At 34.7% G+C, this 57,671-nt stretch carries 59 protein-coding genes and 1 pseudogene (2 of these 60 cut by a window edge); 45 read left to right on the top strand and 15 right to left on the bottom strand.

The window, feature by feature from the left end:
- Positions 1-915, bottom strand: the 5' portion of a protein-coding gene (locus ACQVV1_RS06875; protein WP_242255102.1) for a BA3702 family sensor histidine kinase. The gene continues 612 nt to the left of window position 1, outside the view; only the first 915 of its 1,527 coding nucleotides appear in the window; it begins with the start codon at positions 913-915; its stop codon lies off the left edge, out of view.
- Between the two features lie 236 nt (positions 916-1,151).
- Here ACQVV1_RS06875 and ACQVV1_RS06880 point away from each other — a divergent pair, with 236 nt between their 5' ends.
- Positions 1,152-1,523 carry a VOC family protein gene (locus ACQVV1_RS06880; protein WP_242255105.1) on the top strand — a complete coding sequence of 124 codons (372 nt, stop codon included), beginning with the start codon at positions 1,152-1,154 and terminating at the stop codon, positions 1,521-1,523.
- Positions 1,524-1,543: 20 nt separating this feature from the next.
- Here the strand turns inward: ACQVV1_RS06880 and ACQVV1_RS06885 are convergent, their stop codons facing one another.
- The gene (locus ACQVV1_RS06885) at positions 1,544-2,353 is read right to left on the bottom strand and encodes a YitT family protein (protein WP_252209165.1); all 810 of its coding nucleotides are present in this window, start codon (positions 2,351-2,353) and stop codon (positions 1,544-1,546) included.
- A gap of 126 nt (positions 2,354-2,479) precedes the next feature.
- On the opposite strand from ACQVV1_RS06885, the gene ACQVV1_RS06890 reads away from it, so the two are divergent.
- Genes ACQVV1_RS06890 through ACQVV1_RS06900 form a run of 3 tightly spaced genes read left to right on the top strand, consistent with a single transcriptional unit; the run spans position 2,480 to position 4,038 of the window.
- Positions 2,480-3,301, top strand: coding sequence for a protein phosphatase 2C domain-containing protein (locus tag ACQVV1_RS06890; protein ID WP_242255109.1), 822 nt, complete (start codon positions 2,480-2,482; stop codon positions 3,299-3,301).
- A 15-nt stretch (positions 3,302-3,316) separates the two neighbouring features.
- Positions 3,317-3,769, top strand: a complete 453-nt coding sequence (locus ACQVV1_RS06895; RefSeq protein ID WP_242255111.1) for a peptidoglycan recognition protein family protein — start codon at positions 3,317-3,319, stop codon at positions 3,767-3,769.
- A 17-nt stretch (positions 3,770-3,786) separates the two neighbouring features.
- Positions 3,787-4,038, top strand: a complete 252-nt coding sequence (locus tag ACQVV1_RS06900) for a DUF2164 domain-containing protein (protein ID WP_001983516.1) — start codon at positions 3,787-3,789, stop codon at positions 4,036-4,038.
- 112 nt (positions 4,039-4,150) lie between these two features.
- Here ACQVV1_RS06900 and ACQVV1_RS06905 read toward each other — a convergent pair whose 3' ends face one another.
- Positions 4,151-4,579 carry a cytidine deaminase gene (locus tag ACQVV1_RS06905; RefSeq protein ID WP_017560432.1) on the bottom strand — a complete coding sequence of 143 codons (429 nt, stop codon included), beginning with the start codon at positions 4,577-4,579 and terminating at the stop codon, positions 4,151-4,153.
- A gap of 444 nt (positions 4,580-5,023) precedes the next feature.
- Here ACQVV1_RS06905 and ACQVV1_RS06910 point away from each other — a divergent pair, with 444 nt between their 5' ends.
- Positions 5,024-6,502, top strand: coding sequence for a DUF4822 domain-containing protein (locus ACQVV1_RS06910; protein ID WP_431168708.1), 1,479 nt, complete (start codon positions 5,024-5,026; stop codon positions 6,500-6,502).
- A gap of 212 nt (positions 6,503-6,714) precedes the next feature.
- Here ACQVV1_RS06910 and ACQVV1_RS06915 read toward each other — a convergent pair whose 3' ends face one another.
- Both ACQVV1_RS06915 and ACQVV1_RS06920 read right to left on the bottom strand, forming a co-directional pair.
- Complete coding sequence (locus ACQVV1_RS06915) at positions 6,715-6,927, bottom strand: CsbD family protein (RefSeq protein ID WP_000160409.1); 213 nt, start codon at positions 6,925-6,927, stop codon at positions 6,715-6,717.
- Positions 6,928-7,098: 171 nt separating this feature from the next.
- The gene (locus ACQVV1_RS06920) at positions 7,099-7,911 is read right to left on the bottom strand and encodes a GNAT family N-acetyltransferase (protein WP_309259214.1); all 813 of its coding nucleotides are present in this window, start codon (positions 7,909-7,911) and stop codon (positions 7,099-7,101) included.
- A gap of 152 nt (positions 7,912-8,063) precedes the next feature.
- On the opposite strand from ACQVV1_RS06920, the gene ACQVV1_RS06925 reads away from it, so the two are divergent.
- From ACQVV1_RS06925 to ACQVV1_RS06960, 8 genes are all read left to right on the top strand, one after another.
- Positions 8,064-8,267, top strand: a complete 204-nt coding sequence (locus ACQVV1_RS06925) for a hypothetical protein (RefSeq protein ID WP_000810206.1) — start codon at positions 8,064-8,066, stop codon at positions 8,265-8,267.
- Between the two features lie 444 nt (positions 8,268-8,711).
- Positions 8,712-9,500, top strand: coding sequence for a helix-turn-helix domain-containing protein (locus ACQVV1_RS06930; RefSeq protein ID WP_242255116.1), 789 nt, complete (start codon positions 8,712-8,714; stop codon positions 9,498-9,500).
- 46 nt (positions 9,501-9,546) lie between these two features.
- On the top strand, positions 9,547-10,398 hold the full coding sequence (locus tag ACQVV1_RS06935; protein WP_242255118.1) for an ABC transporter ATP-binding protein: 852 nt from the start codon (positions 9,547-9,549) through the stop codon (positions 10,396-10,398).
- Positions 10,399-11,049 carry an ABC-2 transporter permease gene (locus tag ACQVV1_RS06940; protein ID WP_309259213.1) on the top strand — a complete coding sequence of 217 codons (651 nt, stop codon included), beginning with the start codon at positions 10,399-10,401 and terminating at the stop codon, positions 11,047-11,049.
- 134 nt (positions 11,050-11,183) lie between these two features.
- Complete coding sequence (locus ACQVV1_RS06945; protein WP_309259212.1) at positions 11,184-12,797, top strand: long-chain fatty acid--CoA ligase; 1,614 nt, start codon at positions 11,184-11,186, stop codon at positions 12,795-12,797.
- A 123-nt stretch (positions 12,798-12,920) separates the two neighbouring features.
- On the top strand, positions 12,921-13,496 hold the full coding sequence (locus ACQVV1_RS06950) for a biotin transporter BioY (protein ID WP_309259211.1): 576 nt from the start codon (positions 12,921-12,923) through the stop codon (positions 13,494-13,496).
- Positions 13,497-13,561: 65 nt separating this feature from the next.
- Complete coding sequence (locus ACQVV1_RS06955; protein WP_309259210.1) at positions 13,562-15,025, top strand: acyl-CoA synthetase; 1,464 nt, start codon at positions 13,562-13,564, stop codon at positions 15,023-15,025.
- The gene (locus tag ACQVV1_RS06960; protein WP_242255125.1) at positions 15,018-16,109 is read left to right on the top strand and encodes an acetyl-CoA C-acyltransferase; all 1,092 of its coding nucleotides are present in this window, start codon (positions 15,018-15,020) and stop codon (positions 16,107-16,109) included. The genes ACQVV1_RS06955 and ACQVV1_RS06960 overlap by 8 nt, the downstream gene beginning before the upstream one ends.
- A gap of 7 nt (positions 16,110-16,116) precedes the next feature.
- Here the strand turns inward: ACQVV1_RS06960 and ACQVV1_RS06965 are convergent, their stop codons facing one another.
- Positions 16,117-16,698, bottom strand: coding sequence for a DUF6434 domain-containing protein (locus ACQVV1_RS06965; protein ID WP_242255127.1), 582 nt, complete (start codon positions 16,696-16,698; stop codon positions 16,117-16,119).
- Between the two features lie 104 nt (positions 16,699-16,802).
- Here ACQVV1_RS06965 and ACQVV1_RS06970 point away from each other — a divergent pair, with 104 nt between their 5' ends.
- Entirely contained in the window at positions 16,803-17,246 is a 444-nt protein-coding gene (locus tag ACQVV1_RS06970) for an NUDIX hydrolase (protein WP_309259209.1), read from the top strand.
- A gap of 44 nt (positions 17,247-17,290) precedes the next feature.
- On the opposite strand, the gene ACQVV1_RS06975 is transcribed toward ACQVV1_RS06970, so the two are convergent.
- Entirely contained in the window at positions 17,291-18,493 is a 1,203-nt protein-coding gene (locus ACQVV1_RS06975; protein ID WP_242255130.1) for an alanyl-tRNA editing protein, read from the bottom strand.
- Positions 18,494-18,630: 137 nt separating this feature from the next.
- Between ACQVV1_RS06975 and ACQVV1_RS06980 the strand changes: the two genes are divergently transcribed.
- Positions 18,631-19,038, top strand: a complete 408-nt coding sequence (locus tag ACQVV1_RS06980) for a hypothetical protein (protein WP_000965141.1) — start codon at positions 18,631-18,633, stop codon at positions 19,036-19,038.
- Positions 19,039-19,104: 66 nt separating this feature from the next.
- Entirely contained in the window at positions 19,105-20,343 is a 1,239-nt protein-coding gene (locus ACQVV1_RS06985; RefSeq protein WP_242255132.1) for an MDR family MFS transporter, read from the top strand.
- Positions 20,344-20,386: 43 nt separating this feature from the next.
- Here ACQVV1_RS06985 and ACQVV1_RS06990 read toward each other — a convergent pair whose 3' ends face one another.
- Both ACQVV1_RS06990 and ACQVV1_RS06995 read right to left on the bottom strand, forming a co-directional pair.
- Positions 20,387-20,773, bottom strand: a complete 387-nt coding sequence (locus tag ACQVV1_RS06990; protein WP_063221282.1) for an Hsp20/alpha crystallin family protein — start codon at positions 20,771-20,773, stop codon at positions 20,387-20,389.
- A gap of 124 nt (positions 20,774-20,897) precedes the next feature.
- Positions 20,898-21,020, bottom strand: a complete 123-nt coding sequence (locus ACQVV1_RS06995; protein WP_000517650.1) for a small acid-soluble spore protein P — start codon at positions 21,018-21,020, stop codon at positions 20,898-20,900.
- A gap of 121 nt (positions 21,021-21,141) precedes the next feature.
- Between ACQVV1_RS06995 and ACQVV1_RS07000 the strand changes: the two genes are divergently transcribed.
- Both ACQVV1_RS07000 and pdaB read left to right on the top strand, forming a co-directional pair.
- Positions 21,142-21,405 (top strand): hypothetical protein, encoded by a 264-nt coding sequence (locus ACQVV1_RS07000; protein ID WP_001146294.1) that lies wholly within the window; start codon positions 21,142-21,144, stop codon positions 21,403-21,405.
- A 46-nt stretch (positions 21,406-21,451) separates the two neighbouring features.
- Positions 21,452-22,177, top strand: a complete 726-nt coding sequence (gene pdaB, locus ACQVV1_RS07005) for a polysaccharide deacetylase family sporulation protein PdaB (RefSeq protein WP_142332851.1) — start codon at positions 21,452-21,454, stop codon at positions 22,175-22,177.
- Positions 22,178-22,218: 41 nt separating this feature from the next.
- On the opposite strand, the gene sspO is transcribed toward pdaB, so the two are convergent.
- Positions 22,219-22,368: a small acid-soluble spore protein SspO gene (sspO, locus tag ACQVV1_RS07010; protein ID WP_431168709.1), complete on the bottom strand. Its 150-nt coding sequence runs from the start codon at positions 22,366-22,368 to the stop codon at positions 22,219-22,221.
- Positions 22,369-22,659: 291 nt separating this feature from the next.
- On the opposite strand from sspO, the gene acnA reads away from it, so the two are divergent.
- Both acnA and ACQVV1_RS07020 read left to right on the top strand, forming a co-directional pair.
- Positions 22,660-25,383: an aconitate hydratase AcnA gene (gene acnA, locus ACQVV1_RS07015; protein WP_063221281.1), complete on the top strand. Its 2,724-nt coding sequence runs from the start codon at positions 22,660-22,662 to the stop codon at positions 25,381-25,383.
- A gap of 51 nt (positions 25,384-25,434) precedes the next feature.
- A complete protein-coding gene (locus ACQVV1_RS07020) occupies positions 25,435-27,135 on the top strand; it encodes an ABC transporter ATP-binding protein (RefSeq protein ID WP_309259208.1) in 1,701 nt (566 codons plus the stop codon).
- 33 nt (positions 27,136-27,168) lie between these two features.
- Here the strand turns inward: ACQVV1_RS07020 and ACQVV1_RS07025 are convergent, their stop codons facing one another.
- Positions 27,169-27,426 (bottom strand): hypothetical protein, encoded by a 258-nt coding sequence (locus ACQVV1_RS07025; RefSeq protein ID WP_242255136.1) that lies wholly within the window; start codon positions 27,424-27,426, stop codon positions 27,169-27,171.
- Between the two features lie 251 nt (positions 27,427-27,677).
- Here ACQVV1_RS07025 and ACQVV1_RS07030 point away from each other — a divergent pair, with 251 nt between their 5' ends.
- The 5 genes from ACQVV1_RS07030 to tlp all read left to right on the top strand — a co-directional run bounded on the left by ACQVV1_RS07030 (position 27,678) and on the right by tlp (position 30,076).
- A complete protein-coding gene (locus tag ACQVV1_RS07030) occupies positions 27,678-28,253 on the top strand; it encodes a TlpA family protein disulfide reductase (RefSeq protein ID WP_242255137.1) in 576 nt (191 codons plus the stop codon).
- A 117-nt stretch (positions 28,254-28,370) separates the two neighbouring features.
- The gene (locus tag ACQVV1_RS07035; protein ID WP_063221277.1) at positions 28,371-29,318 is read left to right on the top strand and encodes a 3'-5' exonuclease; all 948 of its coding nucleotides are present in this window, start codon (positions 28,371-28,373) and stop codon (positions 29,316-29,318) included.
- Positions 29,319-29,457: 139 nt separating this feature from the next.
- On the top strand, positions 29,458-29,601 hold the full coding sequence (locus ACQVV1_RS07040; protein WP_001254697.1) for an FbpB family small basic protein: 144 nt from the start codon (positions 29,458-29,460) through the stop codon (positions 29,599-29,601).
- A gap of 43 nt (positions 29,602-29,644) precedes the next feature.
- Positions 29,645-29,779 (top strand): acid-soluble spore protein SspN, encoded by a 135-nt coding sequence (gene sspN / locus ACQVV1_RS07045; RefSeq protein WP_000527987.1) that lies wholly within the window; start codon positions 29,645-29,647, stop codon positions 29,777-29,779.
- 99 nt (positions 29,780-29,878) lie between these two features.
- Positions 29,879-30,076: a small acid-soluble spore protein Tlp gene (gene tlp / locus ACQVV1_RS07050; RefSeq protein ID WP_002172888.1), complete on the top strand. Its 198-nt coding sequence runs from the start codon at positions 29,879-29,881 to the stop codon at positions 30,074-30,076.
- A 28-nt stretch (positions 30,077-30,104) separates the two neighbouring features.
- On the opposite strand, the gene ACQVV1_RS07055 is transcribed toward tlp, so the two are convergent.
- Positions 30,105-31,397: a glycoside hydrolase family 18 protein gene (locus tag ACQVV1_RS07055; RefSeq protein WP_242255139.1), complete on the bottom strand. Its 1,293-nt coding sequence runs from the start codon at positions 31,395-31,397 to the stop codon at positions 30,105-30,107.
- Between the two features lie 109 nt (positions 31,398-31,506).
- On the opposite strand from ACQVV1_RS07055, the gene ACQVV1_RS07060 reads away from it, so the two are divergent.
- On the top strand, positions 31,507-31,926 hold the full coding sequence (locus ACQVV1_RS07060) for an acyl-CoA thioesterase (protein ID WP_000495815.1): 420 nt from the start codon (positions 31,507-31,509) through the stop codon (positions 31,924-31,926).
- A 26-nt stretch (positions 31,927-31,952) separates the two neighbouring features.
- On the opposite strand, the gene ACQVV1_RS07065 is transcribed toward ACQVV1_RS07060, so the two are convergent.
- Together ACQVV1_RS07065 and plsY are read right to left on the bottom strand one after the other, a co-directional pair.
- A complete protein-coding gene (locus ACQVV1_RS07065) occupies positions 31,953-32,243 on the bottom strand; it encodes a HesB/YadR/YfhF family protein (RefSeq protein WP_001054442.1) in 291 nt (96 codons plus the stop codon).
- Between the two features lie 108 nt (positions 32,244-32,351).
- Positions 32,352-32,948, bottom strand: a complete 597-nt coding sequence (gene plsY / locus ACQVV1_RS07070) for a glycerol-3-phosphate 1-O-acyltransferase PlsY (RefSeq protein WP_000258967.1) — start codon at positions 32,946-32,948, stop codon at positions 32,352-32,354.
- Positions 32,949-33,173: 225 nt separating this feature from the next.
- On the opposite strand from plsY, the gene ACQVV1_RS07075 reads away from it, so the two are divergent.
- The 8 genes from ACQVV1_RS07075 (at position 33,174) to ACQVV1_RS07110 (ending at position 44,066) form a co-directional block, all read left to right on the top strand.
- On the top strand, positions 33,174-35,030 hold the full coding sequence (locus tag ACQVV1_RS07075) for an anaerobic ribonucleoside triphosphate reductase (protein WP_242255140.1): 1,857 nt from the start codon (positions 33,174-33,176) through the stop codon (positions 35,028-35,030).
- The gene (gene nrdG / locus ACQVV1_RS07080) at positions 35,027-35,479 is read left to right on the top strand and encodes an anaerobic ribonucleoside-triphosphate reductase activating protein (RefSeq protein WP_063221274.1); all 453 of its coding nucleotides are present in this window, start codon (positions 35,027-35,029) and stop codon (positions 35,477-35,479) included. Before ACQVV1_RS07075 ends, nrdG begins: the two co-directional genes overlap by 4 nt.
- Positions 35,480-35,497: 18 nt before the next feature.
- The gene (locus ACQVV1_RS07085) at positions 35,498-36,175 is read left to right on the top strand and encodes a response regulator transcription factor (protein WP_001044686.1); all 678 of its coding nucleotides are present in this window, start codon (positions 35,498-35,500) and stop codon (positions 36,173-36,175) included.
- 202 nt (positions 36,176-36,377) lie between these two features.
- On the top strand, positions 36,378-37,619 hold the full coding sequence (locus tag ACQVV1_RS07090; RefSeq protein WP_063221273.1) for a S1C family serine protease: 1,242 nt from the start codon (positions 36,378-36,380) through the stop codon (positions 37,617-37,619).
- A gap of 79 nt (positions 37,620-37,698) precedes the next feature.
- Positions 37,699-38,112 carry a CoA-binding protein gene (locus ACQVV1_RS07095; RefSeq protein WP_242255141.1) on the top strand — a complete coding sequence of 138 codons (414 nt, stop codon included), beginning with the start codon at positions 37,699-37,701 and terminating at the stop codon, positions 38,110-38,112.
- Between the two features lie 374 nt (positions 38,113-38,486).
- Positions 38,487-40,451, top strand: coding sequence for a DNA topoisomerase IV subunit B (gene parE, locus ACQVV1_RS07100; protein ID WP_242255143.1), 1,965 nt, complete (start codon positions 38,487-38,489; stop codon positions 40,449-40,451).
- A 1-nt stretch (position 40,452) separates the two neighbouring features.
- Complete coding sequence (gene parC / locus ACQVV1_RS07105) at positions 40,453-42,876, top strand: DNA topoisomerase IV subunit A (RefSeq protein WP_242255145.1); 2,424 nt, start codon at positions 40,453-40,455, stop codon at positions 42,874-42,876.
- Between the two features lie 158 nt (positions 42,877-43,034).
- Entirely contained in the window at positions 43,035-44,066 is a 1,032-nt protein-coding gene (locus tag ACQVV1_RS07110; protein WP_242255147.1) for an oxidoreductase, read from the top strand.
- A gap of 25 nt (positions 44,067-44,091) precedes the next feature.
- Here ACQVV1_RS07110 and ACQVV1_RS07115 read toward each other — a convergent pair whose 3' ends face one another.
- Positions 44,092-44,694: a TetR/AcrR family transcriptional regulator gene (locus ACQVV1_RS07115; RefSeq protein ID WP_242255300.1), complete on the bottom strand. Its 603-nt coding sequence runs from the start codon at positions 44,692-44,694 to the stop codon at positions 44,092-44,094.
- A gap of 155 nt (positions 44,695-44,849) precedes the next feature.
- Between ACQVV1_RS07115 and ACQVV1_RS07120 the strand changes: the two genes are divergently transcribed.
- The 11 genes and pseudogenes from ACQVV1_RS07120 to ACQVV1_RS07170 all read left to right on the top strand — a co-directional run.
- Positions 44,850-45,743 carry an ABC transporter ATP-binding protein gene (locus ACQVV1_RS07120; protein WP_309259206.1) on the top strand — a complete coding sequence of 298 codons (894 nt, stop codon included), beginning with the start codon at positions 44,850-44,852 and terminating at the stop codon, positions 45,741-45,743.
- Positions 45,736-46,542: a DUF2705 family protein gene (locus tag ACQVV1_RS07125; protein ID WP_242255150.1), complete on the top strand. Its 807-nt coding sequence runs from the start codon at positions 45,736-45,738 to the stop codon at positions 46,540-46,542. Before ACQVV1_RS07120 ends, ACQVV1_RS07125 begins: the two co-directional genes overlap by 8 nt.
- 50 nt (positions 46,543-46,592) lie before the next feature.
- Positions 46,593-46,964 (top strand): VOC family protein, encoded by a 372-nt coding sequence (locus ACQVV1_RS07130; protein WP_242255152.1) that lies wholly within the window; start codon positions 46,593-46,595, stop codon positions 46,962-46,964.
- A 127-nt stretch (positions 46,965-47,091) separates the two neighbouring features.
- The gene (locus ACQVV1_RS07135; protein ID WP_242255154.1) at positions 47,092-47,625 is read left to right on the top strand and encodes a sigma-70 family RNA polymerase sigma factor; all 534 of its coding nucleotides are present in this window, start codon (positions 47,092-47,094) and stop codon (positions 47,623-47,625) included.
- 12 nt (positions 47,626-47,637) lie between these two features.
- On the top strand, positions 47,638-48,636 hold the full coding sequence (locus tag ACQVV1_RS07140) for an anti-sigma factor (protein ID WP_309259205.1): 999 nt from the start codon (positions 47,638-47,640) through the stop codon (positions 48,634-48,636).
- A gap of 17 nt (positions 48,637-48,653) precedes the next feature.
- The gene (locus tag ACQVV1_RS07145; protein WP_309259204.1) at positions 48,654-49,691 is read left to right on the top strand and encodes an LCP family protein; all 1,038 of its coding nucleotides are present in this window, start codon (positions 48,654-48,656) and stop codon (positions 49,689-49,691) included.
- Between the two features lie 205 nt (positions 49,692-49,896).
- A pseudogene (locus tag ACQVV1_RS07150) lies at positions 49,897-51,159 on the top strand (dicarboxylate/amino acid:cation symporter).
- A 347-nt stretch (positions 51,160-51,506) separates the two neighbouring features.
- Positions 51,507-53,210 carry a peptide ABC transporter substrate-binding protein gene (locus tag ACQVV1_RS07155; RefSeq protein ID WP_199677877.1) on the top strand — a complete coding sequence of 568 codons (1,704 nt, stop codon included), beginning with the start codon at positions 51,507-51,509 and terminating at the stop codon, positions 53,208-53,210.
- A 306-nt stretch (positions 53,211-53,516) separates the two neighbouring features.
- Positions 53,517-55,223, top strand: coding sequence for a peptide ABC transporter substrate-binding protein (locus ACQVV1_RS07160; RefSeq protein WP_431168710.1), 1,707 nt, complete (start codon positions 53,517-53,519; stop codon positions 55,221-55,223).
- A 285-nt stretch (positions 55,224-55,508) separates the two neighbouring features.
- Complete coding sequence (locus tag ACQVV1_RS07165) at positions 55,509-57,215, top strand: peptide ABC transporter substrate-binding protein (protein ID WP_309259203.1); 1,707 nt, start codon at positions 55,509-55,511, stop codon at positions 57,213-57,215.
- A 113-nt stretch (positions 57,216-57,328) separates the two neighbouring features.
- On the top strand, positions 57,329-57,671 hold the beginning of the coding sequence (locus tag ACQVV1_RS07170) for a class I SAM-dependent methyltransferase (RefSeq protein WP_309259202.1). The gene runs 377 nt beyond the window's last position; the window shows 343 of its 720 coding nt (coding positions 1-343); its start codon is at positions 57,329-57,331; its stop codon lies beyond the right edge, outside the window.

Consider the following 57,671-nt stretch of genomic DNA (forward strand, 5'->3'; position numbering starts at 1 on the left):
TGGATTTCTAATTTCATGGGCAATTCCAGCTGTCAGTTGTCCGACTACTGCGAGCTTTTCAGATTTTCGTAATAACTTTTCAGTTTCTTTTAACTCAGTAACATCTCTTCCCATCACGATAAGACCTTTGCGAGAACCATCAGGATGATAAAGTGGAACTTTCGATATACTTAAGATTAGATCGAAATCATCTCTATGTATAATAAATTCCTCACCATGAAGAATTTGTCTTTGTTGCCATGCTAGTTCATCGACTTCTTCACAATGTAAAAAAGCTTCTCGGTACGCTTCATTATATTGAATGAGTTCGCTATCTTTTTTCCCGTGGTAAGGTACATGATGGAAATTGAAGCAAGAAAGCGCGTAGTCATTTGCCTCAAGCCAGCGCCCTTCATGATCCTTAAATATAACAAACGCAGGCATGGAGTTCACTAATGTACGCAATCTCTGTTCACTCTCTTTAAGCATTTTCTCAATTCTTTCTGATTTTTCAAGAGGCTTCATAATGGCATACACGCCTGTTAGACATTTTCTTGAAAAAATAGGAACTAATTTTGTTACGACATCTAATAAATATCCGTCTTTGTGATAAATAGATACGATATACTCTTGTTGATTGTCGGCTTTAGTTTGTTTTATATATTGTAATACTTGCTCAGAAATATGTGCTTCTAGAATAGAGGTAATGTTTTTTCGCTCTAATTCTAAAGAAGTGTAACCTAGTATTCTTTCGGCAGAAGGATTAGTGTGTATAATCATTCCCTCTAAATTTAATGAAATAATACTATCAGGATTATGTTCGAACAGAGATGCGTACATTTCTGCTAAAGAACGATCTTGTATATGGTTTCGCAAACGTCCTGAAATATTTGGATGACGTTTTTTTTGAGTAGATGAATATTTTTTCCGACTCATATTATTTCCTCCGTACAAATAGCATCTAAAAAGAGTTGTCTATTAATAACTATAATATAGATGTAATGTGTATTGCTATAAAAAATGGAAGTTATAGAATGAATTTTGTTTTTTTTATTTTTTGTAAAGTGAATGTAGGGTGGTAATAAGGGGAGCTTATATTGTTTTATAAACCTTTTGTAAGTTACAGGATTAGGTTTTCCTTATAAAATTAGGATAGAGGAGGGGGAGAGAGAATGAAAAATTATATTCAAGGGATTGATCATGTGCAAGTAGCTGCGCCTGTAGGGTGTGAAGAAGAAGCACGAGAATTTTATGGTGAAAAAATAGGTATGAAGGAAATACCGAAGCCAGAGGAATTAAAGAAGCGTGGTGGGTGCTGGTTTAAGTGTGGAAATCAAGAGATTCATATCGGAGTTGAGCAAAACTTTAATCCAGCTAAAAAGGCGCACCCAGCTTTTTATGTTTTAAAAATTGATGAATTTAAACAAGAGTTAATAAAGCAAGGTATTGAAGTAATAGATGATCATGCACGACCAGATGTAACTAGATTTTACGTGTCAGATCCGTTCGGAAATCGAATTGAATTTATGGAAAATAAAAACTAGGTGGAAATCCACCTAGTTTTTTAACCTTTTCTAAACAATCCTAATACTTCAACCGTTTCGGTAATGTTAACGAATGCATGAGGATCAATTTCAGAAATTGTTAATTTCATGCTTGCTAATTCTTCACGAGAAACGACTGTCATAAGTACACGTTTTTTTTCGCTGGAATAAGCACCTTCGCCATCAAGTAATGTAATTCCACGTACAACAGTTGAAAGAAGTTGTTTTTTCATTTTTTCTGCTTCATTTGTTACAATCATAAGTGTAACCTTTCGATGTTTCGTATGAATAGCATCGATGACTTTACCAGTCACATAAATGGAAAGTAAGCTTGTAAGAGCAACATCCCAAGTGAAGAAAAATCCTGCAATTATTACAACAACTGCATTTAAAATAATAAGGAATCCGCCAAGTTTAATGTCTCTTTTGCGAGATAATAACATACCGATAATATCGAAACCACCAGTTGATCCATTACAGTTAAAAACAAGACCGATACCAGCTCCGGCAATGACACCACCAAAGATAGATGATAAAAGTGGATCTGTTGCTACGACTTTCACGGGAACGTAGTATAATGCAACAGATAATACAATAACAGAGACCATTGTGTTGAAAATTACTTTTTTTCCAAGACCTATGTACCCTAAAATAAGGATAGGTAAGTTTAATACAAAGTTAATAATACCTGTGTTTACAGGAGTTACAATCCCTAAAATAATAGCAATTCCGCCAATTCCACTACTTAAAATTTTGTGGGGGATAAGGAAAAGATTAAAGGCAATCGCAATAATAATAGAACCAATAATAACACCAAGAAATCTGACCATCTCTTTCCCGTCCTTCACTAAAAAATTCATATTATTTCAAGATTATATATGATATTGAAAGTTTTGGGTAAAAACAGTTTATTTCGGAAAAATAGATTAATCGAAATAATTTGAATAATTTATCTTTTGAAAGGGGATACAGTTGTGAAGATAAAAACATATCAACAAAAAAGCCCGTTGAAGCAAGAATGTGAGGATTCTTACTTTTGTAATGAAGAAAATAAGATTTATGGTGTATGTGATGGTGCAACACCACTTGTCCCGTTTCGTGATGAAAAAGGACATAATGGAGCATACATCGCTTCACATTTATTTGCAAGTTATTTTGCTTCATTACGTGAAAATCATAGTTTACAAGTTGCAGTTACCAAAGCAAATGAAGCATTGCAAAGCAAAATGTTAGAATATAAAGTAGATACGAGAAAAAAAGAGCATTTATGGTGTACATGTATTGCGGCAGTTAAAATAGATGGTGAAAAAATTGAATACGCACAATTAGGGGACTGTATGATTGTCGCAATACTTCAAAATGGAACGATGCAAGTATTAACGAAAGACACAGTTGAAGGGATTAGTAAACGAGCAAAAAAGAAGAGAGAAGAAGATCGTAAAAAAGGGTTATCTGTACCAGAAGAATATGTTTTTCAAGATGTGCGAGAACAGTTAAAATATAATCGTTATCTTGCAAATATGCAGGGGGGGTATTCCGTTGCAAATGGAATGAAAGAAGCGATACATTATTTACAGCATGGTGAATTACATATAGATGAAGTGAGCAGGATTTTTATTTGTTCAGACGGATTATTTCACCCAGATTGGCCACTCGAACAAACTGTTGCATATATAAGAAAGAATAGTATAAGTGAATATGTAGCAATTATCGAAGAGCTAGAAGTGGAAAAGAGAATAAGACCAGATGATAAAACAATAATAATGATTGATTTTTAAGAGGAGGCAATTCATATGGAAATTGAATGTGCAAATCTAGCATTTAAAGACGAATTAGTTCCTTTAGAAAAAGTAAATAAACTAATTATCCACCATACATCCGAAGATGGATGGGATGTGTATCAAACACATGAATTTCATCAAAAAGTAAAAGGATGGAGCGGGATCGGTTACAATTATTTTATTGAAGAAGATGGAACTGTAGTCGAAGGGCGAGGTTTACATATTGGAGCGCATGCGAAAGATCATAATAGAGATACAATTGGAATATGTATGACGGGTAATTTTGATAAATATGATCCAACTACCGCACAAATGAATGCATTATATTCTTTATGTAAAATGTTTATGAAGCAGTTTTCTATAGAGAAAGGAAATGTACTTGGTCATAGGGAGCTAGAAGGTGTTACAAAAACTTGTCCTGGAAATCGCTTTTCTATGGTAGAGTTAAGAAACTTACTATCTTAAATATAGAGGAGTAATAAATGATGATGAATATAAAAATACCAAATGATAAAAAAGAAGAGCTTGTAGCACAAATTCAGCAATTTTTCGTTGAAGAAGATTTAGATGAAATTGGGCGTTTTCAAGCAGAACGTTTAATAGAAGAAATGATTAAATTAGTAGGACCTTTTGCATACAATCAAGCAATTGGAGATGCTAGAAAGCTTGTAACAGAGAAACTATCTAATATTGAAGAAGATTTGTATGTGTTAGAGAAGAGTGAAGGGAAGTAAACTTCCGTCAATTATAAAATAAGTGTTATTTCACGGCTTTTTCCGATGTTTTATTTGGAAAAGGCCGTGAAATTTTTTCATTGTCAGCAGGAAAATAATGAAACTTATTCCCCTATCTCGTACTCCATTCTTTTGCCATTTCATCATGATATGCTTCTGTCCAATGATATGGTTGCAACTCTTTTAAAGGTTTAAAAATAATATCTTGTTTAGCATTTGTAATCGCACACTGTACTTCTGGTCCCCAGTAAAATAAACGTTCTTGGCATACACCACAAGGTGAGAGTACCTTTAATTCAGAATGCTCATTTTCTCTTGCAAGACAAATAGAATGTGTAACTTTCTTTTGAAATTTATGAGCTTCTAAAATTGCACCTGTTTCCATACAAAGTTCTGTTGAAGCATTTATTACGTCCGGAGCAACACTTGTATAAATTGTTCCATCTTCTACACGAATCGCTGCGGCTCCACCCCAATCGTTTGGATATCTTTGTTCAATTAACTGTTTCACCACATCATATAATTGTTGCTCAATATTCAATTTCTTTTCCTCATTTCTGCCCAAATTCAGGTTTATTATTTCGAAATATTCTTTCTTTTATCATAATAACATAAACAAAAAAATGGAATGAACATTTAATTTCAAACCATCTTTTTTCCAAAAAGAACGCTAGAATTAAAAAAAACGTTATTCTTTCTTAACGAGCTAGATGAGAAGGAATAACGTTTTTTAGATTGAGATTAAAAATATATTATCTTAATTTTATCTTTTTTTAATAATTTATTTATGGGCAATTTATAGTTGCTATTTATAATTCCTATATATAGCAGCTATGGATACTATGAAAAAGAACTTTGGAGGTGTAACACTTTGTATCCAATTAGCTGTAATGAAAATTTAAAACATGAATTGCTCACATAGAGTCTTCTTTTGGAAGAAAAGTGGTGTAATTCTTTGTTAAATGAAGGAAGGGATTGGAAAGCTATGAATAAAACAATTTTAAAAACATGTATCATATCAGCAGTTCTAGGTGGAGTTCTATTAACTGAAAAAAATGGAGAAGTGAAAGCAGAAGCGATTACACCACAAACGAATCATACTGGTGTATTCAAAGATGTTCCACAGGGGCACTGGGCATATGAGGCGATTCAGCAATTAACAGATGAGAAAATCATTTTTGGCTATGATGATGGGAGATTTGGTTTTGGAGATAACGTGACACGCGAACAAGTTGCAGCTTTACTATATCGTTATTTTAATTTGGCAGAAGACAAAAATTATGAGAATCCATATGGAGATGTAAGTGAAGAGTCGACAAGCTATAAAAAGGAAATCTTGTCTTTAACAGAAATGGGCGTTTTTAAGGGTGACGAGCATGGGAACTTTAGACCGAAGGCATCCTTAACACGTGCAGAAATGGCACAGGTTCTTACAAATGCTTTTCATTTAAAGGCAAAGAGTGATCACACTTTTAATGACGTTTCAACGAACTCATGGGCAAGCAATGCAATTAGTGCTGTTCAAACAAATAATATTGCAAAAGGAGTAGGCGGAGGGAATTTTGCTCCAAATATGGATGTGACGCGTGAACAGTATGCACAATTTTTATACAATGCAATACAAGAAACTGAGCAAACTCAACAAACGAAAGGGCAACTATTAGCTAGCATACTTGGTGAAACAAATTGGCAAGGGACAAAAGTCTATGACAAAGATCATAATGATTTAACGAAAGAAAATCAAAATTTCATTGGGCTTGCAAAGTATGATGCTAAAACAGCAAGGTATGAATTTTTTAATGCAAATACAGGAGAGAGTCGTAATGATAGCGGTACCTTTTTTATAACTAACGATGGAAAGAAAAGAGTACTAATTTCTGAGACGCAAAATTATCAAGCAGTTGTTGAATTAACGCAATTAGATAAAGAGAAATTTACATATAAAAGAATGGGGAAAGATGCAAAAGGGAACGATGTAGAAGTATTTGTTGAACATGTTCCTTATCATAAAAAAGAGCTATCTTTCACGCGACCTGATAAAAATTTAGAGAGCTCGACGGGTAAAATAGTTACGGATGTTGATGGAGATAAAATACTATCTAGTACACTATGGAACGGTACGGTGGTATTAGACGAACAGGGCAATAATGTAACAAAATACAATTCAAACTTAATCAGTCTAGCAAAATATGATAAAAGTACAAATAAATATGAGTTTTTTAATGTGAATACAGGAGAAAGTCGTGGAGACTATGGTTTCTTTGATGTTGTACATGGTAATAAAATAAGAGCTCACGTTTCGTTAGGAAATAATAAATACGGTGCAGTTCTTGAACTTACAGAATTAAATAAAGAGAAATTTACGTATACAAGAATGGGGAAAGATGCGAATGGAAAAGATATAAAAATCTTTGTTGAGCACGAACCATATACAGGAGACCTAAAACCAAATTTCACAAAATAAGATGTAAAAGTAATTTTTGGCTCTAGTAAAGGCATTGTGTTAGAAAATGTTAGTAATGAAAAGTCAGAGTGGTTATATAATTAAAATAGTTGTTTATAGACAAATAGATGCCCGAAGGCATCTATTTGTCGTTTTAAAATGATTTTATGGGTAAATATAAAATGCAAATATCTAGTAACTTACTACTTGCACAACCATACATTTTCGTTCTTTTATTTATTCTCTTTATGCTCTTTATATTCATGAACTTTTTCTTTCACATTACCGACAGTATCTTTAGCAGTGCCTTTCACTTTATCCCATTTTCCTTCAGCTTGTAATTTTTTATTGTCAGTTACTTTCCCGACAACTTCTTTTACTTCACCTTTTACTTTATCGATGGCACCTTCTACTTTTTCTTTTAAACCATGATCATGTTTAGTCATACATTTCTCCTCCTTGTAGTTTGATTAGAATTTTCTTTTCATATTGCAAGTTGAATGATGTATCTAGTAATAGCGTAACAAATCTAGTTTGAATATTCAAATGATTAATAGGGTAGAAAATAAATTGTAATAAAATGTATAAAAGTGTAATAAAAAGAGAAAGAATGTTAATTATATGTTTTTTGCAGTCCATATTGATTTCGTATAAGCGATTTTCATATGGGCACGTTCCATATTATTTTGGCTGCCGCTACCGAACCTTGCTTGTCCAACTATTAAATGACAATTGGATTCAATAGCTGTCTCAATTCGTTTTTGAATTAATGCAGTATGACAGCCTTTACGTTGAAATTCTGGCAAAGTAGCAGAAGCGGCTAATGAGGCAACACCGTTATTTATATAGAGAACTCCTATACTAGCAGGAGTATTTTGAACTTCAGCTATGAAAAAATGCCATCCTAGTTTATTGTAAAGAATTTTGTTATTTTGGCGCACGCCATCTTTTGTAAAGGATGGCATGTTAAAACCACGTACATATATATCTGCAAAAATATCAAACTCATTTTCTTTTAGCTTGCGTACTGAAATGTTAGAAGGAAGAAGAGATGGATCTTCTTTCGGTTTACTATATAAAGCGGTATGGAAGCTATATTGGTAAAATCCTTTTTCAGATAAGTATTGAAATAGTTCAGCTGTACCTTGCGCTGGTGTAATTTCAAAACGGCAAGGAATTTGTAGTGATTGATAATAAGAGATAATCGCATCTATCTCATCTGTATTTGTAAAGGTAACGCCTTTTACTGTATTAAAAGCAGGACCAGCAATTATTTTTGATGAAAAGGCAGTGGCACTCCCGAACTTTTTCATTTGTACTTGCATTGGATTTCCGCTTATTGCTTGTAGTAGCGCTAATCTAGAAGAAAGCATATGTATTTCTGCGTTTTCAATTTCACTTGCTGTATTAAGTGTCAGAATAGTACTCATAAAATTCCCCCGTCATTAAATACATTTCATAGTACATATACGTTTTCTGTTCTAAGATTCCTGTTGAAATGTAAGAGAATTAGAGGTTTTTTGGAAGGGAAATGGAAGTGGATTGTCGAAGGGAGTAGAAACAGATTAAAGGTGGTGCTCTCATGAAACAGAAAGACGTGCAGACATGCTCTAATTGTGGTTCTCATAACATAGGAGAAGGTGAGTTTGTCGGTTATGCACAAATACGGAAAAAGGAGACGATGTTCACATCTTCACCAGTAGATGCTTATATTTGTACAGATTGCGGGAATATCCTTTTATTAAAAGTACGACATTATGAAAAGTTTAAGCAGAAGCCGTTATGAGTATTGAGAAGTAGTTTTATTAGGGGAGTTAATAAGAGTAATATTTTACATATATATGAGTAGGCCTCAGATAAAGAGATGAAAACATATGCTGTACATAGTTCGTTATATGACACATAAAAATATATAGAAGAAATTGTGAGGCAATAGGAGGAAGAAAAAACAGCTCCTCTTGGAATGCTTCATATTAAAAACTCCTTTAAATGAATAAGGGAGTTTTTTTGGTTTCTTATAACAATAATTACCTATAATTGTTATAATTTGGTATTAGGAGAGTTTGTTTTATTAACGTCAAAATCATATAAGGAAAATAGCTAAATCGTATACAAAATCGCTATATAACACAATCGCAACCGTAAGTTGACAAAGTGCAACCGCAGGAAGATAGAGATAAGGGTAATGTTAACATACAATTTAATTAAGAAAACAAAGGGGGACACACATATGGGATTTGGTGAAAAGCTTTTTAAATTAAGAAAGGAAAAGGGTCTTTCTCAAGAAGCGTTAGCCGAGAAATTAAACACAACGAGACAAGCGGTTAGTAAATGGGAAAACGGTCAAGGTTTTCCTGAAACTGAAAAGTTAATAATAATTGGAAATGTATTTGAAGTATCACTCGACTATTTATTAAAAGAAACTGCTGAGCAAAGTAATGAAAATGTAGATGGATATTACGTAAGTCAGGAAATGGCAGAAGGGTATGTAGTGTATGGACAAAAAATTTCTAAATATATAGCGCTAGGATTTAGTTTGCTCATTTTATCTACAATACCGTATTTATTATTTAAAGAAAATGCAACAATGTCGACATTTCTTGTTATTATCATTGCTGTCCTTGGAATTGGAGCGATGATGGTACCTGTAACGATAGAAGAGAGTCGATACAATGTATTGACAAAGGAAGAACTACTATTTGATCAAAACTTTCTAAAAGAATTGACAAAAAGATATGCGACTATTAAGAAGAAGTATGCGGCAGTAATGATTGTTGGATTTTGTTTTATAGCCGCAGGTGCAATACCGTTTTTGTTTGAGAAAAAGCATATCACTTCAGGAGAATTAGTGCAGTATTATCCGTACTGCGTTGTACTTATTGCTATCGGAGTTTATCTTTTTGTTCGTGTGTTAGGAGTATTAGAGGTGTATCGAATTTTAGTAGAAAATAAAGAATATAGTAATCGTTTTATTTTTAAACTGAAAAAGAAAGTGAGAGAAAAAGTGGATAATTTTTAATAGTAGAAAACATATTTTTATGAAAAGTTAAGATAGGAGTGTAATGATGTCAAATCTTCTAGAAATTGAAAATTTAAGTAAATCATTTAGAAACAAAGTTGTTTTAAGAGATGTTTCCTTCAATGTGCCGTCGGGGTCAATTGTTGGATTTATTGGTGACAATGGAGCAGGGAAATCAACAACCTTTAAAACAGTACTAGAATTAATTTCTAAAGATAGTGGTACAGTAAAAATATTTGGTGAAGAAAATATAAATAAAGATACCAAGATTAAGGAAAAGATAGGAGTCGTATTTGATGCTATGAATCTACCGGCTCATCTTACAATAAAGCAATTAAATAAGGTTTTTGAAAAGATGTTTGAATCTTGGGACCAAGATAATTTTTATAGATTAGTAAATACTTTCTCTTTACCTACTAATGAGAAAGTAGGTAAATTCTCGCGTGGGATGTCAATGAAACTAACTATAGCTGTTGCACTGTCACATAATGCCAGATTATTAATCCTAGATGAGGCGACGGGAGGTCTGGATCCTTCATCTAGGGAGGGCGTGTTAGAGGAATTAAAAAGTTTTGTGAGTAAAAGTAACGGTGGTATATTACTTTCTTCTCATATTATGAGTGATGTAGAAAAAGTAGCTAGCCACCTTATCATTATAAAAGATGGAGAAATTTTATTGAACGAAGAAAAAGATAAGGTTTTAGACAGTTACACCATCGTAGATGTTGATGTGGAACAACTAGCTTTAATCAATAAAGATATAGTTGTGGCAAAGAGAGACCATGGTTCTTATTTCAATGTACTCGTATCAGATGTGCATAAATTACCAAGTGGTATTGCTCATAGAACCATCTCGATAGAAGAAATGAGTGTCTTATTAACGAGGAGTGAAAAATAAATGAGAGGTTTATTATTGACGAACTATTATCTAGTGTATCGAACTTTCTTTATGTTCATGGGAATAGCGATATTGGGAGCCGGATTCGTTTTTTATTTTGGTGATGCTTCAATGTACCGTTTAATTGCTACGTTCATTATCTTATTTACTGCGATTCCTGCACTTGAAGTTATTAAATATGAGAGTAAGTCAGGTTATGAAAAATATGTACTTACTTTACCTGTTACTAGAAGTAATATTGTGCAAAGTCACTACTTTTTCTATTTTTCAGTTGTAATTATTGGTACTTTATTATCATATGGCATATTTTATGTACATGGTTTAGTTTCAAATACACCAATTGATGATGGTATATTTAAGAGTGTTTCTTTAGGGACTTTCATCATTCTTAATGCCGGAGCAATAGCCTATCCACTCCTCTATGTTTTTGGAGCAGAAAAATCTGATGCCATTACAATTGGAGGCGCATGTGGGGGGCTTGTTACTTATTTTGGATTACAAAGTGTAATTGGCTATCTAATAGAACAATTTCCAATATCAAATTTAAATTCATCTTTATACGTTTCAATTTTATATACGATATTTGGTGTTATCATATATATCTTTTCTTTTGTTATTTCGGTATTTATATATCGTAAGAAGGAATTTTAGTATATCTTCTCTTAGTATTTTCTGAATTATTTCCAAAGGAATAATTCAGAAAATACAGAAAAATGTCGTAATTATTTGTAGAAGTCTGTTATAATAAACAAAAAATGAAAACGCTTTAAAGGGGGATATAACCAATGATGATGAATGTACCGCTAACAATTAGTTCTATGATAGAAAGAGCAGAAAAACTGTTTTCAAAGAAAGAAATTGTTTCACGGACACATGATACAGTTACGACGTTAACGTATAAGCAGTTAGGTGAAAGGACGAGAAGGCTTTCCAGTGCGTTGAAAAAATTAGGGATTAAAGAAGGCGAGCGTATAGGAACGTTAGCGTGGAATCATCATCGACATGTGGAAGCGTATTTTGCTATTCCTGGTATTGCTTCCGTTTTACACACAATTAATATTCGTTTATCTCCTCAACATATTTCATACATTATTCAGCATGCAGAAGATCGAATTCTACTTATCGATGAAGATCTCGTACCACTCGTTGAAAAAATTCAATCACAATTATCAACTGTACAAGCCTACATTATTATGACAGATAAAGATGAACTTCCAAAAACTATACTTCAGCCTGTATATCATTATGAAAAGCTATTAGAAGAAGGCGATCCAAATTTCCAATTTGTAAAAGATATTGATGAAAATACACCTGCTGGTATGTGTTATACGTCAGCAACTACAGGAAATCCAAAAGGTGTTGTATATACGCATCGTAGTACTGTTTTGCATTGTATGGCACTTGGTTTAGCGGATACAGCTGCCTTATCGGAAAGTGATGCGGCAATGGCGATTGTACCGATGTTCCATGTGAACGCTTGGGGACTTCCTTTCGCAGCTACTTGGTTTGGGTCAAAACAAGTTCTGCCAGGACCAATGTTTACGCCTAAAATTTTATTAGAAATGATCCAATCAGAAAAAGTGACGTTAGCTGCCGGTGTGCCGACAATTTGGCTTGGTGTATTACAAGAATTAGAAAATAATAGTTACGATTTATCTAGTATGACGAGAATATTATGCGGAGGTGCAGCTGCACCGAAAAGCGTTATTAAAGCATTTGAACAGAAACATAATGTTCCTTTCATTCATGCGTATGGGATGACGGAAACAAGTCCACTTGTAACACTTGCACGTTTAAAAAGTTATGAAACGGAATTATCGTATGAAGAGCAATTAGAAATCCGATCAAAACAAGGATATCTTGTACCTGGTGTAGAGATGAAAGTAGTCGGTACAAATGGTGAAGTAAAGTGGGATGGTACGGAGATGGGAGAACTATGTTTACGAGCACCATGGATCGCTGAAAGTTATTATAACGATGAGCGTACTGTTGAAGGTTTTCGTGATGGCTGGTTATATACAGGAGATGTCGTTACGGTTGATGAGGAAGGCTGCGTGAAAATTGTTGACCGTACGAAAGATGTTATTAAAAGCGGTGGAGAATGGATTTCCTCAGTTGACCTTGAAAATGCTTTAATGGCACATGATGCTATATTTGAAGCGGCTGTCGTTGCTGTACCTCATCCGCAGTGGCAAGAGCGACCGGTTGCCTGCGTTGTTCAAAAGAAAAATAGTGCAGTAACAAAAGAAGAAATATATGAGTTTTTAAAACCACAGTTTGCGAAGTGGTGGTTACCAGACGATATTGTATTTATGGAAGAAATACCGAAAACATCTGTTGGGAAGTTTTTAAAACAAGCGCTTCGGAAAGAACTTCAGCATTTGCATGAAGAGAAATAATTGAATTTATATTTGTAAACTGATTATAAAAATAAGTTGACAAAGGATGAGGAGAAAGATAATATAACTCCTATAATATGTTATCCAAAAATCATTTTAAGTTTACAAATAGGAGAAGCAAATATGAATACAAAAAACTTAGTTTTCGTCGCTTTATTTAGTTCTATTATGGGAGTATTAGGGTTAATACCCCCAATTGCTCTTTCTATCACACCAGTTCCAATTACATTACAATCACTTGGTGTTATGCTTGCTGGTGGACTGTTAGGATCACGTCTTGGTGCATTAAGTCAGCTTATTTTCTTACTTATTGTAGGAGTTGGAGCACCATTACTTGCTGGTGGACGAGGTGGTCCAGGTGTATTCGTTGGGCCAAGTGCAGGATACTTACTTGGTTATATCGTTGGAGCGTTTGTCATTGGTTATTTAATTGAGCGTTTACGTGAAGTTTCTATTATAAAAGTATTATGCATTAATATAATTGGTGGTATTTTCGTAGTTTATGTATTTGGTATTACTGTACAAGCTTTCTTAATGGGTGTTTCCGTATGGGAGACGATGAAAGTGAGTGCTGTGTTTTTACCAGGGGATTGTATAAAAGCAATTATTGCAGCAGTTCTTGTAACAAAATTACACCGTTCATTGAAACATATTATTACGCCTGCTCTAAAGAATAGGAAATATACAAATGCGGGATAAGAAAGAGAAGAAACACGTTTATTGCGTGTTTCTTTTTAGTATTTTGGAAAGAAAGGACGTCTCAAATGGGGATTACAAAAGAATATAAAAAGCATGCTTCTTTACAACCGAATAAAATAGCGATAAAGGAATGTGATCGAGTTTTAACATATAAAGAATGGTTTGAGTCAGTGTGTAAAGTAGCAAGCTGGTTGAATGAAAAAGGATCGAAGAATAAAACGATAGCAATCATATTAGAAAATCGTATAGAGTTTTTACAACTATTCGCTGGTGCTGCTATGGCCGGATGGGTTTGTGTGCCACTAGATATAAAGTGGAAACAAGATGAGCTCAAAGAAAGAATTGCAATTAGTAATCCGGATATGATTGTGACAGAGAGATATAAGTTAAATGATCTACCTGGTGAAGAAGGAAGAGTAATTGAAATTGATGAGTGGAAAAGGATGATTGAGAAATATCTTCCTACATATTTCCCTATAGAAAATGTACAAAATGCTCCTTTTTATATGGGATTCACATCAGGATCGACTGGGAAAGCAAAAGCGTTTTTACGTGGGCAACAATCGTGGGTTCATAGTTTCGATTGTAATATACATGACTTTCATATGAAAAAAGAAGATTCTATTTTAATAGCTGGGACGCTCGTTCATTCTCTTTTCTTATATGGCGCAATAAGTGCATTATATGTAGGGCAAACAGTGCACATTATGAGAAAGTTTATTTCAGATCAAGTGCTGGATAAGTTAGAAACGGAACATATTTCAGTCATGTATACAGTTCCGACAATGCTTGAATCTTTATATAAAGAAAATAGAGTAATAGAAAATAAAATGAAAATTATTTCGTCTGGAGCGAAATGGGAAACTGAGGCAAAAGAAAAAATAAAGAATATATTTCCGTATGCAAAAAGATATGAATTTTATGGTGCATCAGAGCTAAGTTTTGTAACAGCACTAGTCGAGGAAGAAAGTAAAAGAAAGCCGAATTCAGTAGGGAAACCTTGTCACAATGTGCAGGTTAGAATATGTAATGAAGCAGGAAAAGAAGTACCGAACGGCGAGATAGGAACTGTTTATGTGAAAAGTGATCAGTTTTTTATGGGATACATAATAGATGGGGTTTTAGCACGGGAGTTGAATGCAGATGGCTGGATGACAGTGCGCGATGTAGGTTATGAAGATGAAGAAGGATTTATTTATATTGTCGGTAGAGAGAAGAATATGATTTTATTTGGAGGAATTAATATTTTCCCAGAAGAAATAGAAAGTGTATTACATGAACATCCAGCTGTTGATGAAATAGTTGTAATTGGTATGGAAGATAGTTACTGGGGTGAAAAACCTGTCGCGATCGTAAAAGGAAGTGCTACGAAGCAACAATTAAAGAGTTTTTGCTTACAACGATTATCTTCGTTTAAAATACCGAAAGAATGGCATTTTACAGATGAAATACCGTATACAAATAGCGGGAAAGTTGCTCGTATTGCAGCAAAAAGTATGATTGGAAATCGGGAGAAAATATATGAATAGGGCGGTTATTGTAGAAGCGAAAAGAACACCTATTGGTAAGATTAATGGGATGTTGAAAGACTATGAAGTTCAGCAATTAGCCGCACCACTGCTTTCATTTCTAGGTAAAGGAATTGAGAAGGAAATAGACGATGTTATATTAGGGAATGTTGTTGGACCAGGAGGGAATGTTGCGAGATTGTCTGCTTTAGAGGCAGGACTTGGCTATCATATTCCTGGTGTAACGATTGACCGGCAATGTGGTGCCGGATTGGAAGCGATTCGCACCGCATGTCATTTCATTCAAGGCGGGGCCGGTAAGTGCTATATCGCCGGAGGAGTAGAGAGTACAAGTACGTCACCTTTTCAAAATAGAGCGCGATTTTCACCTGAAACAATTGGTGATCCTAATATGGGAGTAGCGGCTGAATATGTTGCAGAACGTTATAACATAACGAAAGAAATGCAAGACGAGTACGCTTGCCTTAGTTATAAACGAACACTGCAAGCGTTAGAAAAAGGATATATACATGATGAAATATTGTCTTTTAATGGATTATTAGATGAATCTATAAAGCCAGAAATGAATTATGAACGAATCATTAAAAGAACAAAACCCGCATTTTTACAAAATGGTACAGTAACGGCAGGTAATTCATGCGGTGTAAATGATGGGGCATGTGCCGTTCTTGTCATGGAAGAGGGGCAAGCCAAAAAATTAGGATACAAGCCAGTTCTTCGTTTCGTTCGTAGTGCTGTAGTTGGAGTGAATCCAAACCTTCCGGGAACTGGTCCAATATTTGCAGTGCACAAATTATTAAAAGAAATGAATGTAAAGGTAGAAGACATCGATTATTTTGAAATAAATGAAGCGTTTGCTTCAAAAGTTGTAGCTTGTGCAAAGGAGTTACAAATTCCGTACGAAAAAGTAAATGTAAATGGTGGTGCAATTGCGCTCGGTCATCCGTACGGTGCATCTGGATCTATGCTTGTAACGCGTTTGTTTTATCAAGCGCAAAGAGAGCATATGAAGTATGGAATCGCGACATTAGGAATAGGGGGCGGGATAGGGCTTGCGCTATTATTTGAGAAAGTAGAAGACTAGAAAGGAACTAGTTTTCTACTTTTTGAGGAACATAAACATTGCTACCAGGCTTTGCTTTTATTTCGTTCCAAGTAGCGATAGCATCAGCTTTTGATTTTCCTTTGTTATTTGGATCTTCGAAAAAGTCGCGAGTAAAGCGATTATATTCAAACTGCGCGCTGATCGTTGTTTTATAAGACGGGTCTTTTTTTCGTTCGTTTTCCTCATACCAAAACGTTATTGCGTCTTCATATGTTTTTCCAACATTCTCTTTAAAAAATTTTTGAAGAGCTACTGTAAAACGGAAGTTTGCTCCGATTTTTTCTTTGAAAAAAGCCCGTACATCTTCGCTACAGCGGTGATTTTCAGTAATAACAGTTTGAAGAGAAAGATCTTTATAAGAAAGAGAAATTTTACTCACCTTGTGATAAGAACTGTTTTTTAATACTTTTCCCGTTGTTAAATAATGTGAGATACGCTCGGTTATTTCGATCTTAGAACCACTAGCTGGTAAACCATACTCACGACAAAATGTTTGGAGTTCTGCTTTTAACCAATAATAGCTTTGGAAATCTTCAAGTGATATAGACTTTGTTAAAGATGGACGCATGAATGTAACAACTTCTTTCTTCCATAATTTTCTTTAATTATAAAACATACGTTCTTTTTGTGGAAGGATTTATTTGTAAATTTAATAGGGAGAGGAGATTGTATATGGAAAATGTAATGCAAGTTCGTGTTACGGGAATTTTAATTGAAGTTGAAAAAGTATTGCTAGTAAAGCAAAAAGTTGCTAATCGGAATTGGTCTTTACCGGGGGGAAGGGTAGAGAATGGTGAAACGTTAGAAGAAGCAATGATTCGAGAAATGAGAGAAGAAACAGGATTGGAAGTTAAGATTAAGAAGCTATTATATGTTTGTGATAAACCAGATGCTCTCCCGTCTCTATTACATATTACGTTTTTGCTTGAAAGGATTGAAGGTGAAATTACGCTACCTTCTAACGAGTTTGATCATAATCCAATTCATGATGTGCAAATGGTACCGATTAAAGATTTAAGTCAGTATGGTTTTTCGGAAACTTTTATTTCTCTTATAAGTGAAGGTTTTGTAAATGCAGGGAGTTATCAAGGGTTAAAACGAAATATAGGTCTATAAATATAGTGGAAGGATAGCCGTTAGCTATCCTTCATAAACATGTTTTAGACTTCTGACTGTAAAGAAGAAATAAGTTGATTTAAAAACTCATCCCCGCTCATAGGCGCTTTCCCGCCACCACGAGCACTCTTTTTATTTCCACCACCTTTTCCTTCAATGGCAGGAAGTGCATCTTTTAAAAGAGCATTCATATCGTATGATACTGATTTTCCGCAAGCGAGGATGCATTGTAATTTGTCATCGTTTTCAATAACGAAATATGTAATGGCATGCTCTTGTTGTTCTGTAATAATAGCGGATAGCTTTGCGATTTCTTGTATAGAACGATTTATAAATACTTTAGAAATAAGTATGTCAGCATGGATTTCTGTAGGGTGTTGAAGTAGTTCATTTGCTTCTGCATATAATAATTTTTCAGTCATTGTTTGCATTGCTTTTTCATTTTCTTTTTGAGAAGTAAGAAGTTGTGCTACTTTTGCTGGAATATCAGCTTCGCTACTGTTTAATTGTTTAGAAACATCCTTCATAATCTGTTGCTGTTGTCCCATTAATTTAAGTGTACGCCAACCAGCGATAAATGTTAATCGTATGCCGCCTTTATTACGTTCCCATCCTAGTACTTGAATAGGCCCTACTTCACCTGTACGTTTCGGATGCGTTCCACCACAGCCGTTATAATCAAAGTTTTCGATCATAACAACGCGTATATTTTCTGTCATAGTCGGTTCTTTGCGAAGTGGTAATGTTTTCGCTTCTTCTAAGTTCATCCATTTAATAAGAATTGGATGATTTTCAAAAACAATTTTGTTCGCAATTTGTACTGCTTTTTCAACCGTTTCTGCATGTAAATTTTCTGTTTCTAAATCAATTGTTACCGTTTCTTTACCAAGATGGAATCCAATCGTAGGTATGTTAAAATAATCCCAAAAAGCAGCAGATAAAATGTGCTGAGCCGCATGTTGTTGCATATGATCAAAACGGCGCTCCCAATTAATTTTACCTTCTACTTCTTCTGTATGTAATTGTTCTGCAATGAAGTGGCGGATTTCTTCGTCGACTTCTTCAACACCAAGTACAGCAATGCCATTTAAAGTTCCAGTATCATGGGGTTGCCCGCCACCTGTTGGATAAAATGCCGTTTCGTTTAAAATAACGTATAAGTTACCGTCTTTATCATAATCTTGCTTTATAACTTTTGTAGTAAAGTCTTGCTTATAAGCATCAGTGTAATATAATTTTTGCTCCAATTTTCTTTCCCCTTTCGTGTTCGCTAGTTTCATTGTAAAGCAATCGAAATTAGTTTCCTAATATTTCAGAAGAAAGAAACTATTTTTAGAATTTTCTTGCTATAATAAGAGGAAGAAAATGCGGGGGTGGAATGAATATGTTATATGAAAACGGCGTAGATAAACTACTTAGTTTAAGCAAAAATATTTCTGAATTGTATCGAGAATTAAATGAAATGACCCGGATTTTAACGGATTGTAATCGAGAAAGTGTGAAGTTTGATCGGTTATATGTAAAAGAGGTACTGTGGAAGAAAGAAGATGTAATAGAAAAATATGACCAGCTACTTGTGCAACTTTGTATAAATGAATGCTTTGATTTAAAAAGTGTCATTACAGGGGAATATAAGTATACATATGAAGAAGTAGAAAACATCGTTTTACAATTTAATGAGAAGTATAATGTTGCAATTTTAATTAAAGATGTTTGTAAAGAATTACAGTTTACATATGGCATAGATATGGATATAACGAGAACTGCTCGGGTAACAACATCTCAAGTATAAAAAGGGAAAGAAAGCAGATCCTTTGCTTTCTTTTTTTATGTAAGAACAGGGAGAGTAGGTTTAAAGATGAAGGGGAAGTTAAAGCATATTCATCCACTTGGAATGAGTATTATTTTAGGGACATTGTTTGCTAGATTTGCTACTTCAATGAGTATTCCTTTTTTAGCAATTTATTTAACAACTGTTAAAGGTGTATCAGCTGGAATGACGGGTGCTATTATCGGAACGAGTGCACTTGTTGGAGTGTTTGCTAGTTTTATTGGAGGGAATTTATCTGATCGATTCGGTCGAAATATGATTATAATATGGTCCATGATCGTTTGGGTGTTTGTATTCATAGGTTTTTCACTTGCAGATCATGTTTTAAGTTTCTTTTTATTAAATGCTTTGAATGGATTATGTAGGTCCTTTTTTGAACCCACGTCAAGAGCATTATTATCAGATTTAACGAAACCAGAGTATCGGTTACTCGTATATAATTTGCGTTACGGTGCAATCAATGTTGGAGTAGCGATTGGCCCACTTGTCGGATTACAAATTGGAAGCGCAAAATCTACAATTCCTTTTTTAGTAGCAGCTGGAGTATATATTCTATATACAGCTATATTAGCGTTCCAATTTAAGAAGTATCCCATTGACAAAAAGAAAGTGAATACAGAAAAGCCTGTCACAATGTTAAATGCAATTCGCATTTTGCGAAAGGATGTCGTATTTTTAGTTGCTTTAGTTGGTATTATTTTGAGTAATTGTGGTTTTTCTCACTTAACGACAACAGTATCTCAATATTTTGCAAATGCACATATATTCCAGGATGGAGTGAAATTATTTTCATATATGCTCGCTTTAAATGCGATTGTTGTAGTCGTAATTCAATACCCTGTTATTCAAATGTGTAAGAAGTATACACCGTTAGTATCCATTATGGTGGGAACTTTATTTGTGAGCGGGGGATTGTTTGGATTTGGAATAGTAGAATCTACGCTAGGTGCTGCCATTTGTACAATTATTTTTACAATTGGAGAAGTTCTCATGTTTTCAATGACGGATGTATTTATAGATGATATAGCTGTTCCACATTTAAAAGGGACATATTTTGGAGCAATGGGGTTTTCGGGGATTGGAGCAGTAATAGGTCCATGGTTTGGGGGCGTACTTCTCGATTATTACGGGTACCAAAATGGATTTGTAGTATTTTCAGCGCTAGCTATATTTTCAACTGTAGCGTTTCCAGTTCTGTTAGTTACGAAAGGTTTATTGAAAAAAAGATATGATGGAAATTCTAATATGGAAGTACATGCGAAATAAAATAAGCCCCAGTAGACGACTGGGGCTTATCTTTGTATTTATTTTAATTCTCAATTTGAAAAAGAACTTTCTCTTCATGTTTATTAGCTACTTCGTTTTTGGAAATATGAATGGCTAAAAATCCATTCTCTAAGCAGGCTAGCATCTTCTTATAAATAATATTAGCGGGTAAAGGAATGTTCCGCTGCAAAGAAATATTTTTATGAAGTATGCAAATGTTTAGGCCTGTCTCCATCTTTTTAATAACTACATTTTGTTCAGTTACATTTGGTACATCTGTTTCCAAAATGTATTCTTGTTCAGTTTCACAAAGATCAATATGAATTTGATTTGGGAAACTAAAGTTACTACAAGAATCAGAACAAAATTGATCCATCCATTCTTCGAAACCATCAACATGAAAAAGACAATCCTTCTTTTTCTTGCCCATGTAAGACACCCTCCGTAAAATCTCAATTCATACTATGTTATGCATGAATGAAGTAAGGGTGAAGAATAAATGGAAAAATATAAACATTGTATGTGGCAAAGGTAGCTAGTGTGAACCTATTGTTTTACATATCATGATGTGCATGATTTTTTTGGCGTGAATGGTTACGGTTTTTTACTTTATGAGATCCGCTTAATGGTTCAGGTTGTCCTTTTTTTTCTTTCGCTTCACGATTGTTTTTGCCCATTGTATGTGACACCTCCTCTTTCTCTTTAGAATGAGAGAAGTTTGCAAATTTATACGAGAATGTTTTTAGAAAAAAAGGTAAAGATAAATGGGACTAACTATTATGGAAAGGGGATTGTATAATGCCATATCATAAAGACAAACAACAAGCATTTCAAGCAGCTCAGCAAGGTGTTACACAAGCAGAAAATGCATTTAACAACATTGTGAAAAATGATCCAAACTACGGTCATGATTTAAAAGAGTTACGCCAAGAGGTTCAGGAGGCGTATGAACAGATTCAAAATGCACTAGAAGTAGCTTCGGAAACACAACGCCCACAACTTGAGCAATACGAAAATAATCTTCAAAATATTATGCAGCATGTAGATCAATTAGAAAAGTAAATGAGGTTGTTGTGTATTCGACAACCTTATTACTTTAATGAATGTTATGTTAAAACGGAAAATTTTTCTATTCGTTTTTTCTTTACTATGCGCAGTACATATATTTCAAGTTGAAAAAGTGGAAGCGAAAATGTTGCTCAGAAAAGAGCTAGAACCAACTGGCTATGTAACATGGGAAGTACCTAATAATGAAAAGATTATTGCCATTACATTTGATGATGGACCAGATCCAACTTATACACCACAAATTTTAAATTTATTACGTCAATATAAAGCAGAAGCGACATTTTTTATGATTGGATTTCGAGTTCAGCGTAATCCATATTTAGTGAAACAAGTGTTAAAAGAGGGACATGAAATTGGAAATCATACGATGAATCATTTATATGCGAGTAATTCATCGGATGAAAAATTAGAAAATGATATTTTAGATGGAAAGAAATATTTTAAAAAATGGGTGAAAGAACCTTTGCTATTCCGTCCACCTGGCGGATATATTAACGATGCTGTATTTAAAACAGCGAAAGAAGCTGGGTATCAAACTGTTCTATGGTCGTGGCATCAAGACCCACGTGATTGGGCGAATCCTGGGGTTGGATCCATTGTGAATCATGTTCTGAAAAATGCTAAAAGTGGAGATATTGTATTGTTACATGATGGAGGAAATGATCGTAGTCAAACAGTATCGGCACTTGCAAAAATTTTGCCTGAGCTGAAAAAGCAGGGGTATCGATTTGTAACTGTTTCGGAATTATTACGTTATAAACATTAGAAAAAATCCCAAAAGGTGTATGTTCCTTTTGGGATTTTTCGTTATTGGTTCTTTTTACATTTCTTATTATTTTGTCGCTCTGCAGGAGTTAAATTCTCATTTGCAAACTCTTCGTTATAACCAGCACCTTGTCCTTGTGCGGATGCAGCATTCATTCCTGAAATAGTATGATTTGCTTTTCGTTTACCCATTTTATTTCACCTCTATAACATTTTTTGTATGTTGAATGATGAGCAGTTCATAGTATGTATGAACTGTAAGTAAACCGCTAATAAAGCACTTTACTTTATGGTAATAGTATTCATAAGGAGCATGAAAGCTATTCAAATTTAGAAACATAAAGAAAACTTATGATAATCTATAAGTTTCTTATTATTTACTTATTTAGAAAGTTGTAATAAGATATTATCGTAAGGTATTGAAAAGTTTGTCTACATTTTATATTCAGACAACTTAGTCACGTTTAACAGGGGGGAAACATAATGGTCAAACATAATCCATTTCAATCACGTGCAACTTTTGAAGTAGATGGAAAAACGTATCATTATTATGATTTGAAAGCGCTTGAAAATGCAGGGGTTGGCAACGTATCTCAATTACCATATTCCGTGAAAGTTTTACTTGAATCAGTACTTCGTCAAGTAGACGGACGTGTAATCACAGAAGAGCATGTTACAAATTTAGCAAAATGGGGAACGAAAGATGTGCAAGATATCGATGTTCCATTTAAACCATCTCGTGTAATTTTACAAGATTTCACTGGTGTTCCAGCTGTTGTAGATTTGGCTTCGCTTCGTAAAGCAATGGCAGACATGGGTGGGGATCCTGATAAAATTAATCCTGAAATTACTGTAGACCTTGTAATCGATCACTCGGTACAGGTTGATAGAGCGGGTACAGCAGACGCGCTTGCATTCAACATGGACTTAGAGTTTAAACGTAATGAAGAGCGTTATAAATTTTTAAGCTGGGCACAAAAATCATTCGATAACTATCGTGCGGTTCCACCAGCAACAGGTATTGTACACCAAGTAAACCTTGAATATTTAGCACCAGTTGTTCATGCTGTGAAAAATGCTGAAGGTGACTTAGTTGCATACCCGGATTCATTAGTTGGAACAGACTCACATACAACAATGATTAACGGTATCGGTGTTCTTGGATGGGGCGTTGGTGGTATTGAAGCAGAAGCAGGAATGCTTGGACAGCCTTCATACTTCCCAGTACCTGAAGTAATCGGTGTGAAATTAACTGGTACACTTCCAAGTGGCACTACAGCAACTGACGTTGCATTAAAAGTAACACAAGTATTACGTCAAAAAGGTGTAGTTGGTAAATTCGTTGAGTTCTTCGGTAATGGACTAAAGAGCATGCCTTTAGCTGACCGTGCAACAATTTCAAATATGGCACCAGAATACGGCGCAACTTGTGGATTCTTCCCAATCGATGATATTTCATTAGAATACTTACGTTTAACAGGTAGAGATGAAGAGCAAATTCGCGTTGTTGAAGAATACTGTAAAGCAAATGGCTTATTCTATACAGCAGACAGCAAAGATCCAATCTACACGGATCTTGTTGAAATTGATTTAAATACAATCGAATCTAACCTTTCTGGACCGAAACGCCCACAAGATTTAATTCCACTTTCAGATATGAAAGATGCGTTCCACAAAGCTGTTGTAGCACCAGTTGGAACACAAGGACTTGGATTTAATGAGCAAGAGTTCGATAAAGAAGTGAAGGTTACATTAGAAGATAAAGAAGTAACGATGAAAACAGGTGCAATTGCAATCGCTGCAATTACAAGCTGTACAAATACATCAAACCCATACGTATTAATTGGGGCAGGTTTAGTTGCGAAGAAAGCAATTGAAAAAGGACTTGTAGTACCTGAGTACGTAAAAACGTCATTAGCGCCAGGATCTAAAGTTGTTACAGAGTACTTAGATAAATCAGGTTTAACAACATATTTAGATCAACTAGGTTTCCAAACAGTTGGTTACGGCTGTACGACTTGTATCGGTAACTCTGGTCCATTAGCAGACGAACTAGAAGAAGCAATCGCAGCAAACGACTTACTAGTAACATCTGTTTTATCTGGTAACCGTAACTTTGAAGGTCGTATTCACCCACTTGTAAAAGCGAACTATTTAGCATCACCACCACTTGTTGTGGCATATGCACTTGCAGGTACTGTTGATATTGATCTGAAAAATGATGAAATCGGTAAAGATGCAAATGGCAATGCTGTTTACTTCAACGATATTTGGCCATCAGCTAAAGAAATTGAAGATGTAGTTCAAAACGTTGTTACATCTGAACTGTTCAAGAAAGAATATGCACAAGTATTTAACAGCAATGAGCGTTGGAATGAAATTCAAACTTCAAACGAAGCTTTATATACTTGGGATAATGATTCAACATACATTCAAAACCCACCGTTCTTTGAAGGATTATCTAAAGAGCCAGGTGAAGTTGAAACATTATCAGGCTTACGCGTAGTTGGTAAATTTGGTGATTCTGTAACGACAGACCATATTTCACCAGCAGGTTCAATCGGTAAGCACACACCAGCTGGACGCTACTTATTAGAGAACGGCGTACAACCAGTTGACTTCAACTCTTACGGTTCTCGTCGTGGTAACCATGAAGTTATGATGCGTGGTACATTCGCGAACATCCGTATTAAAAACCAAATCGCACCAGGAACAGAAGGCGGATATACAACATATTGGCCAACTGGTGAAGTAACATCAATCTATGATGCTGCTATGAAATATAAAGAAGATGGCACAGGCCTTCTAGTTGTTGCAGGTAAAGATTACGGTATGGGAAGTTCTCGTGACTGGGCTGCGAAAGGTACAAACTTATTAGGTATTAAAGCAGTAATCGCAGAAAGCTTCGAGCGTATCCACCGTAGTAACTTAGTATTAATGGGCGTATTACCACTACAATTTAAAGATGGCGAAAGCGCTGAAACATTAGGTCTTGTTGGTAACGAGTCATTTGAAATTCAAATCGACAAAACAGTTAGACCACGTGATCTAGTAAAAGTAGTTGCAACCGATTTAGATGGCAACGAAAAACAATTTGAAGTAGTAGCTCGTTTCGATAGTGAAGTTGAAATTGACTACTACCGTCACGGTGGTATTCTGCAAATGGTTCTTCGTGAGAAAATCGAAGAGTCTAAAGTGTCGAACTAAATAATTGAAATGAACGATAAGGAAGCTAACAACTGTTAGCTTCCTTATTTTATGGAAAGGGATGAAACCATTTGGTTTCATCCCTTTCTTTTTACTATAAAAAACGGAGGAAATGTCATGAAAGAATATAAAAGAATATTGTTACCGTTACAGAAAGAAAAAATATTAGTAATAGCAGCTGTATGCAGTGGGCTTTTTGCAGCTATTTTAAATTTATCCCGTCCACTATTCATGGGGCTAATTGTAGATAACCTTATTCAACGAGAGGTAAAGGAGGCGTACCTTTACATTACTTTGTTTGCAGTTAGTCACTTGTTGATGTGGGTGAACAATCTTTCATTTGATTATGTAAGCACCAAAGCGAGTCAGCGAATATTACGAGAGAAGCGTATAGATGTATTGCGTCATTTTTTCTTATTACCATTTGAAGAGAGTGAGAAAATCAAACAAGGAGAGTTAGAAACTTTAGTCGTATCTGATATTCCGAACTGGGTCAGGTTATATGATTCTATATTAATAGAATATATACATGCCATTTCGCAATTTATCGGTGCGATCATAGCGCTGCAACATATAGATACACAGTTCATCTGGTGGATAACTCCGTTTTTATTTCTAAGTGCAGTTGTTCCAATGATTATGGGCAAAAAGGTAAGAAATATCGCAAGTATTGCTCAAAAAAATCAATCAAGTGTTGTAGAGATGGTTTCACAGTTTGTAAAAGGTGCACAAGATTTACGTAGTTTGCAAAAAGAAAAATGGGCTATTGGCTTATTTAAAGGAGTAACGGTACAATCTTATAAAACAGAAGTAAAGAAGACGATGATGCAACACTGTATTGGAGTAGTTGGAACAGTGATTGAAACAGGAGCATATATCGTTGTTCTTATTATAGGTGCGCAAAAAATAATGCAGGGCGAAATGGAGGTTGGTTCACTTGTTGCAGTTTTAGTGACAATAGAGATGCTCTTTTTCCCTGTCCGTTATGTGGGAGATTTATTAATGATGACACAAGTTGCAGCTGCTTCGGCAAGTAGAGTTTTTTCCTTTTTAGATAAACGAGTGGCAAATAGTAATGTAGAAAGAGCGATGGGGATGACAATAACAAATGTTTCATTTCAGGAAAATGATGAAGAGAAATGCAGAATTCATAATATTGATTTGCAAATTAACCCTGGTGAACTCATTATGATCGTAGGGGAAAGTGGAGCAGGAAAAACAACGCTTTTAAAATTAATGACAGGCTTGTATAAACCATCTAACGGTAGCATTGTTTATTATGGTCAAAAGGCTCGTATGACTACAGTGTGGCATGAACCTCGATTCTTTCGGACGACAGTAAAAGAGAATATGTATTTCGGGGAAGTGGGCTTAGAAAACCAGTTAGAAAAAAATATTGAACTTATAAATGTGAAGCCGATAATTAGAGATTTACCTAAAGGGATTCAAACTGTACTACATAAAAGTGGTGAAGAGTTTTCGGGAGGAGAAAGAAAACGTCTTGCATTATTACGAGCAATTGGTTCAAATCCGAATCTTATTATTTTAGATGAACCGACTGCCGGGTTAGATCCGAGCAATCAAGAAGTTGTTTGGGATATGATTGAAGGACTAGGAAGAGATGTAACGAGAATTGTGGCGACACATGATGTAGAGAAAGTGATACTAGCGGATCGTGTTGTCATAATGAGAGAAGGAAGTATTGTTGCATGTGGAAGTCCTGAAAAATTAATAAATAGTCATTCATTTTGAAAGAGATGTGAATAAAGAGCAGTGCTCTTATCTTTATTCAACGTCATTTATTTGATATTCGATAGATTCTGAATGGTTCAGATCTACGTTAAAAGTAGCAGTCATAAGGAAAGTTGCAATTCCAAGAATTAAGAAAAGGACGAATGAGACTAGAGAAACATAGAGACAAATACGCCCTACTTTCTTTTTTTCAAGATCTTTACTAAAGAGTGAAATGATCCATGTAATAATACCGACTGGGTATAAAAGAAAACTAAGAATATATAATGTTGTTTTTTCGAATGAATTCATAAACAATCCCCCTTTTGTGGTAGGTTTATAACTACGAGAGTAAAAAGGTGAATGGGTCCATAAGAAGATAAGCAACACTTCATCCGTTTGTCTAATTATATGATAAAAAGGAAGGAATTACACTTCAAATAAGAATATTCCAATTATTTTGACTGTGAATATTTCCAAGCTTGTCCGTATAAGCTAAAATAAGGTATATAGCATTTGAATGGATATATTAAAAGAAGATAAACACGTTAGGGTGATATAAAATGTGGCGGAAGCTTATGATTATTGTAGTGTTACTTTGTTTAGCGGGATATGCAGCTTATGAACAGTTTGGTAAAAGCGATCAGGCGGCCCAAGGAGAGCAAGAAAAAAGTGAAGCTGCTATGAAAGAGATGATTGCAAGTAATGGTATTGAAATAGGGAAGAGTGCGCCGGACTTTGAATTAACGAAGTTAGATGGAACGAATGTAAAGTTATCAGATTTAAAAGGAAAGAAAGTGATTTTAAACTTTTGGGCAACGTGGTGTGGACCTTGCCAACAAGAAATGCCTGATATGGAGGCTTTCTATAAAGAACATAAAGAAAATGTAGAAATTTTAGCAATAAATTATACACCTTCAGAAAAAGGTGGGGGAGTAGAAAAGGTAAGTAATTTTGCAAAGGAAAAAGGAATTACTTTTCCTATTTTATTGGACAAAAATATTGATGTGACAACAGCGTATAAAGTAATTACGATCCCAACTTCGTATTTTGTAGATACAAAAGGTGTCATTCAAGATAAGTTTATTGGACCGATGACGCAAAAAGAGATGGAGAAACGGATTGCTAAATTAAAATAATGGTGAAAAGGTAGAGGTGGAAAGTAACCATTTCTGCCTTTTCTTTTTCAAGTAGTGAAAGCTTCGTGATATGATAAAAGAAATATAAACGTTTAGAGATAAAGGAGTGTATTTGGAGTGGGGAATATATCCTTACCGTTAGATTATGTTGTAATTGATTTTGAAACAACAGGATTTAACCCTTATAATGATAAAATTATTCAAGTAGCAGCAGTGAAATATCGTAATCATGAGCTAGTAGATCAATTCGTGTCATACGTGAACCCAGAGCGTCCAATTCCAGGCCGAATAACGAGCTTAACAGGTATTACAAATTATCGTGTTTCAGATGCACCGACAATTGAAGAAGTGTTACCTTTATTTTTAGCATTTTTACATACAAATGTTATTGTGGCTCATAACGCTTCTTTTGATATGCGCTTTTTGAAAAGCAATGTCAATATGCTTGGATTACCGGAACCTAAAAATAAAGTGATTGATACTGTGTTTTTAGCAAAGAAATATATGAAGCACGCGCCTAATCATAAACTTGAAACGTTAAAGCGAATGCTTGGCATTCGTTTAAGTTCTCATAATGCATTTGATGATTGTATTACCTGTGCAGCTGTTTATCAAAAATGTGCATCTATTGAGGAAGAAACAAAGAGAAAATCAAATAAAGACGTACTTGATGAAACTGTGGTATATGAAGTATTAAAAGAAATGCTTGTACGAAATAAACGTAATATTGAATGGATTCGTTACATGAATGTAGGGAATTATTTAGATATAAAAGCTTTTTATCCGGTTATGAGATTAAAAGTAAAAGGTCGAAAGAAATATGTATTAACAGATATATTAGAAGATGATGTGAAAGAAATATGTACGAGCTTACAATGTGAACCGGCGTTAAAAAGTGAAGCTGGTAATACGAGAATTATGCTGAATAGCGTAGAAGATGTTTTAAAATTAGAAAGTTATATTTTAGAACAGTATGATTTCGTACTACAAGCGCTCCATGATTATAAAGAAAATGAAACGAATGCAGATGAAAAACTGAAAGAGTATTTAAATGTTATGGTATAAAAAACTCCGTATACAATTTATTGTATACGGAGTTTTTTTAGGAGTATTAAAACATAAAATTTTCTTGCAAATCTGATTAAAGAGTTTTTCATTTGCTCATACTATGTAATAAGAAAGTAAAGGAGAGAGGGTGAACAGCATGAGAAGAAGTCGCCGTAAATCATTTGACGAACTTGTGAAAGAAAATAAACAACAATTATTAAGCGATCGTGATGCAATCGATCGTATTGAAGAACGTATTGAAAAACGTTATGAAATGAAACTTTTTAAGCAAGCTGAATAATTCTTAACACTAGTACGATACTAGTGTTAAGGAGGCGATAGTAATGGGTAATCCGAAAAAGAATTCAAAAGACTTTGCACCGAATCATATTGGAACACAATCAAAAAAAGCTGGTGGCAATAAAGGAAAGCAAATGCAAGACCAAACGGGCAAACAACCGATTGTTGATAACGGTTAAAGAAAAGGAGAATATTACATTCTCCTTTTTTATGTATAAATTTGAGGCAAGATAGGTAACTTAAGATGGTGTGTATATACAATATTAGGAGGGAAGTACATGCCAAATCCAGATAATCGAAGTGACAACGCTGAAAAGTTACAAGAAATGGTGCAAAATACAATTGATAACTTTAATGAAGCAAAAGAAACAGCGGAACTTTCTAATGAAAAAGATCGTGCTGCTATTGAAGCAAAAAATCAAAGACGTTTAGAAAGTATTGACTCATTAAAAAGTGAAATCAAAGATGAATCTTAACAGAATGTACAAAAAGGGCTGACTTATGTCAGCCCTTTTTTGTAATCGTAAAGTTTTCAACGAGTAAACGCCAATTTTGCGGGAATGGTAAACCTATCTTCCAATAGCTAATACCGCCTATACCTTGTTCTTTCATTAAATTGAATTTACTTTGAACAGACCGTGAATCTTCAAACCAAACTTCGTGTTGTACACCATTTTCATCGAAATAATTAAAATGAGGAGCTTGAGCTGTGAAATCATAGCGGATAGGAACATTGTATTTACGAGCTAGTGCAACAGCTGCAATAGAGCTAATTGCTTTTGCAGGTGGATTTCCTTCTTTGAATGGAAGTTTCCAATCGAAACCGTATAAATTTTGCCCCATCATAATTTTTTGTGGAGGCATTTGAGATTTTGCATATTGAAGTACTTCTTTTACAGGACCGATAGGAGAGATCGCCATCGGTGGCCCGCCTTGCCATCCCCAGTCATATGTCATAATGACGACGAAATCAACAATTTGTCCTTGTGCTTTATAATCGTGAGCTTCGAAAAATTTTCCCTTTTGATTTGAACTTGTTTTCGGTACAAGCGTTGTGCTTAGCGTGTATCCATTAGGTAATCGTGTTTTTACATTTCGTAAAAAACGATTATACGCTTCACGATCTTCAGGTGCCACACTCTCGAAATCAAAATGAATGTCTCGCATACCGTACTTCTCAGCAGTTTGCAAAATGTTTGTAATAAATTTATTTTGGATTGTTGCGTCCCGTAAAATAACTGATGTCAGATCGGCACTGAAATTTCCATTTTCAATATTTGTAATAACAAGCATAGGGATGGTGTTGCCTTGCGTTGCAATATTAGCGATTTTAGCTGTTTCGGTTGGTTCTTTTAATGTACCATCTCTTTTGGCTTCAAAACTAAAGTAGGCTAAATACGTTAAAAATGGGTTGATAGCACGTGTAGCATTTACCAAACTTTCTTTTATTGGAATTGTTGAAGGTTGTAAATAAGCGATGGATTCTACCGCTCGTTTTGTCCCTTTCGGTATATATAATTGCTGTCCAACATGGAGAATGGATTTTAAAGATAAGTTATTAACTTTAGCTAAACTAGCGAGAGGAACGTTATATGTCTGAGAGATTCGATATAGGCTATCGCCAGGCTGTACATAATAATTATTCCCTTTCGTATTCACGATCAGTGCCTGACCAACAACGAGTGTTTCAGCTGGATTTAATCCATTGTCTTTTACTATCTCGTTAGGTGTTGATCCATATTTTGATGCCAAGCTATATACGCTATCACCGCTACGAACAGTTACAATTTGAATCATATGCTTGCTCCTTTCAGTAAAAGATTCACTGTTTTTATTTTATTTTTGTTGTCACTGTATTATGATTAAATGTATGCAAGGCAGCAGAAGTGAAAGAAGGCGAATACATATGTTTGTAGCAGAACATGAAGTTGAAATCCGTTATGCGGAAACAGATCAAATGGGTGTTGTTTACCATTCAAACTATTTGGTGTGGCTGGAATTAGGTCGCACGAAACTTATACAAGATTTAGGTTTTTCATATGTTGAAATGGAGAAAGAGGGTATTATTTCTCCTGTGTTAGATTTGCAAATTTCATATCGTAAAGCGATGCGTTACGGTGAAAAAGCAATTGTGAAAACATGGGTGGACACTGTGAGCCCGCTTCGCGTGGTATATGGTTATGAAATATATAACGGCGAAGGTGAACTTTGTATTACCGCAAGTACGACGAATATTTGTGCGAAAAAAGAAGGGTTCAGGCCCGTATCATTTAAAAAGTTCTATCCTGAGTGGTATGCGAAATATGAGGAAATTAAGAAAAAATAAAAAACGTGGCAGAAGCCACGTTTTTTCTATTTTTCATAATTAAATTGCGGGAAATCATCACCGTCGTTAAATGTAACAACTAAATTATGTCCATCGAAGAACCACTCATCATCGCTTTCAATAAAGAAGTTAATATCTTCTTCTTGAATTTGAACAGCAGGGTGTGCAGGGTCATCTTTACGAATACCTAAAGAAAGTCCTTTTTGCACAGTGCTGCAACCACCGTATTGTACGAAAAAGCGTAGTGTTTCACCTGATTGTAAGTTTAATTCGTTTTTATACCATTGTGCTGCTTCTTTTGTTACGGAAAGATTCATGTATAGTTCCTCCAAATTATGTTGCTTTTTCTTTAGTATAAAAAATAACGCAAAAAGACGCTATTAATATGCTTCACGTTTTCTTTTTGCGTTATGTGGGTTACGATCTTATTTTTGCTTTTTTGAAAAGTTTGCTTTCGGTTCAGTTTTATTTATAATTCGTCCAATATTTGCACGGTGTTTATAAATAACCATACCTGCTAATAAACACATCGCAATAATGAAGATTTTATCCCCGCTAACAATTGATGCGATAACGGCAACGACAGCTGTTACCATAGAAGAAAGTGACACGTATCTTGTTGTAAATAAAAGGCTGAAAAAGACAACAGCTAATATTGCAAAAACAACTGGTGAGTAGCATAAAAGCACGCCAGCAGAAGTTGCAACTGCTTTACCACCACGGAATTTCGCGAAAATCGGATACACATGTCCAAGAACAGCTGCTAATCCGAACCATAGTGGATGAACATCTAACCCGAAAATAATCGGTAGACTCGTTGCTAATGTACCTTTTAAAATGTCAGCAATTGTAACGATAAAACCTGCTTTTTTCCCTAGTGTGCGGAATGTATTTGTCCCGCCCAAATTACCGCTTCCATGCTCACGAATGTCAATTCCATAACCAATCTTTCCAACGACTAGTGCAAATGGGATCGAGCCAAGTAAGTAGGCAACGATAAATAAAAGATATGTAGTAACCATAAGTTCAGTCTCCTTTATTCAAATGTGTTGATAAAGGGTAAAAAGAGTTTTTCCCGTATATTGTACCATACATTTGTAAAGAGCACATTTCTTTTTTGTAAATGAAAAATTCATTATTTCGTGCAAAAAATTTCACAGGAATGTTACATTTCTCACAGAAACAATAAGACTATATGTAGTAACATTTTAATCAAAAGACAACAACATATTGGTGGAGGGTTATAAATGTTACAAAAAAATACACGTGGAGAAGAATTAATGAGAGTGTTTGAGACAATTGTCCACGGCAATGAACAAGATTTAATGCAAGAAAATGCAAATGTAGATGGCCGCTCTCCGATGGGAGTAATGGGAACGTTCGCATCTGAGAGTGCGAAATATTATGCAGTTGAAAATTTATTGTCAGATCAAGTGAAAAAAGCGATAAATCAAAATATATTATATCCACATGACTTAGATTTTTATGCGACTGGGACAACGACTTGTTCGCAAATTCCATTAGCGCAAATGCTTGCTAACGGTTTTCATACAGGACATGGCCATATGAGACAACCGCAAGACATTAAAAGTGCATTGGCTCTTTCGTCTATTATTTTTCAAGCGAATCAAAATATGCAGCATGGTGGTCAATCGTTTGCACTCTTTGATATTGATTTAGCTCCATATGTGAGAAAAACAGTAGAGAGACATAAGAAACGATTACAGTCATATCCGCTTACGAAAGAACAAATAGAAGAATTTGCATGGAAAGAAACAGAAAATGATACGTATCAGGCTTGTGAAGCGTTTATTCATAATTCAAATAGTATGCATAGTAGGGGCGGGGGACAAGTACCGTTTATTTCTATTAATTATGGAACAGATACATCAAAAGAGGGACGATTATTAGTTAGACAGCTTTTAAAAGCGACACAAGCTGGTCTTGGTAAAGGGGAAACACCAATTTTTCCTATTCAAATTTTTAAAATGAAAAAAGGTGTGAACTTTGAAGAAAGTGATCCGAACTATGATTTATTTGAATTAGCGTTAGAAACAACGGCTGAAAGATTATTCCCTAACTTTTCATTTTTAGATGCGCCATTTAATGCAGTGCATTATGATGGACGACCGGAAAGTGAAGTATGTTACATGGGATGCCGTACTCGTGTTATGTCTAACATACATGGAGAAGAAACAGCGATTGGAAGAGGCAATTTATCATTTACGTCTATTAATTTAGTGAAATTAGCGTTAATTAGTGGTTCAAAAGAAGCGTTTTTTGAAGCGTTAAATTATTACTTAGATTTAGGAATTAAGCAATTATTAGAACGATTTGAGTACCAATGTACGAAGCGAGCTAGAGATTTTCGATTTTTATATTCACAAGGTGTATGGCGCGGAGGAGAAACGTTACAGCCTGAAGATTCTGTAGCATCCATTTTAAAACAAGGGACGTTAAGCCTTGGGTTTATCGGTCTTGCGGAGTGTTTAGTAGCTTTAACAGGAAAGCATCATGGAGAAGATGAAGAATCGTGGAAACTTGGATATGGAATTATTTCCTTTATGAGAGATAGAATGGATAAAGCGACAGAAGAACATGAACTGAATTTCTCAGTAATTGCAACTCCTGCAGAAGGGTTATCAGGGAAGTTTGTGAAAAAAGATAGAGAAGAATTTGGTGTGATTACCGGTATAACGAATCATAATTATTATACGAATTCGTTCCATATCCCAGTTTACTATAACATTCAAGCGATAAATAAAATTCGTTTAGAAGGACCTTTCCACGCCCTATGTAATGGGGGACATATTACGTATATTGAACTAGACGGAGCAGCAATGCATAACAAGAAGGCGTTAAAACAAATTGTGCAAGCGATGGCAGAGAATGGCGTTGGATACGGTTCAATTAATCATCCTGTTGATCGTTGTAAGTGCTGTAGCTATCACGGAGTTATCGGAAATGAATGTCCAAGCTGCGGAAATGAAGATGAGGCCAATATAGAAAGAATTCGCCGCATAACAGGTTATCTTGTAGGAGATATGTCGAAGTGGAATAGTGCGAAACGTAGTGAAGAGATGGATCGGGTGAAGCATAAATGAAAGTGATGAACATCATTCATGATAGTGTAGTAGATGGAGAAGGATTGCGGACAGTCGTGTTTTTTGCGGGCTGTCCGCATCGTTGTTTCGGTTGCCATAATCCGAAATCGTGGAATATTTGTAATGGAACTGAAATGACAGTAGAAGAAATTATGGAAGAGATTGCAAGTAATCCATTAACTGATGTAACATTTTCAGGTGGAGATCCATTTTTCCAAGCTAATGAAGTGAAAAAAGTAGCAAAAGCTGTGAAAGATTTGAAAAAAAATCTATGGATGTATACAGGTTATACGTTAGAAGAGATACAGAGTTCTCAAAATAATGATATGATAGAGTTGTTACATTATGGGGATGTTTTAGTCGATGGAAGATTTGAAATCGAGAAAAAAGATTTAACACTTCCATTTCGCGGAAGCTCCAATCAACGTATTATTCGATTGAAAGAGTAAAAAGGCGGGATAGATTATATGAATAAAACAGTATTACTTGTTGAAGATGAAAGAAGATTACGTGAAATCGTTAGTGATTATTTTCGTAATGAAGGCTTTGAAGTAATCGAAGCAGAAGACGGAAAAAAAGCGTTAGAATTATTTGCAGAGCATGAAATTGATTTAATTATGTTAGATATTATGTTACCAGAAATAGATGGATGGTCTGTTTGTAGACGAATTAGAAAAGAATCAGCTGTACCAATCATTATGTTGACAGCACGTTCGGATGAGGATGATACATTATTAGGATTCGAATTAGGTGCAGATGAATATGTAACGAAACCATTCAGCCCGAAAGTGTTAGTAGCTCGCGCGAAGACGTTATTGAAACGTGCGGATGGCGTGGTAGGAGTAGCGGAAGAAAATACTATGTCTTTAGCTGGAATAGAAGTGAATCGTCTATCTAGAACCGTTTTAGTAGATGGAGAAGAAATTATATTAACACATAAAGAATTTGAACTTCTTGTTTATTTAATGGAGAACAAAGGAATTGTGTTGTCACGACAACATTTATTAGATCAGTTATGGGGATATGACTATTACGGTGATGACCGAACGGTTGATACTCATATTAAAAAACTACGAAATAAGCTAGGAGATAAAGCGAAGCATATCGGTACTGTTATTCGAGTTGGTTACAAATTTGAAGAATAATTGTAACGGATTGTGTACTTTAGCCTAGGGAAATGTCAATTTTATATCCTCTTTTGCAGGTAGAATGTACAAAAAATACTTTTCTTGTCTACAATGTTAGATAAGAGTATTTTTTTAATTGGATTTCACGATGAGTTCACAAGAAGGACACAAAACGTGACTATACTGAAAATACGAATTCACCAGAGAGGGGAAATAAAACATGGGATATTACGACGGACCAAATTTAAATGAAGAGCATAGGGAAACGAGAGAAGTGAGAAAATCGGGCAGTAAAAAAGGTTATTTTTTCACAGGTTTAGTCGGGGCTGTAGTTGGGGCTGTCACAATTAGTTTTGCAGCACCATATATGCCATGGGCTCAAAATAATGGAGCGGCTGTATCATCATTTAGTTCGGATTCAAAAGTTGAAGGTACTGTAGTTCCTGTTGTCAATAAAGCAAAAAATGAAACTGATTTACCTGGTATGATTGAAGGCGCGAAAGATGTTGTTGTAGGTGTTATCAATATGCAACAAAGCATTGATCCATTTGCAATGCAACCGACAGGTCAAGAACAACAAGCTGGCTCAGGATCAGGTGTTATTTATAAAAAAGCAGGAAATAAAGCATATATTGTAACGAACAACCATGTAGTAGATGGTGCAAATAAACTTGCTGTAAAATTAAGTGATGGTAAAAAGGTAGATGCAAAACTAGTAGGGAAAGATCCTTGGTTAGATTTAGCTGTTGTTGAAATTGACGGGGCTAATGTAAATAAAGTTGCCACTTTAGGTGATTCAAGCAAAATCCGTGCGGGTGAAAAAGCAATTGCAATCGGTAACCCACTAGGATTTGATGGAAGTGTAACGGAAGGTATTATTAGTAGTAAAGAACGTGAAATTCCAGTAGATATTGATGGGGATAAACGGGCAGATTGGAATGCTCAAGTTATTCAAACAGATGCAGCGATTAACCCTGGTAATAGTGGTGGTGCATTATTTAACCAAAACGGTGAAATAATTGGGATTAATTCAAGTAAAATTGCACAACAAGAAGTTGAAGGGATTGGATTTGCTATTCCAATTAATATCGCAAAACCAGTTATTGAATCACTTGAAAAAGACGGAGTAGTGAAACGTCCAGCTCTTGGAGTAGGTGTCGTTTCATTAGAAGATGTGCAAGCTTATGCAGTAAATCAATTGAAAGTACCGAAAGAAGTAACAAATGGCGTTGTATTAGGTAAAATTTATCCAATATCACCTGCAGAAAAAGCTGGTTTAGAGCAATATGATATTGTAGTAGCATTAGATAATCAAAAAGTAGAAAATTCACTTCAATTCCGTAAATATTTATATGAAAAGAAAAAAGTAGGCGAAAAAGTAGAAGTTACATTCTATCGTAACGGTCAAAAAATGACGAAAACAGCCACTTTAGCAGATAACTCAGCTACAAAGAATCAATAATCGAAATAAAAGAAAGTCTCTTTCATATTGAAAGAGACTTTCTTTATCGGCTATACTAAAGGAATAGGAGGGATAAATTATGACAATTGAAAACCCAACTCGTACGGAAATTGGTGAAGTATTAAAGAAAAGCAAAACGATTGCAGTTGTTGGATTATCGGATAAGCCAGAACGTACATCGTATATGGTTTCAAAAGCAATGCAAGATGCTGGGTATCGCATTATTCCAGTAAACCCAACGGTAGATGAGGTGCTTGGAGAAAGGGCAGTTGCTTCACTAAAGGATATTAAGGAACATGTTGATATTGTAAATGTATTCCGCCGTTCAGAATTTTTAATGGATGTTGCAAAAGAGTTTGTAGAGATTGATGCAGATGTTTTTTGGGCACAATTAGGAGTACAAGATGAAGATACATACAAACTTTTAAAAGAAAAAGACTATACTGTAATAATGGATCGTTGTATAAAAGTAGAACATGCGATGACAAAATAGTATAGGTTGTAAAGGTAGAAAGATTGAATCAGCCCTTGTTACATATATAGGGTCGATGAACGAGGTGTTCATCATGAGATTTTTTAAAGGCTGTTTTTGGGGATTGTTAATTATTATCCCATTTTGGATATTGATCATTTGGATCATAAAAAAGGTTTGGAATGTGTAATCTTGGCATACATATCCATTTCTCGTTGACAAACGATTATTTTTCTGAAATAGTAGCCTAGAGGAATCCTTGTGAAAAAACAAGGATTTTTCTATTGAAAATGGTATATAAAAGAGATAAGATAACTTGCCAAAACTATAGTCGAGGCGTTATTCTATAATAGAAACATATGTTCTGATTTTTGATTAGGAAAGGGGCAAGGAGTTTGGCAAAGCATCAGTTCCAATATAATGAAGATGCAATCCAAGTGTTAGAAGGACTTGAAGCCGTTCGAAAACGCCCGGGTATGTATATCGGGAGCACGGACAGCCGTGGATTGCATCATTTAGTATATGAAATAGTAGATAACTCCGTTGACGAAGCGTTAGCGGGATTTGGCGACGAAATTTCTGTCGTAATACATAAAGATAATAGTATTAGCGTTATAGATAAAGGGCGTGGAATGCCTACGGGAATGCATAAACTTGGAAAACCTACACCTGAAGTTATTTTAACTGTACTTCATGCTGGTGGTAAGTTTGGTCAAGGTGGTTACAAAACGAGTGGTGGTTTACACGGTGTTGGGGCATCAGTTGTAAACGCCTTATCAGAATGGTTAGTCGTAACGATTAAGCGTGACGGCAGCATTTATGAACAACGTTTTGAAAATGGTGGTGTTCCTGTAACGACGCTTGAGAAAATTGGGAAAACGAAAGAATCTGGTACAACAATGCATTTCAAACCAGATACAACGATTTTCAGTACAACAAATTACAATTATGAAACGTTATGTGAAAGATTACGTGAATCAGCATTTTTACTAAAAGGAATGAAGATTTCAATTAAAGACGAACGAAATGATTTAGAAGATGTATTTCATTATGAAACAGGAATTGAAGCTTTCGTTTCCTATTTAAACGAAGAAAAAGATCCCATTCATCCAGTTGTATACTTCACTGGTGAACAAAATGGGATTGAAGCAGAACTAGCATTTCAATTTAATGATGGTTACTCAGAAAATATTCTTTCATTTGTAAATAACGTACGTACAAAAGACGGTGGAACACACGAAGCTGGATTTAAAACAGCCATGACGCGTGTGTTTAATGAGTATGCGCGTAAAGTTTCACTATTAAAAGAAAAAGATAAAAACTTAGAAGGTACAGATATTCGTGAAGGGGTAGCAGCTATCGTTTCTGTACGTGTACCAGAAGAAGTACTTCAGTTTGAAGGACAAACGAAAGGGAAGCTAGGTACAAGTGAAGCGCGGTCTTCAATTGATGCGATTGTATCAGAGCATTTAGCCTACTTTTTAGAAGAAAATCCGGATGTAGCTACACTTCTTGTGAGAAAAGCAGTGAAAGCAGCGCAAGCGCGTGAGGCTGCTCGTAAAGCGAGAGAAGAAGCTCGCAGTGGTAAGAAGAAGAAAAAATCAGAAGGTACATTAAGTGGTAAGTTAACACCTGCACAATCACGTAACCCGCAGAAAAATGAACTGTACTTAGTAGAGGGTGACTCTGCCGGTGGTTCAGCAAAGCAAGGACGAGATCGTCGTTTCCAAGCGGTATTACCGTTACGTGGTAAAGTTATTAATACAGAAAAAGCAAAGCTTGCTGATATCTTTAAAAACGAAGAGATTAATACAATCATTTATGCGATTGGTGGCGGCGTAGGAAATGAATTTGATGTTGAAGATATTAACTACGATAAAGTTGTCATTATGACCGATGCTGATACGGACGGAGCTCATATTCAAGTATTGTTACTAACGTTTTTCTACAGATATATGAAACCACTTATCGAAGCCGGAAAAGTGTTTATCGCACTTCCACCTTTATATAAAGTAAGTAAGGGAAAAGGTAAGAGTGAAGTAATTGAATATGCTTGGTCAGATGAAGAATTAGACGGTGTAACGAAAAAGGTTGGAAAAGGCTATATGTTACAACGTTATAAAGGACTTGGTGAGATGAATGCGGATCAATTATGGGAAACGACTATGAATCCTGAAACGCGCACGTTAATTCGCGTGAAAATTGATGATGCAGCAAGAGCAGAGCGCCGCGTTACAACGTTAATGGGCGATAAAGTAGAACCACGTCGTAAATGGATTGAACGCAATGTACAGTTTGGTATGCAAGAAGAAGGAAATATTTTAGAAAATGAAATGATAATGGAGACGGAGGTGGAATAACATGCAAGCAGAGAAGTTTCATGACCTCCCGCTTGAAGACGTGTTAGGTGACCGCTTTGCGCGTTATAGTAAATATATTATTCAAGATCGTGCACTTCCAGATGCACGTGATGGTTTAAAGCCAGTACAAAGACGTATTTTATATTCTATGTATGTAGAAGGTAATGTACATGATAAAGCGTTTCGTAAATCAGCTAAAACAGTAGGTAACGTTATCGGTAACTATCATCCACATGGGGATTCCTCTGTATATGAGGCGATGGTACGTTTAAGTCAAACTTGGAAAGTACGTAATGTTTTAGTTGAAATGCATGGTAATAATGGTAGTGTCGATGGGGACCCAGCAGCAGCAATGCGTTATACGGAAGCTCGTTTATCACCAATTGCATCTGAATTATTACGTGATCTTGATAAAGAAACAGTTGAATTCGTGTCAAACTTTGATGATACGAGTGAAGAACCAGTTGTATTACCAGCAGCGTTTCCGAACTTATTAGTGAACGGATCAACGGGGATTTCCGCTGGTTATGCAACAGAAATTCCTCCGCATCATCTTGGAGAAGTTATTGATGCTACAATGATGCGTATTGATAAGCCAAACAGTACTGTTGATGATTTATTAACAGTTATGAAAGGACCAGATTTCCCGACAGGCGGTATTATTCAAGGGATTGATGGTATTAAAAAGGCGTATGAAACAGGAAAAGGTAAAATCATTATTCGCGGAAAAGCAGAAGTTGAAACGGTTCGTGGTGGGAAACAGCAAATCGTAATCACTGAAATTCCTTACGAAGTGAATAAAGCAAACCTTGTTAAAAAAATGGATGAATTACGTCTAGATAAAAAATTAGATGGTATTGCTGAAGTTCGTGATGAGACAGATCGTACAGGTCTTCGCATTGTTGTAGAATTGAAGAAAGAAGCAAATGCTGAAGGAATTTTAAATTATTTATATAAAAATACAGATTTACAAATTCCGTACAACTTTAATATGGTAGCGATTAATAATCGTCGCCCAACACTTATGACATTACCAAAAATATTGGATGCTTATATTGGCCACCAAAAAGAGGTTGTTACGAGACGTTCACAATATGAATTAAGAAAAGCGGAGAATCGTCAACATATTGTAGAAGGTTTAAAGAAAGCATTATCGATTTTAGATCAAGTAATCGAAACGATTCGAGCTTCAAAAGATAAGCGTAATGCAAAAGATAATTTAAGTGCGAAATTTGGTTTTACAGAAGCGCAAGCGGAAGCGATTGTATCCTTGCAATTATATCGTTTAACGAATACAGATATTACAGCACTACAACAAGAAGCCGATGAGCTGAATAAGAAAATTATAGAGTTACAGGCGATTTTACAAAGTGAAAAAAGATTGCTTCAAGTTATTAAAACAGATTTAAAAAGAGTGAAGAAAACATATAGTGATGATCGTCGTGCTATTATTGAAGAACAAATTGAGGAAATTAAAATAGATGTAGAAGTAATGATCCCACAAGAAGATGTCATCGTTACTGTAACGAAAGAAGGGTATGTGAAACGTACTGGATGGCGCTCGCATAATGCCTCAAATGGCAAAGACTTCGGTATGAAAGAGGGTGACATCTTACTTGAACGATTCGATACGAATACGACAGAGACAGTCCTCTTATTTACGAATAAAGGAAACTATATATATCTGCCAGTATACGAAATGCCAGATATTCGTTGGAAAGATTTGGGTCAGCACGTTGCTAATATCGTTTCACTCGACCGGGATGAAACCATTATTTGGGCAACTGTCGTACCGAACTTTGAGGAAGAAAAACGATTTATCGTATTTGTAACGCGAAATGGTATGATTAAGAAAACAGAATTAAACCAATATAAAGTACAGCGTTATTCAAGGGCGTTCGTCGCTGTAAACTTGAAAAAAGATGATGTGGTTGTCGATATATTTGCGACAGATGGAACGAGTGATATTGTTCTTGCTACACACGGTGCATATGCACTTATTTTCCATGAAGATGAAGTAAGTCCAGTAGGCGTAAGGGCCGCTGGTGTGAAAGCAATTAATTTAAAAGAAGATGACTATGTTGCTTCTGGTAAACCATTAAATGGTGACAAAGATCAACTTATTCTCGTAACGCAGCGCGGTGCTGTAAAACGTCTAAAAGCATCAGAAATTGAGAAATCAACGAGGGCGAAGCGAGGGCTTGTTATTTTCAAAGAGTTAAAACGTAATCCATACCGCATTGTCGGTATTGAAATTGTTCGAGACGATGAACTAGTTTACATGAAGACAGAGAAACACATTGTAGAAGAAATTGATCCGAAAGCGTATCGAAATAAGGACCGGTATAGTAACGGTAGTTTAGTGCTAGATGTTAATGATACTGGTGAAGTTATTGAGACGTGGACGAAAAAAAGACCGGAATAAAGGGAGCATCTTGCTATGGATAATGGCAAGATGCTTTTTTCTAGGCAAATTAGTATGAATCTTGTTATAATAACTGAATGAAATCGTTCTCATAAAGTGAAACTTTAATCAGTGGGGATCTTACTCGCCACAAATAGCAGGATAAATGGAGGGGCAACATGAAAAAAATAGGTGTAGGGATTGTAGGGTTTGGATTTTCTAGTACAACATTTCACATCCCATTATTACAAACGATAGAAGAATACGATATTCGTGCGGTATTATCTTCAAAAGAAGAGGTAGTAAAAGAAACATTACCGAATGCTAACGTCGTTAGTACAATTGATGAATTGGTGAAGCGAGATGATATTGACTTAGTGGTTATTACTTCACCGAATACAACTCATTTTCCATATGTAAAAGAAGCAATATTAAACGGTAAGCATGTTGTTGTGGAAAAGCCATTTGTTGTTTCAATTGAAGAAGGAGAAGAGCTTATTTCATTAGCAGAGCAACATAATGTGGTATTGAGTGTATATCATAATCGTCGTTTTGATAATGACTTCTTAACGATAAAGAAATTGTTAGAAGAAAATAGAATAGGGAATGTATACGCATATGAAGCGAATTTTGATCGTTTCCGTCCACATGTCCGTGATCGCTGGAGAGAAAAGAACTTACCGGGGTCAGGTATATTATATGATTTAGGGTCACATTTAATTGACCAAGCATTATCATTATTTGGGAAACCAGATGCGATAAGTGCAGATGTAATTAAACAACGACCAGGTGCACAAATTGATGATTACTTCCATGTTGTACTTCACTACGGAGTAAAGCGTATCATTTTACATAGTAGCAGTTATGTAAAACAAGCAGGTCCACACTTTACACTGCATGGAGAAAAAGGTTCTATCGTGAAGTATGGTATGGATTCACAAGAGGAACAATTAAAAAATGGAATGAAGCCAGGCGATAACGGTTACGGTGTAGACGCTGAAGCGAATTTTGCTACTTTAGAAACAGAAGAACGTTTAGACCGTATTCCAACAGAAGTCGGCTGTTATGACATGTATTATAAAGGTATAAGAGATAATATATTAAATGGTGAGAAACTACCTGTAACAGCACAAGAAGGTTTAGAAGTTATTAAGCTGATTCAATTAGCGGTTGAAAGTAGTGAAACGGGTAGAGTCATTTCGGTAAAATAAAAAAGACACGAATTTCGTGTCTTTTTTATTTTTTTGGGACGGACAGTCCATAAAAGAACATCGTAACGATATCTTGTATATGTTTTTCACGATCTCCTTCCAAAAGTTGTGCTCCAAAGTCATCACCTAATTTAGTGAACATTTGAATGTAAAGTAACATCATTTCTTTAGTAAGGTGGGGGTTAATTTCATTTTTTTGCTGCGCTTGTTCTAATATTTCTAAATACCATGGCAGTATTTTTTCATTTTGATAACTATAAATAAACTCTCGGAGAATTTCGTCCCTTTGCATCATTTGTAGTAACATATCAGGCTGAAATAATCCGCCAGTATTCATTTTTCTTACAATCATTTTTTGCATCATATCATGGAAAGGTAATTTTTCTTCAGCAAGCTCTTTATAATATTGAAATTCAGATACGATAAATTCTTGTATAAGTTCTCTAAATAACGCATCTTTACTTCCAAAATGATTATAAATTGTAACTTGAGAAACGTTTGCTTCTTTTGCGATATGTTCTATTTTCACTTCATTAAATCCACGTTCTGAAAATAATAAGAAAGCTGCCTTTTTAATAGCGCGTTTTTTCTTTTCTTTTACTTTTTCAAAGCCGTTCAATGCAATCACCTCAATTAAAATATACAAGAAAAAATAATGGAAAACAATATTTTTGAAATATGGACATATAAATATTTCAAAAATTTGTTGCGAATATGAAAGATGAGGAGTACAATAATTTTGAAATATAACATATTAAATATTTCAAAAAATGAGGTGGAATTATGATTTCAGTTCAAGATGTTACAAAACAGTTTTCAAATGGAAAAGGCTTGTTTCATATTACATTTGATGTAAAAGAAGGAGAAGTATTCGGTTACTTAGGACCAAATGGTGCCGGGAAATCAACAACGATTCGTAATTTAATGGGATTTATAAAACCGACATCTGGTAAAGCAACGATTTTTGGATTAGATTGCTGGAATGAAGCCGCGAAAATTCAAAGAGAAGTCGGATATTTACCAGGAGAAATTTCTTTTATTGAAGGAATGAATGGATTAGACTTTCTAAAGTTAATGCAAGGAATGCGCGGATTACAGGATACGAAAAGACGAGATGAACTAATAGAACGTCTACAATTTGATGTGAAAACACCAATTCGTAAAATGTCTAAAGGAATGAAGCAAAAAGTAGGGATTGTTGCTGCTTTTATGCATGATCCAGAAGTGCTAATCTTAGATGAACCAACATCTGGACTCGATCCACTTATGCAGCAAGTGTTTATAGATTTAATATTAGAGGAAAAGCAAAGAGGAAAAACAATTCTTATGTCGTCACATATTTTCACTGAGATTGAACGTACATGTGACCGAGTAGCGATTATTAAAGATGGGCGTCTTGTAACGGTTGAAAATATTCACGATTTACAAAGTATGAGACGACAGGTAATAGATGTAACCGTATCATCGCAAGAAGAGATTGAATCTCTTACACAATGTAATTTGCAATTTGAAACGGTGAAAGGTAGAGAGGCATCGATTATTGTGCAAGGAAACTATCAAACTGTTTTACAAACACTTTCAAACTATAATGTAACGGCACTTCAAACGAGAGCAATGGATTTAGAACATTTATTTATGCATTATTACGATAAGAAAGAAGGGGTAAAGCATGAATAAGCAATTGTTTTTAGCTAGTTTGAAAGAAACACAAAAAAGTATTTTGAGTTATGCAACTGGTGCAGCTCTTTATTTATGGTTATTAATTTGGATATTCCCTTCAATGGTATCAGCGAAAGGGTTAAATGAATTAATAAGTGCTATGCCTGATAGTGTGAAAAAAATTGTTGGTATGGAAAGTCCGATTCAAAATGTGATGGATTTTTTAGCTGGTGAGTACTATAGTCTATTGTTTATTATCATATTAACAATTTTTTGCGTTACAGTTGCGACACATTTAATGGCACGACATGTAGATAAAGGAGCGATGGCATATTTATTAGCGACACCTGTATCCAGAGTAAAAGTTGCAATCACGCAAGCTGCTGTTCTCATATTAGAACTACTAATCATCGTAATTGTCACATATGTAGCGGGTATATTGGGTGCAGAATGGTTTTTAAAAGATAATAACTTAAATAAAGAATTATTCCTCAAGATAAACGTAGTCGGAGGGCTCATATTTTTAGTAGTTAGCGCTTATTCATTTTTCTTTTCTTGTATATGTAATGATGAAAGAAAGGCACTGAGCTACTCAGCGAGTTTAACTATTTTATTTTTCGTACTAAATATGGTAGGCAAATTAAGTGATAAGTTAGAGTGGATGAAAAGTCTATCGTTATTTACACTGTTTCGTCCAAAAGAAATTGCTGAAGGAACGTATAATATATGGCCGGTAAGTATAGGTTTAACTGCTGGAGCGCTTTGTATATTTATAATAGCAGTTGTTGTATTTAGGAAGAGGGATTTACCGTTGTAAAGTAGAAAGTCCACTGAGAAAGTGGGCTTTTTTTGATGAGGAGGAAACGAATGAATCATTTGTTCCGGGTGCAGCTATATGTAAATGATATAGAAAAGTCATTATTGTTCTATGAAGAAGTAATTGGTTTAAAGTTGTATAAAAAAGGTATGCATGCAGCACGTTTTAATCACGACCAGTTTTCTTTATTACTAGTTAGTGATTCAACATTGAATGAAAATCACTATTTTTACAATCAAAAAGAAATGAAAGGGAATGGCTTTGAACTAATTATTGTTGTCGACCGAATTGAAGAAGTATATGAACGTTGTAAAGAGAAGCGATGCAAGATACAAGAAGAAATTCAAACTTATCCGTGGGAGATGAGAGGATTTAAAGTTGTGGATCCAGATGGGTATTTCCTTAGGATCACGTCTAAGTAAAGGTAAACATGAAGAATGTTTACCTTTTTTTATGAAAATATTCAAAAAAATGAACCTTTTTCTAGGCTCATCCGTCTAATACATGTAAAGTTAAATTTGAAGTGAGGATGAAACAGGAGGAGCAATTGTGAAAGTAATCCCTTTATATAAAATGTTTGTAAAAGAAGAAACGGATGTTTCCTTAGCGAAAAAAGGTGACCATGAAGCATTTATGACGCTTATACATACAGAAAAAGTGAAGATGTATCGTATTGCAAAGGCTATGTTACGTGATGAGACAAATATAGAGGATGCGATACAAACAACAATTTTAAAAGCCTATGAAAATATAAAAAGATTAAAGAAGGAAGAGTTTTTTCAAACTTGGTTAATTCGAATTTTAATGAATGAATGTAATAACATTATTAGAACGTATAAAAAGATAATTGTGACAGAAGAGAATGATTACAATATGAGTGCGTGCGATCAGTATGAAGATATAGATTTGTGTAATGCGATTCAATCGTTACATGAAGAGTTAAGAGCTGTCACGGTGCTGTATTACTATGAAGATATAAATCAAGATAGCATTGCGAAGCTTTTAGAAATACCAAAAGGAACAGTGAAATCGAGATTGTCGCGCGCGAGGGAACAGCTGCAAAAACAATTAAAGATGGAATAGGGGGTGTATAGGATGGATAATGAAAAATTATTTGATGAGAAATTAAAAAAGAAAATAAAAGATGAAAATATTATAGTGCCACCAGAGTTAAATGAAAAGATTAATAGTACACTACATAATCTTCCGGTAAAAAAGAAAGGCTACAGAGTGTATATGATGGTTATAAGTGCTGCTGTTCTAGCACTTTCAATTGTATCTATGTCGGAGTTTTCTGATCAAATTTTTGCTCAAAACGGCGGAGTCTTTGAATATGTAAAGAAAAAGGCGTTTTCTGATTATGAAAATGAAGAGGAAATAAAATCGAATGTAAATTATCCAGATAAAGAAAAAATTCATGAAAAGATGCTGGATTCCATTGATCATTTTAAAAATATTTCAGGACAATTTGAGGAATATTCTAGCTCATCAAGAATTGCTACAACATATAAGTATGCAATTGATACGGAGAAACAAAGAGGTATCTCTTCGAAAGAAGATAAACTAGCGAAAAAACGAACAATTATATATAACGAGGGTAAGAAAAAAGAATTTGATGATGCGAAGTATACATATAAAGAGACGAAATGGAGCTCGGAAGAAAGGAATAATGAACTATTAAAATTAAATCCTATGGAAAGATTATTAAGAAAATCAGGCGAGAAGAAACGATATGATGATGAATATGTGGGATTCGCGAAGTATAGTATTCAATCAGAATTTGCTGATTTATTAATTCGATATAAAGATTGGAATTATAAAGAAACGAAGTATCTTGGACTTGATTGCTACAAAATAGAAGGGACAATAAATATAGAAATGCCTGTAAGTACATCTGAAGATTTAAGAGGGAAATTTGAAATGGTTGTAGAGAAAAATACAGGGATTATGTTGAAGTTTCTTAGTTTCCACGAAGGTATGATTCAATATTCGATCACGACTGAATGGATACAAATAAACAAAGGATTGAAAGAGAATGCCTTTCAAAAGGATAGCGTTAATTATGAGAAATTGAAAAATATATTAGATGAATAGAAAACGGAGGGAACGATATGGAGAATACCTCTTCTTCAAGAGAAAAGAAAAATAAACGAAAATATAAAAAGACAACGATAATAAGTGTATTGTTAGTAGTATTACTATTTGGCGGAGTTGGATATGGTACTTACGTATATATGAAAACTTCTAATCTCGTACAAAAATCAAATGTTAATTTAGCACGTGGTGAAAAATCAAATTTACGTGAGGAAACTGTTAAACCGATTACCAATAATGTTTCACTTTTAATTATGGGAATTGATGAAAATCAAGAACGACAAAAGGAGTATAATGGTGCATTTCATACAGATGCACTACTGTTAGCTACTTTTAATAAAGACGATAAAACAGTGAAACTAACGAGCATACCACGTGATACATACACATATGTTCCGGTTGAAAAGAAAAAAGATAAAATAACGCATGCATATGGAAGTGGTTTCATTAAAAATGGTAAAGATGGGGGGCCGCAAGCTTCAGTGGAAGCAGTAGAAAAATTATTACAAGTGCCTGTTGATTATTTTGTGAAGTTTAATTTTAATTCATTTACTAAAATTGTTGATGGGTTAGATGGGATTGAAGTAGATGTCCCAGTTGAATTTACGGAGCAAAATAGTAAAGATGAAGCTGACGCAATCCATCTGAAAAAAGGACTACAAAAATTAAATGGGGAAGAAGCACTTGCTCTAGCAAGAACGCGTCATATTGATAGTGATGCAATGAGAGGGCAGCGGCAACAACTTGTTATGGAAGCGATTTTAAGTAAATTAAAAAGTGTAGGATCGATTACGAAGCTAGAAAAAATAGTTGAGGCGGTTGACGGTGATTTTAAAACAAATTTAGCAATGAATGATATTTTATCTTTCTATAAATATGGTTTAAATTGTTCGGTTGAAAAAATTCAATTAGCAGGTGATGATTTATACTTACCTAATGGTCCAAACGGCCAACGTGTATATTATTATAATCCTAATAAAAAAGATTTACAGAGTTTGAGGAATACTCTTAGGACACATCTAGGATTAAGTGAAAAGGAGATTGAGGAGAATTAAAGCAGGCATAATGTCTGCTTTTTTATTATGTTTAATAGTATGTATTTTATCTATAAATGTTATATACTATTTTCAAATTTAAGGTAATAGTGTAACATAAATTTGTGGTTTAAGTTAAATAACAGGGGGGGCTATTACATAGAATATATGATTAGCAATTATTGAAATAATATGGGAGAAATGAAAAAACAGGGGAGTATTAAAAATGAGAATTGTAAAAAATTTAACATTCCAAGTTATTGTGGCAATTATTTGTGGTATTGCAGTAGGAGCAATTTGGCCGAGTGTTGGACAAGAGATGAAGCCAATTGGTGAAACGTTCATCAATATGATCAAAATGGTTATTGCACCGATTATCTTTTTAACAATTGTGCTTGGTATTGCAAGTATGGGAAGTATGAAAAAGGTAGGTCGTGTTGGCGGAAAGGCACTATTATATTTTGAAATTGTTACAACAGCGGCTTTAATTATTGGTATCATCGTAGCAAATGTTGTTCGTCCAGGAGATGGATTAGATCCTTCAAAACTAAAGGGCGGAGATGTTTCACAATATGTACAAAGTGGGCAAGAAATGAAATGGATGGATTTCTTTTTGCATATTGTGCCGTCTAACATGTTTGAAGCATTTGCAAAAGGTGATATTTTACAAGTGTTATTCTTCTCAATTTTATTTGGTGCAGGGTTAACGATGCTAGGGAAAAATGGACAACCAGTTATCGACTTTTTTGAAAGATTATCGAAAGTATTTTTTAACATTTTATCCATTGTAATGAAATTAGCACCGGTTGGAGCATTCGGTGGAATGGCATTTACAATTGGAAAATACGGTTTAAGCACGCTCATACCACTTGGTAAACTAATGATTTGTGTATATGCGACAATGGCATTATTTGTTTTTATTGTATTAAATTTTATTTGTAAACTGTATAAATTTAGTTTGTGGAAATATTTATCTCACATTAAAGAAGAATTACTCATTGTTCTTGGGACATCATCATCAGAATCAGTACTACCGCGAATGATGACAAAGATGGAAGACTTCGGATGTTCGAAGCCGGTAGTAGGTTTAGTCATTCCGACGGGATACTCTTTTAATTTAGATGGAACAACGATTTATTTATAAATGGCTACTATATTTTTAGCGCAAGTCTTTCACGTCGATCTTTCACTAGGTCAACAATTAACTATAATAGCTATTTTGTTAGTTACATCTAAAGGAGCAGCGGCAGTAACAGGCGGAGGATTTATTGTACTAGCATCTACCTTATCTGCAATGAATGTTATTCTATTAGAAGGGTTAGCACTATTACTTGGGGTAGATCGTTTCATGTCAGAAGCACGTGCTATCGTTAATTTAATTGGTAATGGTATTGCGACTGTAGTTGTTGCAAAAAGTGAAAATGAATTTGATAATGAGAAGTATATGAAAATAGTAGAGGAAATGAAAAGAGAGAAAATGGTCGGATAAAAAGTCAGCTTTGCTGACTTTTTTATTTTTGTAGAAAAGGGGTTTGTTATAATATACATTATTTATTAACAATAATTTACAAGTGTTTTATAGCTAAGGGATATAAAGACTATTAAATCAGTACATATAATTCAATGAGGTATAGTGTTTTAAAAGATTATAGAATTTTTATGAATATTACTGTAAAAAAATAATTTTTTAAAAATTTTCAATAATAACACTTTACAAAACTCAAAAAATTAGTAGAATAATAGTTAATAAGAATCTTCTGATAAATATATAAAGAAAAACAGAATTATCAGAAAATTCTTAAATGAGAGCGTTAAGAATTAGGGAGGGTACAGAAAGTGAAAAAGAAAAAAATGAAAAAACTAACAGCAGTTGTAGCACCAGTTTTAGCAATGAGTATGGCATTAACAGCATGTTCTACATCAGGTGGAGATAAGAAGACAAGCACAAATTCTAGCTCTGGCGGAGATAGCAAATCAGAAGAAAAATTAGCAGCGAAACAAGTGTTCAATAAAACAGAAAATCAGGAAATCCCAACAATGGATACTTCAAAGAGTACAGATACTTTGGGTTCTCAAATTTTAGGGAACACAATGGAAGGATTATACCGTTTAGATAAAGAGAATAAACCAATCCCAGCTGCGGCAGAATCAAGTACGAAGAGTGAGGATGGTAAAAAATATACATTTAAATTACGTAAAGATGCAAAATGGTCAAATGGTGATCCTGTAACAGCGAAAGATTTCGTGTTTGCATGGCAACGTTTATTAGATCCAAAAACAGCTGCTGAGTATGCATTCATTGCATTCCCAATTAAAAATGCAGAAGCGGTTAATAAAGGTGAAAAACCTGTAACAGAACTAGGAGTTAAAGCAGTAGATGACCTTACTTTAGAAGTTGAATTAGAACAAGCAGTACCATACTTCTTAAACTTAGTAGCATTCCCATCGTACTATCCATTAAATGAGAAATTCGTAAAAGAAAAAGGGGATAAATACGGTTTAGAATCTGATACAACTGTATATAACGGACCGTTCGTTCTTACTGATTGGAAGCATGAGCAAGGTTGGAAACTGAAGAAGAATGATCAATATTGGGATAAAAAGACTGTAAAATTAGATGAAATTAACTATAGTGTTGTAAAAGAGCCAGCAACTAATGTGAATTTATATGATAGTGGTCAAATTGATTTCTCCTTATTAACAGGTGAATTTGTTGACAAATATAGAAATAATAAAGAGGAATATGGGGTGTATAACGAACCAAGTACGTTCTTTATACGTTTAAACCAAAAACGTGGTGGACAAGATACACCATTAAAGAGTAAAAAATTACGTGAAGCAATTGCGCTATCAATTGATAAAAAGAATTTAACAAATGTTATTTTAAATGATGGGTCAAAACCTGCAGATTATTTAGTGCCGAAAGGCTTAGCAGCTGGAGCTGATGGGAAAGACTTCCAAGAAACGTTTAAAAACGGTATTAAACCAGATGCGAAAAAAGCAGCTGCTGCATGGGAAGAAGCGAAAAAAGAACTTGGAAAAGATCAAGTTACAATTGAGTTTTTAAACTATGATACTGGTAATGCGAAAAAAGTTGGGGAATATGTAAAAGATCAAATTGAGAAAAACTTAAAAGGTGTAACAGTAAATATTAAACTGCAGCCGTTTAAACAAAAACTTAAATTAGAATCAGATCAAGATTATGATATTTCATATGGTGGATGGAGCCCAGATTATGCGGATCCAATGACATATTTAGATATGTTTGAAAGTAAGCACTCTCATAACCAAATGAGTTTCTCTGATCAGAAATATGATGAAATAATTAAAAAAGCTGGTGGGGAATTAATGAGTGATGCGAAGAAACGCTGGGAGGAACTAGGAAAAGCAGAGAAATTACTTCTTGAAGAAGATGTAGCCCTTGTACCTTTATATCAAAGTGCTAGATCTTATGTTATGAAACCGCATGTAAAAGGTGTTGTGAAGCATAATATTAGCCCAGAATACAGCTATAAGTGGGCATATGTTACTGAAAAATAATAGAGTTGAAAAAGTACTTCAAAGCAGTCTACATGCCTTGAAGTACTTTTTTTATTGTACAATTGAACGTGAAAATGAAAGAGTAGAGAAGAAATGAAATGTAGTAGATGGAGGATACGTGTAGTATGTCATAGAAAATAGAATGTTACTATCGTTAAGTAAAATAAATTTTCTAAATATTTTAAAAATAACTTTACAAAACCAGAAAAATTAGTAGAATATTAATTAATAAGAATTTTCTGATAACTAGTTATTAGAAAATCTCTCAAAATTAGTTTCGTACATATAATTGGGGAGGGTACAAAAATGAAGAAAAAGATGAAAAAGTTCACGGCGGTTGTAGCGCCAGTTTTAGCGATGAGTATGGCGTTGACAGCGTGTTCTGGGTCTGGTGGGGAGAAGAAATCAACTACGACGTCTAGTGGTGGTGGGGAAGAGAAAAAATCTGAAATTAAATACGCGGCAAAACAAGTGTTAAATCGTACAGAGAATCAAGAGATTCCGACGATGGATGTTTCAAAATCTACTGATACATTAGGTTCTCAAATTTTAGGGAACACAATGGAAGGTTTATATCGATTAGATAAAGATAATAAGCCGATCCCAGCTGCAGCAGAATCTAGTACGAAAAGCGAGGATGGCAAAAAATATATATTTAAATTACGTAAAGATGCAAAATGGTCAAACGGTGATCCAGTAACAGCGAAAGATTTCGTATACGCATGGCAGCGCTTACTTGATAAAAATACAGCTGCAGAATATGCGTTTATTGCCTTCTATATTAAAAATGCAGAAGCAATTAATAAAGGTGAAAAGCCTCTAACAGATTTAGGAGCAAAAGCGGTAGATGATTATACGCTAGAAGTAGAATTAGAAAAACCAGTACCATATTTCTTGAATTTAATGGCATTCCCATCTTACTATCCTTTAAATGAAAAGTTCGTAAAAGAAAAAGGAGATAAATTCGGTTTAGAAGCAGATACAACGTTGTATAACGGACCGTTCGTTATGGCTTCATGGAAACATGAACAAGGATGGCAGCTAAAGAAAAATGATAAGTACTGGGATAATAAGACTGTAAAATTAGAAGAGATTAACTATAGTGTAGTAAAAGAAGTTGCTACGAAAGTAAACTTATATGATACAGGATCAATTGATTTCACACTATTATCAGGAGAATTCGTTGATAAATATAAATCGAACAAAGAAGAGTACGGTGAGTATTCAGAAGCAAGTACATTCTTCTTACGTTTAAATCAAAAGCGTAACGGACAAGATACACCGTTAAAGAGCAAAAAACTACGTGAAGCAATCGCTTTATCAATTGATAAAAAAGGTTTAGCAAACGTTATTTTAAATAACGGTTCAAAAGCAACAGATCAATTAGTGCCAAAAGGGCTTGCGACAGGACCAGACGGTAAAGACTACCAAGATACATTTAAAAATGGTTTAAAATATGATCCGAAAAAAGGTGCAGCAGCTTGGGAAGCAGCGAAAAAAGAACTTGGTAAAGATCAAGTGACAATTGAATTACTAAGCTATGATGATGGAACTGCGAAAAAAATTGCTGACTACTTTAAAGATCAAATTGAGAAAAACTTAAAAGGTGTAACGGTTAACACGAAAATTCAACCGTTCAAACAAAAATTAAAATTAGAGTCAGCACAAGATTATGAAGTTTCGTTTGCAGGTTGGAGTCCAGATTATTCGGATCCAATGACATTTATTGATATGTTTGAATCGAAGAGTCCATATAACCAAATGAGTTATTCGAATCCAAAATATGATGAAATGGTAGCGAAAGCAGGTAATGAATTACTGTCTGATCCGAAGAAGCGTTGGGAAACGTTAGGAAAAGCAGAGAAATTATTCCTTGAAGAAGATGCAGGATTAGTTCCTTTATATCAAACAGGAAGAGCGTATGTAATGAAACCGAATGTAAAAGGAATTGTGAAACACAACATTAGTCCAGAATATAGCTTTAAGTGGGCTTATGTAACGGAAGGTAAATAATAAAAAAGAGCGTGTTTAAAAGTAGATAAGTTATTTTTAACACGCTCTTTTTATATTCAATTAAATAGAGAAGAATAAGAAATGTGGTACTGACATATAGTAGATGGGGGAGAATTCGTATAGTAATAATAGTAAAATACATAGTTACTATAAAAATAAAATTATTAAAACTTCAAAAATGAGGGTAATTAATAGCATGTTAATTGGTGAAAAGGTATTAATAATTATGTTCATAGAAAATCTCTCAAAGTTAGTTTCGTACATATAATTGGGGAGGGTACAAGAATGAAGAAAAAGATGAAAAAATTCACGGCAGTTGTAGCACCAGTTTTGGCAATGAGTATGGCTTTAACAGCATGTTCTGGATCTTCTGGTGGGGAGAAGAAATCGACTACAACGTCTAATAATGGTGGGGAAGAGAAGAAGTCTGATATTAAATATGCGGCAAAGCAAGTGTTAAATCGTACAGAAACGAATGAAATTCCGACGATGGATACTTCCAAAAATACAGATACACTTGGCTCACAAATTTTAGGGAATACGATGGAAGGTTTATATCGCCTTGATAAAGACAATAAGCCAATCCCAGCTGTAGCAGAATCTAGCACAAAAAGCGAGGATGGTAAAAAATATACATTTAAACTACGTAAAGATGCAAAATGGTCAAACGGTGATCCAGTAACAGCGAAAGATTTCGTATTTGCATGGCAACGTCTAGTAGATCCAAAAACAGCTGCTGAGTATGCATTTATCGCTTACTATATTAAAAATGCGGAAACAATTAATCAAGGAAAAGGAGAAGTTTCTACATTAGGTGTAAAAGCGGTAGATGATTATACGCTTGAAGTGGAACTAGAAAGACCAGTACCATATTTCTTGAACTTAATGGCATTTGCGTCTTACTATCCATTAAATGAAAAGTTCGTGAAAGAAAAAGGGAATAAATTCGGTTTAGAGTCTGATACAACACTTTATAATGGTCCATTTGTGCTTACTGATTGGAAGCATGAGCAAGGTTGGAAATTAAAGAAAAATGAGCAGTATTGGGACAAAAAGACTGTAAAACTAGAAGAAATCAATTATAGTGTAGTAAAAGAACCAGCTACTAGAGTAAATTTATATGACACAGGTGCGATTGATTTCACACTTTTATCAGGTGAATTTGTTGATAAGTATAGAAATAATAAAGAAGAGTTTGGCGCATATTCGGAAACAAGTACGTTTTACTTACGTCTAAACCAAAAACGTGGTGGGCAAGATACACCGTTAAAGAGCAAAAAACTACGTGAAGCAATTGCATTATCAATTGATAAGAAAGCTTTAACGAATGTTATTTTAAATGATGGTTCAAAACCAGTGGATTACTTAGTACCAAAAGGTTTAGCGAGTGGACCAGACGGTAAAGATTTTGCAGAAACGTTCAAGAATGGTTTAAAACAAGACTCCAAAAAGGCAGCGGCAGCCTGGGAAGAAGCGAAAAAAGAACTTGGAAAAGATCAAGTAACAATTGAACTGTTAAATTATGATACTGGTAATGCGAAAAAAGTTGGGGAGTATGTAAAAGACCAAGTTGAAAAGAATTTAAAAGGTGTAACAGTAAATATTAAACTGCAGCCATTTAAGCAAAAACTAAAATTAGAATCAGACCAAGATTATGATTTCTCATATGGCGGCTGGAATCCAGATTATGCGGATCCAATGACATACCTTGATATGTTTGAAACAAAAAATTCGCAGAATCAGATGAGCTATTCAAATTCAAAATATGATGACATTATTACTAAAAGTAAGACGGAATGGATGGCTGATGCGAAAAAACGTTGGACAGAGTTAGGGAAAGCAGAAAAATTGTTAATTGAAGATGATGTAGCGCTTGTACCTTTATATCAAAGTGGTAGATCATATGTTATGAAACCAAATGTAAAGGGGATTGTGAAACATAATATTAGTCCGGAATATAGCTTTAAATGGGCGTATGTAGAAGAGAAATAAAAAAGAGAAGAGCATTTTCAAGTTGCGGTATAGCACTAGGAAATGCTTTTTTTATGTGCACGATTTATTGATGGGTGAATATATGTATTATAGAAAATTTAAAGGAGAATTCTATGAAACGAAACACATACATCGATTTCTTAGCGTATTACGGAATAGGGAGTGCTCATCCTGGCGGTTTTACGTTAACAAAACAATTGTTAGCACAACTGCCTTTTAGATATGGAGCTAACGTCCTTGAGATAGGCTGTGGTACGGGGAAAACAGCAGCGTATATGACAAAAGAATGTGGTTATAAAGTAACGGCGGTTGAACAGAATGAGATTATGATTCAGAAGGCGAAAGATAGATGGTCGTTTGAAGGAATAGACATTCAATTAATTGAAGGAAAGGCAGAGCAATTACCTTGTTTGCATGACTCATTTGAATTGGTACTCGGAGAATCGATACTTGCTT

The sequence above is a fragment of the Bacillus basilensis genome (assembly GCF_050630465.1).
Classification (GTDB): Bacteria; Bacillota; Bacilli; order Bacillales; family Bacillaceae_G; genus Bacillus_A; species Bacillus_A basilensis.

Bases quoted from the DNA above. Each gene is read 5' to 3' on its own strand.
- ACQVV1_RS07145 (WP_309259204.1), top strand. From the start codon at position 48,654: ATGGAGAATACCTCTTCTTCAAGAGAAAAGAAAAATAAACGAAAATAT.
- ACQVV1_RS07095 (WP_242255141.1), top strand. From the start codon at position 37,699: ATGACAATTGAAAACCCAACTCGTACGGAAATTGGTGAAGTATTAAAG.
- ACQVV1_RS06910 (WP_431168708.1), top strand. From the start codon at position 5,024: ATGAATAAAACAATTTTAAAAACATGTATCATATCAGCAGTTCTAGGT.
- acnA (WP_063221281.1), top strand. From the start codon at position 22,660: ATGGTCAAACATAATCCATTTCAATCACGTGCAACTTTTGAAGTAGAT.
- ACQVV1_RS07000 (WP_001146294.1), top strand. From the start codon at position 21,142: ATGCCATATCATAAAGACAAACAACAAGCATTTCAAGCAGCTCAGCAA.
- ACQVV1_RS06935 (WP_242255118.1), top strand. From the start codon at position 9,547: ATGTCAAATCTTCTAGAAATTGAAAATTTAAGTAAATCATTTAGAAAC.
- ACQVV1_RS07040 (WP_001254697.1), top strand. From the start codon at position 29,458: ATGAGAAGAAGTCGCCGTAAATCATTTGACGAACTTGTGAAAGAAAAT.
- ACQVV1_RS06930 (WP_242255116.1), top strand. From the start codon at position 8,712: ATGGGATTTGGTGAAAAGCTTTTTAAATTAAGAAAGGAAAAGGGTCTT.
- sspN (WP_000527987.1), top strand. From the start codon at position 29,645: ATGGGTAATCCGAAAAAGAATTCAAAAGACTTTGCACCGAATCATATT.
- ACQVV1_RS06980 (WP_000965141.1), top strand. From the start codon at position 18,631: ATGTTATATGAAAACGGCGTAGATAAACTACTTAGTTTAAGCAAAAAT.
- ACQVV1_RS06960 (WP_242255125.1), top strand. From the start codon at position 15,018: ATGAATAGGGCGGTTATTGTAGAAGCGAAAAGAACACCTATTGGTAAG.
- ACQVV1_RS07030 (WP_242255137.1), top strand. From the start codon at position 27,678: ATGTGGCGGAAGCTTATGATTATTGTAGTGTTACTTTGTTTAGCGGGA.
- ACQVV1_RS07025 (WP_242255136.1), bottom strand. From the start codon at position 27,426: ATGAATTCATTCGAAAAAACAACATTATATATTCTTAGTTTTCTTTTA.
- ACQVV1_RS07085 (WP_001044686.1), top strand. From the start codon at position 35,498: ATGAATAAAACAGTATTACTTGTTGAAGATGAAAGAAGATTACGTGAA.
- parC (WP_242255145.1), top strand. From the start codon at position 40,453: ATGCAAGCAGAGAAGTTTCATGACCTCCCGCTTGAAGACGTGTTAGGT.
- ACQVV1_RS06895 (WP_242255111.1), top strand. From the start codon at position 3,317: ATGGAAATTGAATGTGCAAATCTAGCATTTAAAGACGAATTAGTTCCT.
- ACQVV1_RS06965 (WP_242255127.1), bottom strand. From the start codon at position 16,698: ATGCGTCCATCTTTAACAAAGTCTATATCACTTGAAGATTTCCAAAGC.
- ACQVV1_RS06940 (WP_309259213.1), top strand. From the start codon at position 10,399: ATGAGAGGTTTATTATTGACGAACTATTATCTAGTGTATCGAACTTTC.
- ACQVV1_RS07140 (WP_309259205.1), top strand. From the start codon at position 47,638: ATGGATAATGAAAAATTATTTGATGAGAAATTAAAAAAGAAAATAAAA.
- ACQVV1_RS06880 (WP_242255105.1), top strand. From the start codon at position 1,152: ATGAAAAATTATATTCAAGGGATTGATCATGTGCAAGTAGCTGCGCCT.
- ACQVV1_RS06925 (WP_000810206.1), top strand. From the start codon at position 8,064: ATGAAACAGAAAGACGTGCAGACATGCTCTAATTGTGGTTCTCATAAC.
- ACQVV1_RS06970 (WP_309259209.1), top strand. From the start codon at position 16,803: ATGGAAAATGTAATGCAAGTTCGTGTTACGGGAATTTTAATTGAAGTT.
- ACQVV1_RS07120 (WP_309259206.1), top strand. From the start codon at position 44,850: ATGATTTCAGTTCAAGATGTTACAAAACAGTTTTCAAATGGAAAAGGC.
- ACQVV1_RS07125 (WP_242255150.1), top strand. From the start codon at position 45,736: ATGAATAAGCAATTGTTTTTAGCTAGTTTGAAAGAAACACAAAAAAGT.
- ACQVV1_RS07090 (WP_063221273.1), top strand. From the start codon at position 36,378: ATGGGATATTACGACGGACCAAATTTAAATGAAGAGCATAGGGAAACG.
- ACQVV1_RS07075 (WP_242255140.1), top strand. From the start codon at position 33,174: ATGTTACAAAAAAATACACGTGGAGAAGAATTAATGAGAGTGTTTGAG.
- ACQVV1_RS07165 (WP_309259203.1), top strand. From the start codon at position 55,509: ATGAAGAAAAAGATGAAAAAATTCACGGCAGTTGTAGCACCAGTTTTG.
- sspO (WP_431168709.1), bottom strand. From the start codon at position 22,368: ATGGGTAAACGAAAAGCAAATCATACTATTTCAGGAATGAATGCTGCA.
- nrdG (WP_063221274.1), top strand. From the start codon at position 35,027: ATGAAAGTGATGAACATCATTCATGATAGTGTAGTAGATGGAGAAGGA.
- ACQVV1_RS07110 (WP_242255147.1), top strand. From the start codon at position 43,035: ATGAAAAAAATAGGTGTAGGGATTGTAGGGTTTGGATTTTCTAGTACA.
- ACQVV1_RS07130 (WP_242255152.1), top strand. From the start codon at position 46,593: ATGAATCATTTGTTCCGGGTGCAGCTATATGTAAATGATATAGAAAAG.
- ACQVV1_RS07160 (WP_431168710.1), top strand. From the start codon at position 53,517: ATGAAGAAAAAGATGAAAAAGTTCACGGCGGTTGTAGCGCCAGTTTTA.
- ACQVV1_RS06995 (WP_000517650.1), bottom strand. From the start codon at position 21,020: ATGGGCAAAAACAATCGTGAAGCGAAAGAAAAAAAAGGACAACCTGAA.
- ACQVV1_RS06955 (WP_309259210.1), top strand. From the start codon at position 13,562: ATGGGGATTACAAAAGAATATAAAAAGCATGCTTCTTTACAACCGAAT.
- ACQVV1_RS07020 (WP_309259208.1), top strand. From the start codon at position 25,435: ATGGAAAGGGATGAAACCATTTGGTTTCATCCCTTTCTTTTTACTATA.
- ACQVV1_RS06885 (WP_252209165.1), bottom strand. From the start codon at position 2,353: ATGGTCAGATTTCTTGGTGTTATTATTGGTTCTATTATTATTGCGATT.
- ACQVV1_RS07060 (WP_000495815.1), top strand. From the start codon at position 31,507: ATGTTTGTAGCAGAACATGAAGTTGAAATCCGTTATGCGGAAACAGAT.
- ACQVV1_RS07065 (WP_001054442.1), bottom strand. From the start codon at position 32,243: ATGAATCTTTCCGTAACAAAAGAAGCAGCACAATGGTATAAAAACGAA.
- ACQVV1_RS06985 (WP_242255132.1), top strand. From the start codon at position 19,105: ATGAAGGGGAAGTTAAAGCATATTCATCCACTTGGAATGAGTATTATT.
- ACQVV1_RS06950 (WP_309259211.1), top strand. From the start codon at position 12,921: ATGAATACAAAAAACTTAGTTTTCGTCGCTTTATTTAGTTCTATTATG.
- ACQVV1_RS06920 (WP_309259214.1), bottom strand. From the start codon at position 7,911: ATGAGTACTATTCTGACACTTAATACAGCAAGTGAAATTGAAAACGCA.
- ACQVV1_RS06945 (WP_309259212.1), top strand. From the start codon at position 11,184: ATGATGATGAATGTACCGCTAACAATTAGTTCTATGATAGAAAGAGCA.
- tlp (WP_002172888.1), top strand. From the start codon at position 29,879: ATGCCAAATCCAGATAATCGAAGTGACAACGCTGAAAAGTTACAAGAA.
- plsY (WP_000258967.1), bottom strand. From the start codon at position 32,948: ATGGTTACTACATATCTTTTATTTATCGTTGCCTACTTACTTGGCTCG.
- ACQVV1_RS07055 (WP_242255139.1), bottom strand. From the start codon at position 31,397: ATGATTCAAATTGTAACTGTTCGTAGCGGTGATAGCGTATATAGCTTG.
- pdaB (WP_142332851.1), top strand. From the start codon at position 21,452: ATGTTAAAACGGAAAATTTTTCTATTCGTTTTTTCTTTACTATGCGCA.
- ACQVV1_RS06915 (WP_000160409.1), bottom strand. From the start codon at position 6,927: ATGACTAAACATGATCATGGTTTAAAAGAAAAAGTAGAAGGTGCCATC.
- ACQVV1_RS06990 (WP_063221282.1), bottom strand. From the start codon at position 20,773: ATGGGCAAGAAAAAGAAGGATTGTCTTTTTCATGTTGATGGTTTCGAA.
- ACQVV1_RS06900 (WP_001983516.1), top strand. From the start codon at position 3,787: ATGATGATGAATATAAAAATACCAAATGATAAAAAAGAAGAGCTTGTA.